Genomic DNA, 56,503 nt, shown 5'->3' on the forward strand with positions numbered 1-56,503 from the left:
CGCGGCCCACCAGCCAGAACTCGTCGCACACGGCGCGCAGCAGGGCCCGGTCGTGGCTGACCAGCATCACCGTGCCCTCGAACTCGTTGAGCGCCATGGACAGCGCCTCGCGCGTGGCCAAGTCCAGGTGGTTGGTCGGCTCGTCCAGCAGCAGCAGGTTGGGGCGCTGCCAGACCATCATGGCCAGCACCAGGCGGGCTTTTTCGCCGCCGCTCATGGTGCCCACGGCCTGTTTGACCATGTCGCCGCTGAAATTGAAGCTGCCCAGGAAGCTGCGCAGGTCCTGCTCGCGCGTGGATTCGCGCGCGTTCGCGCCCATCTCGCGCGCCAGCCGGATCATGTGTTCCAGCGGGTTCTCGCCAGGGCGCAGCACGTCCAGCTCCTGCTGCGCGAAGTAGCCGATGGACAGGCCCTTGCCCTCGGTCACGGTGCCCGCCAGGGGCGCCATCTCGCGCGCGATGGTCTTGACCAGGGTCGACTTGCCCTGGCCGTTGGCGCCCAGGATGCCGATGCGCTGGCCGGCCAGCACCGATTTGCTCACGCCGGTGAGGATGGTCTTGACCTCGTCGTCGGTGGTGTAGCCGAAGGCGGCGTCGCTGATCGCCAGCATCGGGTTGGGCAGGTTGACTGGCTCCTTGAACTCGAAGGTGAACTCGGCCTCGGCCAGCAGCGGGGCAACCTTTTCCATGCGCTCCAGGGCCTTGACCCGGCTCTGTGCCTGCTTGGCCTTGCTGGCCTTGGCCTTGAAGCGGTCGATGAACTTCTGCAGGTGGGCGATCTTGTCCTGCTGCTTGGCAAACGCCGCCTGCTGCAGCTCCATCTGCTGGGCGCGCAGCTCCTCGAACTTGCTGTAGTTGCCGCCATAGCGCGTGAGCTTGGCGCTGTCGATCTGCAGCGTGACGTTGGTGACGGCGTCCAGGAATTCGCGGTCATGGCTGATCACGATCATGGTGCCGGCGTACTTCTTGAGCCAGGCTTCGAGCCAGACGAGGGCGTCCAGGTCCAGGTGGTTGGTGGGTTCGTCGAGCAGCAGCAGGTCCGACGGGCACATCAGCGCGCGCGCCAGCTGCAGGCGCATGCGCCAGCCGCCCGAGAAGCTGTTCACCGGGCGCTCCAGCTCGTGCGTCTGGAAGCCCAGGCCCAGGATCAGCGCCTGTGCGCGCGGCACGGCATCGTGGTCGCCGGCGTCGGCCAGGTCGGTGTAGACCTGGGCGATGGCCATGCCGTGTTCGGCATCATCATGGGCGGTGTCGCTTTGTTCCAGCCGCACCAGTTCGGCGCGCAATTCGGCCAGGCGGGTGTCGCCGGCCAGCACGAAGTCGGTGGCCGTCTCCTCGGTCTCGGGCATGTTCTGCGCGACCTGGGCCATGCGCCATTGGCGCGGAATGGAAAAATCGCCCCCGTCCTCGTGCAGGCTGCCATTGAGCAGCGCGAACAGGGTGGACTTGCCCGCACCGTTGCGGCCGACCAGGCCGACTTTCTCGCCCGGGTTCAGGGTCACGGAAACGCTGTCCAGCAGCACCTTGGTGCCGCGCCGCAGGACGATGTTCTTCAGGTTGATCATGCAGTGTTCAATCACGGAGCCGCTGCCACAGCGTGCAGCAGGTCCCAGGTACAAATCGGGTGGAGGATCGGGGGGATCCTTGGGGACGGCGATCGGGCTGCCGGGCCCGGTCCTCCCAGGGCCCGCAAGGCGGGCAACCTGGGATTGTCGCCGATATGGGTGAAAGCGGGAAAGCCGCTGCTGCGAAAGCTACCTGACAGGCGCGGCGACGACCTCGTACCAGGCCCAGCCCTCGTGCTCGCCCAGAAGGCGAAGGTGCGGGTTCTCGCGGAACTCGAAGACGCCCGCATTCGCCGTGACCACCTGCGCTCCGCTGGTGGCGAAGTCGAAGCGCCGCGGGTCCAGCAGCACGCGCACCGAGTCGGGCGTGGGGTTCACCACCCGGTAGGTCGCAGGAGCGGCCATGGCCTCTTGCACAAAGGTCAGGTGCTGGTAGCGGTTCACCGTGTCCTGTTCGCTCGCGGGCAGCTGCATGCTGCGCCATACGCTGGGCTGGGGGTAGTAGAAGACCCCGTCCACCACCGGCACGCCGGCCGCGGCCAGGGTCATGGCATGCGAGGTGCTGGGCAGCACCACCAGCACGCGGCGCATCTTCGCTATACCGTCTGCTCCGGCAGGGCCGGCCACAAAGCCACGCACAGGCTCGGCCAGGGCCACGCGCGCCGGGGCCAGACCCATGGGATTGAAGTCGAACACCGCCAGGGCATAGACCACCATGGTCAGCGCAATCGAATGCCCGACCTGGCCGCGCACCAGCCAGTAGGCCGCAAGCCCTGCAACCGCGGCCATGCTCCAGAGGAACAGGGCCGTCATGCCGGGGTGGAAATCCTCAGGAATGCCCGCCAGCACCAGGACTGCCAGCGCGGCGCTGAACAGCCCCAGCACCACGGCGGCGGTGCGCGGCGGCGTTGGCAGGGCTGCGGCAGGCGCTGCCGTGCGCGCCTGGCCGAGCAATGCCACGACCAGCAGGCTGGCCAGTGCCAGCGACAGGTCGATGCGCGAAGATGACACGTAGTGCCAGAACATGGCCTTGGACAGCACCAGCGGCACGCCCCAGACCACGAACACCACACCGAACACCGAAAAGGCCGCGCAGGCCGCCAGCACCCAGGGCTGGGCTCCTTTGGTGCGGATCTGCCGCAGGCACAGAAACCAGATGGGCAGCAGCAGCAGGAAGTAGGAGCCGAACTCGCTTTCGTTGAAGATGCTGCCCTGCAGGTTGGACAGGGTGTCGGCATTGCCGAAGCCACGCAGCAGCACCAGAATCGACAGATCGCCCCCCTGGAGCGCAGCGCGCTGGCCGGGGTAGACCGTGCCCCGCATGGCGGCAATGGCGTCGCGCGCATCGTGCCACCAGAAGTACAGCAGGGCCCCCAGCAGCGCCGTGGCCAGGGCAAAGGCCAGCGGGGTCTGCCAGCTCCAGCAGACCTGGCGGCGGTTGCCGATCAGCCAGGCCACGAGGACCATGGCATACAGCGTGGCCACCGTGATCTGCCAGGGCGGGTACAGCACCAGCGCAAACCCTGCAAGGAACCAGCCCAGCGCAAAGGCCAGCCAGCCCATGCGGATGCCCGGGCGCTGCTGCAACATGAGGAGGGTGGCCGCCATGGCCCCCGAGGGGAAGAACACCACGTACAGGGGCCAGTGGGACCAGCTGGCCGCATACGGTGCCAGGCAGAACAGCAGCGACAGGGCCAGGTTGCGCCCTGGGCACCCTGGTGCCAGCACCTCCAGAAACCACCACAGCGCCAGCAGGCAGGCAAAGAACGGAAAGAACCAGTACCACGCGAGCGCCTTGTCCAGCGGCAGCGCGAAAAAGCCCCAGGTAGCGGGGCGCGCGAGGGCGGAGATGTGCAGCACCGGCACGCCCGTCATGCCGATCACCATCATGTTCTCGCCGTCCAGGCCCAGGTTGCGGTTGACGACCGGGAACGGCGGCTGGTGGTTGGCCTGGGCCAGGGCACTGGCGGCCACCACCATCCACTCGTCGGAGCGTACTCCGCGCGGCTGGCCCGCCAGATGGGTGACAGCGCTGTCGGTCGACAGGAAAGTGTGGGGTGCACCCTGGTCGCTGCGGCCCAGCAGCAGCTCCAAGGACGATCCGGTGGCGCCCATGCCGACCAGCACGAGGAACAGCGCGGCAATGCCGCCCGCCACCGCAGGCCGGTGGCCGCCGACCCAGGCCCCCAGGCGCCGCTGCAGGCGCGTGGCGCCCGGCAACAGCAGCACCACGATGGCCGCGGCCACAACGGCCGCGATCAGCCAGTGCCGGCCCGGCGTCTCGGGGCCGGTGAGCTGGCCTGCCGCCGGCGAGGAGGGGTTGACGTTGAAGCGCGCGCCATCTTCGAAGCGAGCGATCACGGTGAGAGGCTGTGGCCCGCCTTCCTGGTAGCGCGGGTAGCGCAGCTCCAGGGCGAACCCGAGGGGAATGGTGTGGCCCTCTTTGAAATAGACCGCCACTGTGTCACGGGTGGACCGCGTCGGGACGGCAATGCGCTTCTCGCTGTCGCCGATGCGCACAAGGAAGTCCTTGGGCAATTGCTGGTTCTGCGAGTCATAGCACCAGCCGGTGATGCGCACCATGCTCCTGGCGCTGTCGTACTCCACGGTATCGACAAAACCGTACACGCCGGGTGCCAGCAGTTGCTGGGCCCGGGCGCTTCCTGGCAGGCAGAGCAGCAGGGCGCACAGCCAGACCCAGGCCAGTGCAGCCCAGCCCCCCCGTGAAAAACCGCGCTGCACCTCGCTCATCGGGAAGCAGCCACCGTCACCACGATGCCGGACATGATGAGTGCCGTGCCCACGAAGTAGCCGGGCGCGAAGCGCTCACCAAAGAAGAAGCGGCTGGCCAAGGGGACCAGGATGAAGGCCAGGGCCATGAAGGGGTAGACCTTGCCCAATTCGGCCTTGCGCAGGATCAGCACCCAGCCGATCGAGGTGATGCCATAGAGCACCATGGTGGCAAAGAACACTGCCAGGGTTTCGATGGCAAAGAAGCTGCCGGTCTTGTTCATGGAATTGGCGCTGACCTTGAACAGGATCTGGCCGATGGCAATGCCCAGCACGCAAAGAATGGTCAGGAGATAGACGTACATGGATCGTGATTCCGGTTGGAGGGGAGGGGCTGGGCCCGCGCGATGTTAAAGGAGGCGCAGCAGCGCATAGCGCTCGGAAAGGGTGGTGGCTATGATATAGAGCGAGCCCAGCGCGAACACCGCCGTAAGTCCGTGGGCCACGACTCGGCCGGCGGGCGAGGTCGCCTGGCCCATGGGCCCCAGCGCGGTGGCGGCCAGAAGTGCTGGCACGATGAAGTAGCGGCCCTGCACGCCGCTGATGATGGGGACGGGATGGTCGTTCCAGCTGATGGCCAGCGCCAGGAACACCAGGGCCGAGCTGGCCAGCCCCACGAAGAGCAACAGTGCGCGGGCGGCGGTATCGCGCCAGAGGTAGCGCGTGGACCCGAGGGTCACGGCCAGCGCCAGTGCCAGACAGCACCAGATGCTCTTCATCTCTTCTTTGGTGACGGCGGCATCGAGCCAGCCCATCATGCCGACGAAAGAGTAGGCGTAGAAATACCCGGTTTCGCTGTCCAGGAGCGTATCGCGAACCAGGCGGGCGAACCCGAGCGGGTCCTGCAGGTAGATAGCCAGGATCTCCAGGGTTCCATGGTTGCGCACCAGACGGCTGTCGGCCGTGCTGGCGAGCCCGTAGAGCGTCCAGCCGGCGCAGGCCACGCACAGCGCAATCCAGGCCAGCAGGTGGCTGACCGAGAAGCGGCGCACCAGCAGCCACAGTGGCAGCAGCAGCAGAGGAGCGAGGTTGGTGCGCGAGGTGACCAGCAGGAAGGTGCAGGCGTACAGCGCATACTCCTGCAGCCGATTCGGCTCACCCCGGGGGGGCCCACAGCGCACCGAGAACAGGGCCGCGAGCAACAGCGCAGCGGCGATGCTCAGCCCGTCGATGGTGGGCGAGATGACCTGGAACATGGCCATGGGCATGAGCAGCAGCGCCCGCACCAGCAGGTTGGGCGTGAAGAGCCGCCAGGCCCAGGCCATCAGCGCCAGCGCCGTGGCCGCCACCGCCAGCCGGGTCAGCTCGTAGCTGGCTCGCATCGACAGGTCGAGTGCCCGTGCCATGCGCAGGCCCAGGGCATGGGGCAGGTAGATGAACGGCGCGTAGTAGCCAGTGCCTGCCGCGTTCACGAACATGTCCTGGTGCGCCCAGCGTTGCTGGGCGGCCTGCTCCATCAGCTCCCGGGCCGAGGCCTTGGGGTCACGCTCGTGGCCGGCAATCTTGCGCATGCTCTGCACAAAGGCCTGGAAGTTGCGGTCCACGTAGCCGCCCTGGTTGCCGACTTCGTCCGGCTCGTCCTTGCGCAGCGTCCACTGGCCATGGGCGATCATGTCGGCGCGCAGCAGGTGCGAGTTCTCGTCGGGCGATTGCAGGGCCGGCACCAGGCGCATCAGCCCCCAGGCAACCAGGAGTGCCAATGTGAACCAGACGACCTGTGCCACCAGGCGGGATCGAGGGGAGCGGAATTCGGTGTGGATCGGCATGGATGGGAGTGAGCGCGCCGCGCCCGGATGCCCTGGCCCGCCGGTTCCCGCAGGGCTGGGCACCCCGGGTTTCAGGAGCGCTTATCGAGGTCGATCTTGCCGTGCAGCACCTTGTGCAACGGCTTGAGCGGCACGGAGGCGATGTCGTGCCCGATGAAGGCCAGCAAGAGCTGCAGGCCGGCAATGATGGGCAGGGCGGCCAGCATGACCGTACCGGCCGACGAATAGGCCTGGTGCACGCTGGAGTTGATCCAGTGCAGCACACCGAAGACCGTGCCGAACAGCAGCATGGCAAGGCCCAGCGGCAACTCGATCGACGCGAGAGACATGTCGCGCAGGTAGTAGTTGTAGAAGATCCGCTTGGCGAAGTTGCGCAGGTGCTTGACCGTGAACTCGGGCAGGATCTTGCTGATCTTGAGGTTGCTTTCCTCGTCGGCGTAGTGCGCGTTCATGGGCACGTCCACCACCACGGCGCGCAGCGTGTTCAGGCGGAACAGCATGTCCGTCTCGAAGAAGTAGCGCCGGCTGATCTTGTCGAACGGCAGGTAGCTGGCCACGCGTGCGTGGATGGCCGTATAGCCGTTGGTCGGGTCGAACACCTGCCAGTAGCCCGACGAGATCTTGGTCAGGAAGGACAGCGCCGCGTTGCCGAAGATGCGCATGGGCGGCATCTGGTGGATCTCTTCGAGGTCGAAGAAGCGGTTGCCCTTGGTGTAGTCGGCCTCGCCGCTCAGGATGGGGGCGATGAAGCCGGGCAGGAGGCGCGGGTCCATCTGGCCATCGCCATCGACCTTGACGATGATGTCGTAGCCCGCCTCGATGGCGCGGCGGTAGCCGTGCATCACGGCGCCGCCCACCCCCAGGTTCTCGGGGTTGAAGACCACCTCGACCCGGGGGTCGGTGCAGTTCTGCTGGATGAAGGCGCCGGAGTTGACCGGGCACTTGTCGTCCACGGCAAAGATGCCATGGACCTCGGGACCGATGCGCTCGATGACGCCCAGCACATGGCCCGTGACCTTGTAGCAGGGAATGACCACGGCAACGCGGGCAGGTGCCATCGGTGGGGGGGACGAAAGGAGTTCGGGGGCTGTTGCGGGGGAGGGGATGCCGTTCATGTCTGGACCAATGCCTCCCGCGTGACGAGCAGCACCTGGTCTTCACCGGCGCTGGTATCGATCCAGTAGACCGGCAGGTGCGGGAAGGCCGCCTCGAAGTGCGCGCGCTCGTTGCCGATCTCCAGCAGCAGCACGGCGTTCTCGCCCATGCGCGCAGGCGCATCCTTGAACAGCTGGCGGATGAAATCCATGCCATCGGCACCCCCGGCCAGGGCCAGCTCGGGCTCGGCCCGGTACTCGGCCGGCAGTTGCGCCATGCTGGTGCTGTTGACGTAGGGTGGGTTGCACAGGATCAGGTCCCAAGGGCCGGGCAGGGCAGCGAGGCCGTCCGACAGCTGCAGCGTGATGCGGTCCTGCAAGCCATGGCGGTCCACGTTGATGCGGGCCACTTCCAGCGCCTCGGGCGAGATGTCGGCGCCGGTCACGGTGATCTCGGGCCAGGCCATGGCGGCGAGCACGGCCAGGCTGCCGTTGCCGGTGCACAGGTCCAGCACCCGGTGTGTCTGTTCGCTCAGGAACTCGTCCACGCTGCCATCGGCCAGCAGTTCGGCGATGAAACTGCGCGGCACGATGGCGCGTTCGTCCACGTAGAAGGAAACGCCCTGCAGCCAGGCCTCGCGGGTCAGATAGGCGGCGGGCTTGCGCGTGGCGATACGCTCCTGCAGCAGGGCCTGTGTCTGGGCCAACTGCTCAGGCGAGACCGCCTGGGTAGCGACGGAGCCAGGCTCGCCCGACAGGTCGCTGTCGAGAGGCAGGCCCAGGCGCCACAGCACCAGCCAGGCGGCTTCGTCCTGCGCATTGGCCGTGCCATGGCCGAACGAGACGCCGGACGCTGCCAGCAGCGCGGCGGCAGATTGCACCACAGCACCCACGGTGCCCCCGGTCAGCACCGCGCTCATGCGGCCACCGCCGCGGCCGCCAGGGCCTGGGCGTGCAGGTTCTCGAGGGTGCGGCGGTAGATCTGGGTCAGCGGCTCGATGTCGGCCACCACGATGTGTTCGTCGATCTTGTGGATGCTTGCATTGGGCGGCCCCAGCTCGATCACCTGGGGGCAGACCTGGGCGATGAAGCGGCCATCGCTGGTGCCGCCCGTGGTGGACAGCTCGGTGGTGATGCCGGTCTCGGCCGCAATGGCCTGCTGCACGGCCGTGACCAGCTCGCCCGGCGTGGTCAGGAAGGGCTGGCCGCCCAGGGTCCAGCGCAGCTCATAGTCCAGTCCATGGGCATCGAGCACGGCATGCACGCGCTGCTTCAGGCCCTCGGCCGTGGATTCGGTCGAGAAGCGGAAGTTGAAGTCCCACACCACCTCGCCGGGGATGATGTTGGTCGCGCCCGTGCCGCCATGCACGTTGCTGATCTGCCAACTGGTGGGTGGAAAGAAGTCGTTGCCCTGGTCCCACACGGTCGCGGCCAGTTCGGCCAGCGCCGGCAGGGCCTGGTGGATGGGGTTGCGCGCCAGCTGCGGGTAGGCGATATGGCCCTGGATGCCGCGCACGGACAGTTTGCCCGAGAGCGTGCCGCGCCGGCCGTTCTTGATCATGTCACCGGTGCGCTCGACCGAGGTCGGCTCCCCCACGATGCAGTAGTCCAGGCGCTCGCCGCGTGCCTTGAGCTGCTCGACCACGACCTTGGTGCCGTCCACCGAAGGGCCTTCCTCGTCGCTGGTGAGCAGCAGGGCCAGGTTGACCGCGGGATCGGGCGTGGCAGCAAGGAAATCCTCCACCGCCACCACGAAGGCAGCGATCGAGGTCTTCATGTCGCTGGCTCCGCGGCCAAAGAGCTTGCCATCGCGGTGTGTGGGCACGAAGGGGTCGCTGGTCCACTGGTCCAGCGGGCCGGTGGGCACCACATCGGTGTGGCCGGCAAACACCAGGGTCTTGGGCGCGGAGCCCGCGCCTGGCCGGCGCGCCCAGAGATTGCTCACGCGGAAACTGTCGGGGCCGCTGTCGATGCGCTCGCACACGAAGCCCAGCGGCACGAGCCGCGCCGCCAGCAGCTCCAGGCAACCCGCGTCCTCGGGGGTGATGGAGGGCAGGGAGATCAGCTGTTCGGCCAGGTGCAGGGTACGGGACATCGCAGGAAAATAAAGGACAGGGACAAAGACAAAAAGTACAGTGGGGAGCGGCGCGCGCTCCTGGTTCAGGTGGTGGGTTTCACGTCAAGCACGATCTCGGTGAAGGAGGGCGTATCGTCGGGTGCGTCGCGCGATTCCTTCTGCGCCTTGGCGGCATTGGCGGCCAGCGCGAAGTCGTTCTGCAGCCGCCACATCAGGTTGGTGGGCGAGTCGGCGAAGGCCAGGCCTTCCTTCTTGTCGATGCGCTTGTCGATGATCATGCGCGCCAGATCTTCCTCGAAGGTCTGCGAGCCCTCGGCCATGGACTTTTCCATGGCCTCCTTCACGCCGCCGAAGTCGCCCTTTTCGATGAGGTCGGACACCAGCTTGGTGTTGAGCATGACCTCCACGGCCGGCAGGCGCCCCCCGTCCATGGTGCGCACCAGGCGCTGCGATATCACGGCCTTGAGCGCCGAAGCCAGGTCGCCCAGCATGGTCGGGCGCACTTCCACGGGGTAGAAGGACAGGATACGGTTGAGCGCGTGGTAGCTGTTGTTGCCGTGCAGCGTGGCCAGGCACAGGTGGCCCGACTGCGCATAGGCAATGGCCGCGGACATGGTCTCGCGGTCACGGATTTCGCCGATCAGGATCACGTCGGGTGCCTGGCGCAGCGCGTTCTTGAGCGCCGTCTGCAGCGACTGGGTGTCGCTGCCGATCTCGCGCTGGTTGACGATGGATTTCTTGTTGCGGAACTGGTACTCGACCGGGTCCTCGATGGTGAGGATGTGGCCGGTGAGCACCTCGTTGCGGCTGTCGATCATCGAGGCCAGCGAGGTGCTCTTGCCCGAACCCGTGGCGCCCACCATCAGGATCAGGCCGCGCTTTTCCATGATCAGTTCCTTCATCACGCCGGGCAGGCCCAGCGAGTCGATTTCCGGAATCTGCTGCGAGATGAAGCGGATCACCACCGCATAGCTGCCGCGCTGGCGCATGGCGCTGATACGAAAACGCCCCACGCCCGAGAGCGGCACGCCCATGTTGAGTTCGCCGGTTTCCTCCAGCTCCTCGATGCGGTCGGGCGGAACGATCTCGGACAGCAGGTTGCGTGGCGCATCCGGCGGCAGGATCTGGTTGTTGATCGGCACGCACTCGCCGTTGATCTTGATCAGCGCCGGGGCATTGGCCGACAGGTAGACGTCCGATGCCTTCTTGTCGCTCATCAGGCGAAGAATCCGCTCCATCGTGCTCATGGTGTTTCCCCTCTCGTTCGTTGGTGGGCCGGCGCCGGCCGCGTGCGTGTGCGTGCTTCTCGGTGGCTGCAGGACTCGGTCAGTCGCGCAGCAGGTCGTTGATGCTGGTCTTGGAGCGCGTCTGCGCGTCCACCTGCTTGACGATGATGGCAGCATACATGCTGTAGGGCGCGCCATTGGCCGCCGTCTTGGGCAGGTTGCCGCTGACCACCACCGAGCCCGTTGGCACGCGGCCGTAGCTGATCTCGCCCGTGGCGCGGTTGAAGATGGGGGTGCTCTGGCCGATGTACACGCCCATGCCCAGCACCGAGTGCTCTTCGATCACCACGCCCTCGACCACTTCGGAGCGCGCGCCGATGAAGCAGTTGTCCTCGATGATGGTCGGGCCGGCCTGCAGCGGCTCCAGCACGCCGCCGATGCCCACGCCACCCGACAGGTGCACGTTGGCGCCGATCTGGGCGCACGAACCCACGGTGGCCCAGGTGTCGACCATGGTGCCTTCGCCCACGTAGGCGCCGATATTCACGTACGAGGGCATCAGGATCGCGCCCTTGGCGATGAAGCTGCCGCGGCGGGCTACGGCAGGAGGCACGACGCGCACGCCGGTGGCCTTCATCTGTTCTTCGTTCAGGTGGGCGAACTTGGTCTGCACCTTGTCATAAAAGCCCAGGTCGCCGGCCTTCACGACCTCGTTGTCCTTCAGGCGGAAGGACAGCAGCACGGCCTTCTTGATCCACTGGTGCACGGTCCACTGGCCCACGCCCTGGCGGGTGGCCACGCGCAGCGTGCCGTTGTTGAGTTCGGCGATCACGTGCTCGACGGCATCGGCCACTTCCTTGGGGGCCGCAGCGGGCGAGATGTTGGCGCGGTTTTCCCACGCGGCGTCGATGATGTTCTGGAGTTGTTGGGTCATGGATGTCAGACAGTACGGGATTGGATGAATTGGACGATGCGCATTGCGGCCTCCACGCATTCTTCGGCCTCGGCCACCAGGGCCATGCGCACGCGCTGGGCGCCGGGGTTCAAGCCCCCGGCCTCGCGGGCCAGGTAGCTGCCCGGCAGCACGGTGACATTGTATTGAGCCAGAAGCTCGCGGGCGAACTCGGCATCGGTCATTCCGAGCGCATCGGGCACCTTGGCCCACAGGTAGAAGCCTGCGTCGGGCAGCGCCACGTCCATCACGCCGGCCAGCAGCGGCGTGACCTGGGCGAACTTCTTGCGATAGAGCGCGCGGTTCTCGGTCACATGCTGCTCGTCGCCCCACGCGGCGATGCTCGCGGCCTGCACGACCGGGCTCATGGCACTGCCATGGTAGGTGCGGTACAGCAGGAAGGCCTTGATCAGCGCCGCATCGCCGGCCACGAAGCCGCTGCGCAGCCCGGGCACATTGCTGCGCTTGGACAGGCTGGTGAAGGAGATCAGGTTCTGGAAGTCCTTGCGCCCGGCCTGGATGGCGGCCTGCAGGCCGCTCAGCGGCGGCTCGTCGCGGAAATAGATCTCGCTGTAGCACTCGTCCGAGGCAATGATGAAGCCGTGGCGGTCGCTCAAGGCGAAGAGCTTTTGCCACTCGTTGAGCGGCATCACGGCGCCCGTGGGGTTGCCCGGCGAGCACACGAAGAGCAACTGGGTGCGCTTCCAGACCTCGGCCGGCACGCTGTCCCAGTCCACCGCGAAGTTGCGCGCCGGATCGCTCGGGGCGTAGTAGGGCGTGGCGCCCGACAGCAGGGCCGCGCCCTCGTAGATCTGGTAGAAGGGGTTGGGGCAGACCACCACGGGGTCGGGCTTCGTCGGGTCGACGATGGTCTGGGCAAAGGCAAACAGCGCCTCGCGCGAGCCGTTGATGGGCAGCACCTGGGTGCCCGCATCCAGCGTCAGCGCGTAGCGCTTGTGCAGCCAGGTGGTGAAGGCCTCGCGCAGGCGCGGCTCGCCCGCCGTGGCGGGGTAGCTCGCCAGGCCACTGAGGTTGTTACTGAGTGCGTCCTTGATGAACTGCGGTGTCGGATGGCGTGGCTCGCCCATGCCCAGGCTGATGGGGGAATACTGGGCCGGGGGCGTGACACCGGCAAAAAGCTTGCGCAGCCGCTCGAAAGGGTAGGGCTGCAGGCGGGAGAGCAGGGGGTTCATGGGCCATCATTATGGGTGATGCCGTGCCTGCCGGACCGCAGGTGGCCGGCTAGGCACGCTGGCGATGTGCTCCCCGGCACAAGCCCTATCGCAAACCCTTGGGTGGTACCGCTTGTCAATCCGGCGTAAGGCAGGTGCCTAGTATGGTTGTGACAGTCCCGGAGCGCGTCCCTGGTCCGGGCCACAACGATATCGGAGACAACATGGCAGGATCTGTTCCCCTGCGGCCCGGCCTGTGGTGGATGCGCCGGCTGCACCTTCCCGGCAAGCTGGCCACGCTGGCCGTGCTCATTGCCTGCACGCTGGCGGCTGCCTTGCTGGGCGCCCCCTGGTGGGTGGATCTGGCGGGCGGCCTGGTGGTGCTGTATGCGCTGCTGGCGCTGTACCTGAGCCTGGTGGACGACCTGGCGGCCCTGTCCGCCGCCATGGCGCGCATCACCGAAGGCGATTTGTGCGTGCAGGCGGCAACGGGTGGCAGCGACGAGGTGGCCCGCATGGCCCGGTCGCTCGATGCCATGGTGCTGCGCCTGTCGTCCATGGTGGCCGACATCCGCAGCAACGCCGCCCTGGTGGCCCATGCCGGCCAGAGCCTGGCCCATGGCAACCGCGAGCTGGCCGACCGCACCGAGCAGCAGGCCGCCAACCTGGAACAGACCGCCGCCAGCGTGGAGCAGCTCTCGTCCACCGTGCAGAACAACGCCCAGACGGCCCAGGGCGCCGACCAGCGCGCCGGCCAGATGCGCCAGGCCGCCGATACCGGGGCCGAAGCCATGGGCCGCGCCGTGCAATCGGTGCAGGCCATCCAGCAGGGCGCGCGCCGCATGACAGAGATCATCGGCACCATCGACGCCATCGCCTTCCAAACCAACATCCTGGCGCTCAATGCGGCGGTGGAGGCGGCCCGCGCGGGCGAGCAGGGCCGCGGCTTTGCCGTGGTGGCGTCGGAGGTGCGCACGCTGGCCCAGCGCTCGGCCAATGCGGCGCGCGAGATCCGCGAGCTGATCAATGACTCGGTCACGCAGGTGGAGTCCAGTGCCGGCCTGATCCGCACCGCGGGCGAAGGCATCACCGAGATGGCCGGCGGCATGCGCAGCGTGGCGGCCAGCATGTCCGAGATATCGAGCTCCAGCGCAGAGCAGAGCACAGGCCTGCGCGAGATCAGCAGCGCCGTGCAGCAACTCGACCAGATCACCCAGCGCAATGCGCAGATGGTGGGCCAGGCCGTGGGGCAGGCCGAGGCCCTGGAGAGCCGCGCCTCCACCCTGTCGCGCGCGGTGTCAGCGTTTCGCCTGCAGCAGGGCACGGCCGAGGAGGCGGTGGCCCTGGTCAAGCGCGCCGCGGCCCTGCACAAGGGCACCTCCCACGATCAGTTCCTGGCGCGCATCACCGACAGGAGCCAGCCTTTCCATGACCGGGACATGTATGTCTTCGTGCTCGACAGCGCGGGCACCTACCGGGCCTTTGGCGGCAACCCCGCCAAGGTGGGCACCCGGGTGCAGGACATTCCCGGCATTGACGGCAACCGGTTGATGGCGGAAATCTCGGCCCAGGCGAACATCGGGCCGGGCTGGGTGGAGTACGACATCACCAACCCCGCCAGTGGTGCGGTGCAGACCAAGATGTCCTTCGTGGAGCGGGCGGGCGACCTGTACCTGGGCTGCGGCGTGTACAAGGCCCTGGCCGCCAAGTGACGCCCGCCGGGCGGCGGCTCTGCGCTCAGCGCTGGGTTCCGGCGCGCTGCGCGCGGGCGCGCGCCATGGCCGCAGCGATGGCTGCCTTGCGGGCCTGTGCGGCGGTATGGCCGGTATCGGCACTGCCGGCGGGGGACGCAGTGGCATCACCTGGCGCCGCGGCGTCCTCGTCGTCCAGCGGCTCCGGTGCCGCCAAGGCCGTGCGGGCCTGGTGGACGGCATAGCGCTGCCGCGCATGGGCCGCCAGGTCCGGGCCCCAGGCGGCCCAGCCCGTGGCCTGCCCGCTCACGGGCTCCAGGGTGATGCAATCCACCGGGCAGACCGGAATGCACAGCTCGCAGCCCGTGCAGTGCGGCTCGATCACGGTGTGCATGCGCTTGTTGGCGCCCACGATGGCATCGGTGGGGCAGGCCTTGATGCACAGCGTGCAGCCTATGCACCAGTTCTCGTCGATCACGGCCAGGGTGCGCGGCGTCTCCAGCCCATGCTCGGCACTCAGCGGGCGCACCGGCTGGCCGGTCAGCGCCGCCAGCCGTACCACCCCTTCGGCCCCACCGGGTGGGCACTGGTTGATGGGCACGCTCTCGAACGCAATGGCCTGCGCATAGGCCGCGCAGTTCGGGTAGCCGCAGCGCGTGCACTGCGTCTGCGGCAGGGCCGCATCGATGCGGGCCGCCAGTGCATGCGCGGCCTGCCCTGCAGGTCGTGAAGGGATGGCGGGCTGGGCGCGCGGCTGCGGGCTCAAGCCTTGCGTGCCGACGTGGTGCGGCGGGTGCGCGCAGCCGCAGCGGCGGTAACCGCAGCCTTGGCCGCGGGAGCCTCCGGCTCAGGGGCTGCTGCAGCCCCCGTGGCGGGCCGGGCCTTGGCAGCCGGCTTGGCGGCGGCCTTGGCAGGGGCCTTCTTCGCAGCCGCCGCGCGTGGCGGCGCGGGTGGGTTGTCGTCGGGCATCTCGGTCACGGCCGCAGGGCGGGGGGCCTTTTTCTGCGGAACCTCGTGCTCCAGAATGAACTTGCGCACCTCGGGGTACACGATCTCGCGCCAGCGCCGGCCGCTGAAGATGCCGTAATGCCCGGCCCCCTTGGCTTCCAGGTGGCGCTGCTCTTTGCGCTCGATGCCCGTGCACAGGTCGTGCGCGGCCTCGGTCTGGCCCGATCCGGAGATGTCGTCGAGCTCTCCTTCCACGGTGAACAGGGCGGTGGTGGTGATGTCCTGCGGACGCACGCGCTCGACCTTGCCTTCGGGCGACCGCACGTCCCAGGTGCCATTCACCAGCTTGTACTCCTGGAACACGGTTTCGATGGTTTCCAGGTAGTAGTCAGCGTCCATGTCGAGCACGGCGTTGTACTCGTCGTAGAACTTGCGGTGGGCCTCGGCGCTGGCGTCGTCGCCCTTGATCAGGTCCATGAAGTAGTCGTGGTGGCTGGACGCATGGCGGTCCGGGTTCATGGCCACGAAGCCGGTGTGCTGCAGGAAGCCCGGGTAGACGCGGCGGCCCGCGCCGGGGAAGTTGTCGGGCACGCGGTAGATCACATTGTTCTCGAACCACTCGTAGCTGCGGTTCGTGGCCAGGTTGTTCACCGCCGTGGGCGACTTGCGCGCATCGATGGGGCCGCCCATCATGGTCATGGTCAGCGGCGTCTTCTCGCCACGGCTGGCCATCAGCGAGACGGCGGCCAGTACCGGCACCGTGGGCTGGCAGACGCTGATCACATGGCAGTTGCCATAGGTGGCCTGCAGGTGGCGGATGAACTCCTGCACGTAGTTCACGTAGTCGTCCAGGTGGAACTCGCCGTCCGCCAGGGGCACCAGGCGCGCGTTCTTCCAGTCGGTGATGTAGACCTTGTGGTCCTTGAGCAGGGTGCGCACCGTGTCGCGCAGCAGCGTGGCATAGTGGCCCGACAGGGGGGCGACCACCAGCACCACGGGCTGGGCCTTGATGCGCACCAGGGTGTCGGTATCGTCCGAAAAGCGCTTGAAGCGGCGCAGTTCGCAGAACGGCTTGTCCAGTTCGATGTTTTCGTGCACCGCCACGCCCACACCGTCCACATCCACGGTGTGGATGTCGAACACCGGCTTTTCATAGTCCTTGCCCAGGCGGTACAGCAGATCGTAGCCGGCCGACATGCGCTGGGCGAACGCCGTCTGGCTCAGGGGAGACATGGGGTTGCTGAAGAGTTTGGCCGCGGCTTGCGCAAAGTCGGTGAGCGGCTCCATCAGGGAGCGCTGGGTTTCGTAGATCTGGTACAGCATGGGGGGCGAAACTCCGTTATGTTGCAGTGCAATATAGCAGCACTTGGTTACCTCTGCATGCGGGAAAACCACCTAGACCCAGTCGCGCAGGTGACAGCGCTATCCATCTCCCGCCAAAAGACCGCAGATGGCTTGCGGTGCAATGCCAGCCTGCTATGGTTTTTTTCAGCAAAACCCTGCCTGCGGCGCGGCACCGGTCAGCCGTTGTCGGCCAGCCAGGATTCGAAGGCCTCGCGCGCCACGTTGCGCAGCGCGGGCCGGAACTGGGTGCGGTTGGAGAGGTACAGGCAGTGCCGGATCACCGTATAAGGGTTGAAGCTGCCCTGGGGGTTCTGTTCCTCGAAGTGCTGCTTGTAGCGCTTGACCGTGCCCACCGTCTCGCGCATCAGGGTGTTGAAGCGCGCGCGCGTGATGCCGGGCGACCAAGCCTGGATATCGTCCACGAAGCCGTCCACCTTGGAGGGGTCGAACTCGAAGTCCTTGAAGAAATGCGTGGCGATCTTGAGGAAGGTGAAGGCATTGAGCTCGCTGCCCAGGCTGGAGGAGGGCTTGGGCGCCGCCAGGCTGCCGTCGTCCATCTCTGCCTCGGCCTCCGCCGTCTCGTCGGGGGCCTGCAGCAGCGCGGTGGCCGTTTCGTCGCGGATCTGGCGAAACTCCCGGTCGGCCAGCTCGAACAGGGCCGACAGCACGTTGATGCGCCGCTTGAGCTGGCCGGGGATGGATTTCTTGTACTTGATCTTGTGGTCCAGCACGCTCCAGGAGTCCTGGATGATGGTGCGCACCTGCAGCTCGAAGGGCTGGTCGGCATGCGCGGCCAGCGCCGGCAGGGCACGCGGGCCAGGGCGCAGGTCCAGGTGCAGGCCCTTGTAGCCGAACGAGGCCTCGGTGCTCTCCACGGCCGAGGCCTTGTCGGTCACGTCGATCACCGCGAAATGCTGGCGCACGATCTGCGCCACCTTCTCGAGCTCATCCTCATAGAGGCAGACCACGCGCACACCGACCAGGTCGGTGATCCAGTGCTGGATCTCATAGGGGGTGTTGCTTTCTTCCAGGCCGGGCCGGTACTTGCGTGCGAACTTGCGGATGCATTCGTCCACATCCTTGACCCGCCCCTCCACCTTGGAGACGTCGACACTGCGGGCGCTGTCCACCACCTCGGCGATGGCGGCCGTGAAGGCCATGCAGGCGTCTTCCAGCGCGGACCGGCGGGCTGCGTAGAACGCACGGAACCGGGACTCTTCCCGTTCAAAATCAAGCGATGCCATGGTGGGGGTGAAAAAAAGCGATGTGTGCCGGACGGCGGCTGCGGCAGGGTGTGGAAAAAAATGGGCGAGCGAACGATACCCGCATTCTGCGCCGCCCCCTGTCAGCCAATGCCGCGCACCGGGTGACCTCGCTTGGCAGGGGCGCCTGAAATCGGATAATGAACGCAGTGTGTGACCCACGCGATGACATCAGAACAAGACACGGTCCCCGCATCCACCGAGCCCGAGAGGCTCCGCGACGCGCCCGCCAGCCAGCGCTGGCTGGTGCTTGTGTTGCCGCCGCTGATGGTCCTGATGATGCTTGGGGTGACCGGCCTGTACTGGTACCGGGCGCACAACGAGTCGCTCGACAAGCGCCTGCGCAACTTCCATGCGGCGGCCGAGCAGATTGCCTACAACCTGCGCGACCGCATGTCCACCTACGAGGTCATGCTCAGGGGCGTGCAGGGCTATGTGGACGGGTCCGAGCGCATTGAGCGGGGCGAGTTCCAGTCTTATGTCGGTGCGCTGCAGATGCAGCAGACACGGCCCGGCCTGCAGGGCATCTCGCTGGTCATGTTCGTGCAGGGCAGCGGCCTGGCGGCCCACCTGGCCGACATCCGTGGCCGCGGCTTCTCCGGCTACACCGTGCACCCGCCGGGCGAGCGCGCGCAGTACGCCCCCATCACCCACATCGAACCCCTGGAAGGCCGCAACCTCGAGGCCCTGGGCCTGGATGCGCTGACGCTGCCGCCCGCGCGCGAGGCGCTGGAGCGGGCCCGCGACTCCGGCCGGCTGGCGCTGTCCGGCCTGCTGGGCCCCTTGCCGCCAGGCACGCCGGCGCAGGGCGAGGTGGGGCTGTTCCTGCCGGTGTACTCCACGCTGCTGGAGGCGGAAACCCTGTCCGGCCGCCGCCGTGCCATCCGGGGCTGGGTGGCCGCCCCGTTCCGGGTGGGCGATGTGGTCAAGGGCTTGTCCCGGGAGTTCGATCCCGATATCGCCCTGGCCATCTACGACGGCGAGGAGCCCTTGCCCGAGGCCTTGCTGTATGGCGAGCCCGGGCTGCAGGCACAGGCCCTGGCGCGGGGGGCCGTGCAGACCAGCCGCCGCCTGGAGGTGGGCGGCCGCGCCTGGACGCTGCGGATGGCGCCGCTGCCGGCCTTCGATCTGCGCCACGAGGACGAAGGCCACCACCTGGTGGCCGTGATGGGGGTCTTCATCAGCCTGCTGCTGGGCTGGTTCGCCTGGGTGCTGGCCACCGGGCGCGAGCGCGCCGCGGCACTGGCGCGCCGCATGACGGCCCAGTTGCGCGGCGCGCGCGATGACCTGGAGAGCACGCTCAGCGCCATCCCGGACCTGCTGTTCGAACTCGATGCCGAAGGCCGCATCCACCACTGCCGCTCTGCGCACATGCCGCAGTCTGCGCTGGATCCCACGCAGTTCGTGGGGCAGCGGCTGCAGGACATGGTGCCCCCCGGCGAGGCCGCCGGCTGCCTGCAGGCCGTGCGCGCCGCGCTGGCCAACGGGTATTCCGCGGGCCACCAATACCACCTGGAGGTCGACGGCCAGACCCACTGGTACGAGCTGTCCATTGCGCGCAAGGACAGCACGCACCCGGGCGAGGGGCCGCGCTTCGTGGCCCTGGCCCGCGACGTCACCGAGCGCCAGCAGGCCCAGGCGCGCACGCACCAGCTGGCCTATTTCGACGCACTGACCGGCCTGCCCAACCGCCGCATGCTGCTCGACCGGCTCGGCCTGGCCTTGGCCGCCGCGCGCCGCAATGGCCAGATCGGCGCACTGCTGTTCGTGGACCTGGACAACTTCAAGCAGATCAACGATGCACGCGGCCATACCCTGGGCGACCAGCTGCTGGCCGAGGTCGCCCGGCGCCTCACGGGCCTGCTGCGCCCCGGCGACACCGTTGCGCGCCTGGGAGGCGACGAGTTCGTGCTGCTGCTGCAGGGCATCGCCACCGACATGGCCACGGCCGGCCGGCAGGCCCTGGCCGTGGCCGAGCGTGTGCGCGAGGCACTGGAGCTGCCCTATGCCATCGACACCCACCTCTACAGCAGCACGGGCAGCCTGGGGATCACGCTGTTCCCCAAGCGCGCGGAGGGGGTGGAAGACCTGCTGCGCGAGGCCGACACCGCCATGTACCGCGCCAAGGACCTGGGGCGCAACCGCATCCGCTTCTACGAGGCGGCCATGCAGGCCGACGTGCAGGAGCGCCTGGCGCTGGAGCAGGACCTCAAGAAGGCCATGGCCGAAGGGCAGCTGGCCGCCTACATCCAGCCCCAGGTCGACGCACAGGGCACCGTGGTCGGGGGAGAGCTGCTCATGCGCTGGAGCCATCCGGTGCGCGGCAGCGTGCCGCCGGCGCGCTTCATCCCGATTGCCGAGGCCTCGGGGCTGATCCTGCCCATGGGGGCCTGGATGATCGAGAAGGCCTGCGACGCCATCGCCCAGTTGCAGCGCCAGGGCATGCCGCTGTCGATCTCGGTGAATGTGAGCCAGCGCCAGTTCCGGCAGGAGGATTTCGTCGAGCGCGTGCGCAATGTGCTGGCCCAGACCGGGGCCACGCCGTCCTGCCTGGTCCTGGAAGTCACCGAGAGCCTGCTCATCGAGAACCTGGACGACACCATCGCCCGCATGACCGAGCTGGTGCACCTCGGCGTGCGCTTTTCCATCGACGACTTCGGCACCGGCTATTCGAGCCTGGCCTACCTCAAGCGCCTGCCGCTGTACGAGCTCAAGATCGACAAGAGCTTCGTGCAGGACACGCCCGACGATCCCAGCGACACGGCCATCGTGCAGTCCATCCTCTCGGTGGCGCGCCACCTGAACCTGCGCGTGGTGGCCGAAGGCGTGGAGACACAGGCCCAGGCCGACTTCCTGGCGGCCAGCCAGTGCGACTGCCTGCAGGGCTACCTGTTCTACCGCCCCGAGCCGCTGGGCGGTTGGCTGGACGGGATGCTCAGACCGGCTCGGGAATCAGCGTCGTAGCCTGCGCCAGGGCGTAGACCTCGCGGGCAGGCCGGTCCTTGAGCAGGTGGTTGCTCCAGACCTGGCGCCACAGGCGTGCGCCGCGCAGGCCGTGGCGCAGGCCCAGCATGTGGCGTGCGATATGGGCCCAGGGCGTGCCGTACTGGGCCGCCTCGCGCTCCATGTATTCCACCATGGCCAGTTCCACCTCCTCACGGGTCAGCCGGCAGGGGGCGCCGCCATAGTAGACCTGATCCCAGCGGGCCAGCCACCAGGGATTGTGGTAGGCCTCCCGGCCGATCATCACGCCGTCCAGGTGGTCCAGTTGCTCCAGCACCACCTCATCGGCCTGGATGCCGCCATTGATGGCGATGGTCAGATGGGGAAAGTCGGCCTTGAGCTGGTGCACCACCTCGTAGCGCAGCGGCGGAATGTCGCGATTTTCCTTGGGCGACAGGCCCTGCAGCCAGGCATTGCGCGCATGCACGATGAACACCGTGCAACCCGCGTCGGCCACGGTGCCCACGAAGTCGCGCACGAAGCCGTAGTCTTCGACCTTGTCGATGCCGATGCGGTGCTTGACCGTCACGGGCACATCCACCACGTCCTTCATGGCCTTCACGCCGTCGGCCACCAGCTGGGGCGCCTTCATCAGGCTGGCGCCGAAGGCACCACGTTGCACCCGGTCGCTCGGGCAGCCGCAGTTCAGGTTGATTTCGCCATAGCCCCACTGGGCGCCCAGGCGCGCGGCCTGCGCCAGCAGCTCGGGCTCGTTGCCGCCCAGCTGCAGGGCCACCGGGTGTTCCTCGGCATTGAAGCGCAGGTGCCGCTCGGTGCCGCCATGGATGATGGCGCCCGCGTTCACCATCTCGGTGTAGAGCAGGGTCTGGCGCGTGAGCAGGCGGTGGAAATAGCGGCAATGGCGGTCCGTCCAGTCCATCATCGGGGCGACGGACATGCGCCAGGGGCTGTGCGCGGCAGGCTGTGCGGAGGCGAGGGCGGGGCTGTTTTCCAAGATCGGGACCGTTGTCAAAAAGGGGGCAGGCATGCGCGGCACGCATGCCAGTCCGGGAAAATAGGGGGAGCGGCGCGCGAACTGTGCGCCCATGCCTACATTTTCTCAGTTCCTGGCGCGGCATACTGGCGCAGGGACTCTTGTTTGAATACGCTGCATGTGGAAGAACCCCGGGGTCGCCGTTGCGATCGCACCGTCCCAGCTGGTTGCCGGTCTGTACGTCTGGCTGGAAATGCGCTGGGACGAGCACCCCTTCATCGCCAACCGTTTCATGGTCCGCACCGCCAAGGATGTGGCGGTGATCCAGTCGCTCGGCCTGGAAGGCCACCTCTACTACTACCCGGACCGCAGCACGGCCGAACCGCTGCCCCTGGCGCCAGCAGGCGCCCCCGACCCCGAACCGGCTCCCCATTAGGTCGATGCGCAGGCGGCCCTGGCCGCCGAGGTGCGCCAACTCGACCAGGCCAAGAAGGAAAAGCGTCAGCGCCAACGGGATGCCGCCGCGCGGGCCGACCGGGCCTGGGAAGATGCCGCGCGCCAGACCCGCGAAGCCCTGCTCACGCTCACGCGCTCCCCCAAGGCGGCGGGCCGCATCCTGGCCGACCTGTCGGGCGAGACGGCGGCGCGCATCGCCCAGAGCCAGGAGGTGTTGCTGCACCTGCTGGGCGACAAGAAGGACCAGGGACCGCAGTTCCACGCGCTCAATGTGCTCACGCTGTGCATGCTGGTGGGCAAGAAGGCCGGCCTGTCCGAACGCGAGCTGGCCGACCTGGCCATGGCGGCCCTGGCGCACGACGTGGGCAAGTCCAAGGTGCCGCCGCAGCTGTTCAAGACCTCCCGGCGCAAGCGCCACGAGGAGGAATTCGTGCGCCAGCACGTGATGTACAGCACCCAGCTGGCAGCCGATTCGGGCGCCTTCAGCAGGGAGGCGCTGGCCTGCATCGCCAGCCACCATGAGGCGGCCGACGGTTCGGGCTGGCCGCGCGGCCAGCGCGAGACCCACCGCCTGGCCCTGATCCTGGCCATGGTCAACCGCTACGACAACCTGTGCTCGCCCGAGGCGCGCGACGTGGAGCCGCTGATGCCGGCCGAGGCCTTGGCGCACATGTTCAGGAACGAATCGGGCCAGCACGACCCGGCGCTGCTCAGCTCGCTCATCAAGCTGCTGGGCGTGTACCCGCCAGGCACGGTGGTGCAGCTCACCGATGGGGCGCTGGCGCTGGTGGTGGCGCCGGGGCCCGAGTCGCTGCGGCCCCAGGTGCTGGTCTACACGCCCGAAATCCCCAAGGAGGAGGCCCCCCTGGTGGAATTGCACACCGAGCCGGACATCCGCGTGGCCGAGGCGATCCGGCCCTCCACGCTGCCGCGCGAGGTGCTCGACTGGCTCAATCCCCAGCAGCGGCTGTCGTACTTCTTCTCGGTGGAAGACTGAAGGCCGGGTTCAGCGCGCCCCCGGCTTTTGCTGGTACAGGCCCTCGATGGCCTGGGCAAAGTGGGCCATGAGCGGTGCGCGCTTGAGCTTGAGCGTGGGCGTCATGAAGCCGTTCTCGATGGTCCAGGGTTCCAGCACCAGGTGCACGGCGCGGGGCACGGCGTAGCGCGCGAAGCTGGCCGTGCTCTTTTCGATGCGTGCCAGGACCGCGCGGTGCACGGACGGGTTGTTCAGGCTGGCAGGATCGCGCGCCGGCAGGCCCAGGTCACCGGCCAGGCGTTCCCACTCGTCGCGGCGCAGCACGGCCACCGCGGCGATGAAGGGGCGGTTCTCGCCCAGCACAAAGGCCTGCTCCAGCAGCGGGTCGGCCAGCAGGGCCAGCTCCAGATCGCCCGGCGGCACCTTCTCACCGGTGGAGGTGACGATGATCTCCTTGATGCGGCCGCGGATGAAGATGCGCCCATCGACGATGTCGGCCTGGTCGCCCGTGCCCAGCCAGCCATCGGGCGCGAGGATGCGCGCCGTGTCCTCGGGGCGCTTCCAGTAGCCCTTCATGACGATGGGCCCGCGCACCTGCAGCTCGCGGTTCTCGCCGACGCGCACCTCTACGCCCGGCAGCGCCCGGCCCACGCAGGCCGGGTCGTTGTCGGTGAGGGAGTTGACCGACACCACGGGCGCGGTTTCGGTCATGCCATAGCCCTGCACCAGCGGCAGGCCCAGGCCGAGGAAGCACTTGGCAATGGTGGGCGACAGTGGCGCACCGCCGCTCACGGCCACGCGCACGCGGCCACCGAACTGTGCCAGCAGCGGCTGGGCCACCAGGGCACGCAGCACGGGCCAGGGCAGGGCGTTCATCCAGCCCCCGGTCGGGTCGGCCTGGGGCACGGGCAGGCCCTGCGCGGCGCAGAAGTGCTGCCAGCCCTTGGACTGCGCGGCCTCGTAGAGCTGCATCTTCCAGGGTGAGGGCGCGAGCTTTTCGAGCAGTTTGGCGTGGATGCGCTCGTAGATGCGCGGCACCGAGACCAGCACCGTGGGGCGGATGGTCTGCATGTCCTCGGCCAGTTGGGCCACCGAGCGCGCGTAGGCCACCGAGCTGCCGGCCGCGATCGGCAGGTAGTAGCCGCCCGTGCGCTCGAAGGTGTGCGACAGCGGCAGGAAAGACAGGAACACGTCGTCCACCATGGGGGCAATGCGTTCGAGCACGGCCTTCACGTCGCTCACCACATTGCGGTGCGTGAGCATCACACCCTTGGGCTTGCCCGTGGTGCCCGAGGTGTAGACGATGGCGGCCAGGTCGTCGGGGCCAGGCTGGGTGGGGGGCGCCAGTTCCACCGCCTGGGCCGCGCCTTCGAGCCATTGCGCGAGCGAGCCCACGGCCGGCGTATGTGCAGAGGGCGGGGTGGCCGTGAACGCGGGCTCCGGGTCGGTCACGATCACCGCCCGCAGCGCCGGAAATTCCGAGCCTGCGGCACGGATCTTCTCCCACTGCTGGGAGCTGCCCACGATGAGCATGGAGGCTTCGCAGTCCGAGAGGATGTAGGCGATGCTGCCCGGGTTGTCGATGGCGTGCAGCGGCACGGGCACGCAATTGCTGGCCAGCGTGGACTGGTCGGCGCACATGGCATCGAGGCCGTTGGGCAGCAGAATGGCCACGCGGGCACCGGCCGGCAGCTGCAAGGCCACCAGGGCGCGTGACCACTGCGCGACGTGGGCAGCGGTCTCGGCCCAGGTCCAGGTCATCCAGGCCTGGCCCTTGGCATCGAAGGCACGGAAGGCGGGCGCGTCGGGCGTCTGGGTGGCGCGCCAGGAAAGAAGCTGGGGCAGCGTCTGGACGCTGCCGATGTCGGAAGAGAAAGAAGTCATCGGGTCGTTCGGGGCCTGGGCGGCATGCACAGAGCCAGGGCGGTACCATCGGGTACCAACCTGGGGAAAACCCGCGCGATCATACCTATGCTGGAGGCACAAGCTGTGCTTCTTTGTTTCTTGCAGCCAAGAGTTTTCGGGGCAGCCGGCCCCGCTCGGCCACAATTCCGGCATTTCCACACCGCTTTTCCTGCCTGCGCTGCACCGCTCCATGGATCCCATCACCATCTTCATCGTCGCGACACTGATGATGCTGGCCAATGGCGGGGTGCTGGGCCTGATGCACAAGGACCTGCCGGTCTCCCTGCAACCCTGCGCCGAAACCTGGCGCATCGCCACCTTGCTGCTGGCCGGCAGTGCCGTGCTCTATGCCGTGCAGTACGAGCTGCCGCTGGGCCTGGTCTCGCCCATGGCCAATGGCATGGTGATGCTGGGCTGCACCGGCTACTGGCGCGCGCTGCGCCAGTTCGACGGGGCACCCGACCGCTGGTGGATGTGGCTGCCGGCGCTGGCGGGCATCGGCGGCGTGGTCTGGTTCGCGGGCGTGCAGCCCGATACGCCCAGCCGCATCCTGCTGCTGTCCGGCGTGGTGGCCTTCGTCCTGATGGCCGGCACCCTGCAACTCGTGCGCGGCGGCACGGGGGAGCGGGCGCGCAGCCGCAAGGCCCTGGCAGGCCTGTTCTTCCTGGTGGGCCTGTTCGTGGCCTTTCGCGCGGGCTACTTCCTGGTGCGCAAGGTGGGGCCATCGTTCGACATCACGGGTGAGGGCGCCTGGATCAACACCGCCAGCCCGCTCATCACCGCCTTGCTGCCCGTGGTGGGCACCACGGCCTTTCTGTTCATGTGCTCGCAGCGCATCGGCCGCCAGTGGGAGCTGGCCGCCGCCACCGACTACCTGACGGGCCTGGCCAACCGCCGCACCCTGCTGGCGGAGGGCGAGAGCCGCTTTGCCACGGCGCGCCGGGGTGGTGCCCACCTGGCGCTGGCGCTGGTCGACGTGGACCACTTCAAGGCCATCAACGATGGCCATGGGCACGAGGTGGGCGACAGGGCCCTGCAGCACGTGGCCCGGCAACTGCAGGCCACGGCGCGCGGCCTGGACTTCGTGGCGCGCCATGGGGGCGAGGAGTTCGTGGTGCTGCTGGACCTGGGGCAGCATGGCGATGCCCAGGCGGCCGGCGAGCGCCTGCGCCTGGCGGTGGCGGGCACGCCGTTCACGGCCGACGGGGCCTCGCTGACCATCACCATCTCGGCCGGCGTCGCCCTGCAGGCCGACGGTGACACCACGCTGGACCAACTGCTGCGCCGCGCGGACGAGGCGCTGTACGCCGCCAAGCGCAGCGGGCGCAACCGGGTGGAACTCGCAGGCGGTTGACGGCGGCCCTCAGGTCGCCGCTTCCAGCCCCTGGGCGAAGTGGGCCTGCATGGCCTGAGCGGTGCCCGCGCCGTCGCGCCGGGCCAGCGCGGCCATCACGGCGCGGTGCTCGGCCAGCGAATCCTCGATGCGGCCCTGCTTGAGCAGGGAGTTGTGGCGGTTGAGCTTCATCACCTTGCGCAGGTCGGCCACCATCTGGCTGCGCCAGCGGTTGTCGGCCATCTCCAGCACGCGCATGTGAAAGCGCTCGTTGATCGCAAAAAAGCGCTCGCGCTCGCCCGCGGCGCTCTCCAGCTCGGTGTGCAAGGCCTCCAGCTCGCGCAGCTGGGCGGGCGTGGCGGTGGTGGCGACCACGGCGGCGGCATCGCTCTCCAGCAGGCTGAGCAAGTGGTAGACGTCGCGCAGGTCCTTTTCGGACATCTCGGTCACATAGGCGCCACGGCGCACCTTCATCGTGACCAGGCCTTCGGCGGCCAGCACCTTGAGCGCCTCGCGCAAGGGCGTGCGGCTGATGCCGAATTCCTCGGCGATCTTGAGCTCGTCAATCCAGCTGCCAGGCTCCAGCTCGCGGCGGAAGATGCGCTGGCGCAATTGCTCAGCGACTTCTTCGTACAGGGCGCGGGGCGTCAAGGTCAGTGCGGACATGGGGCGGATTGTAAACCCTCGAAGAATTTTGAATCAATAATTATGAATGATGTAAACTTGGCGCCACATCGGGATTTGCCCCTGAATACGATACCGCCATCCTCGGAGACCGTTTCGCCATGAGTGCCACGCCCCCCAACAGCCCCCCCGAATTCGCCGCCGCCTCGCTCGAGGCTTGGGCGAAAGCCGCTGCCAAGTCGGCGCCAGGGGGCGATGTCAACGCGCTGAACTGGGTCACGCCCGACGGCATCACCGTCAAGCCGCTGTACACGGCGGCCGACACGGCCGACCTGAAATACGCCGACACGCTGCCCGGCTTCGAGCCCTACCTGCGCGGCCCCCAGGCCACCATGTATGCGGTGCGGCCCTGGACCATCCGCCAGTACGCGGGCTTTTCCACCGCGGAAGAATCCAATGCTTTCTACCGCAAGGCCCTGGCCGCAGGCGGGCAGGGCGTGAGCGTGGCGTTCGATCTGGCCACCCACCGCGGCTACGACAGCGACCACCCGCGCGTGACCGGCGACGTGGGCAAGGCCGGCGTGGCCATCGACTCAGTGGAGGACATGAAGATCCTGTTCGACCAGATCCCGCTGGACAAGGTCTCGGTCTCCATGACCATGAACGGTGCCGTGCTGCCCGTGCTGGCGGGCTACGTGGTGGCGGCGGAAGAGCAGGGCGTGTCGCAGGCGCAGCTGAGCGGAACCATTCAGAACGACATTCTGAAAGAGTTCATGGTGCGCAACACCTACATCTACCCGCCCAAGCCGAGCATGCGCATCATCGGCGACATCATCGGCTACACGGCACGCAACATGCCGAAGTTCAACTCCATCTCCATCTCCGGCTACCACATGCAGGAGGCGGGCGCCAACCAGGCGCTGGAGCTGGCCTTCACCCTGGCCGACGGCAAGGAGTACGTGAAGACGGCCATGGCCTCGGGCCTGGACGTGGACGATTTCGCGGGCCGCCTGTCCTTCTTCTGGGCCATCGGCATGAACTTCTACCTCGAAGTGGCCAAGATGCGCGCCGCGCGCCTGCTGTGGTGCCGCATCATGAAGGAGACCGGCGCCAAGAACCCCAAGAGCCTGATGCTGCGCACCCACTGCCAGACCAGCGGCTGGAGCCTGACCGAGCAGGACCCCTACAACAACATCGTGCGCACCACCATCGAGGCCATGGCGGCCGTGTTCGGCGGCACGCAGAGCCTGCACACCAACGCGCTCGACGAGGCCATCGCGCTGCCCACCGAGTTCTCGGCCCGCATCGCGCGCAACACCCAGCTCATCATCCAGGAAGAGACGCACATCACCAACGTGGTCGACCCCTGGGCCGGCAGCTACATGATGGAAAAGCTTACCCAGGACATGGTGGACGCCGCCTGGGCCATCATCGAGGAGGTCGAGGCCATGGGCGGCATGACCCAGGCCGTGGACAGCGGCTGGGCCAAGCTCAAGATCGAGGCCGCGGCCGCCGAGAAGCAGGCCCGCATCGACAGCGGCAAGGACGTGATCGTGGGCGTCAACAAGTACAAGCTGGCCAAGGAAGACCCGGTCGACATCCTGCAGATCGACAACGTCAAGGTGCGCGACGGCCAGATCGCGCGCCTCAAGGACATCCGCGCCAAGCGCGATGCGGCCCAGGTGCAGGCGGCCCTCGATGCGCTCACCCACGCCGCCGAATCCGGCGAGGGCAACCTGCTGGACCTGGCCATCAAGGCCGTGCGCCTGCGCGCCACGGTGGGCGAGGTGTCGGACGCGCTCGAAAAGGTCTACGGGCGCCACCGCGCCGATACGCAAAAGGTGACTGGCGTGTACGCTGCTGCCTACGACTCTGCCGAAGGCTGGGACAAGCTCAAGACCGAGATCAGCGACTTCGCCGAGGCCGAAGGCCGCCGCCCGCGCGTGATGATCGCCAAGCTCGGCCAGGACGGCCACGACCGTGGCGCCAAGGTCGTCGCCACCGCCTTCGCCGACCTGGGCTTCGACGTCGACATGGGCCCGCTGTTCCAGACGCCCGAGGAATGCGCGCGCCAGGCCATCGAGAACGACGTGCACGCCGTGGGCGTGAGCACGCTGGCCGCCGGCCACAAGACCCTGGTGCCGGCCATCATCCAGTCGCTCAAGGACCAGGGCGCGGACGACATCATCGTCTTCGTGGGCGGCGTGATTCCCGTGCAGGACTATGACTTCCTGTACGAGGCCGGCGTCAAGGGCGTCTACGGCCCGGGCACGCCCATCCCGGCCAGCGCCAAGGACGTGCTCGAACAGATCCGCAAGGCCATCGCGGCATGAACGGCCTGGGAGGTGCTGCCTTGACTGCGCCCCTGTTCACCCTGCAGCCCGTGGCCGAAGAGGATTTCGAGCCCATGCTGGCACTGCGCACCACCGCCATGCGCGAAAGCCTGGAGCGCGTGGGCCGCTACACGCCCGAGCGCTCGCGCGAGCGCCTGCGCGCCGCCTTTGCACCGCAGTACATGCAGCACCTGGTGTCGGCCGATGGCCGGCGCATGGGCTTTGTCACCGTGCAGCCCGAGGGCCCAGGGGTGCTGCGCCTGCAGCACCTGTACCTGCACCCCGACTGGCAGGGCAGCGGCATCGGTGCCGCCGTGCTCGCCTGGGTGCAGCAGCGCGCGCGCCGCGAGGGCGCCGTGCTGCGGCTCACCGCCCTGCAGCAGAGCGACGCCAACCGCTTCTACCAGCGCCACGGCTTCGTGCAGACCGGTGAGGAAGACGTGGACGTGCACTACGAGTGGCGGGCCGGGGAGGGCGCACACGCATGAACGCCCCCCAGCCCCTGACCGAACTGCATGGCCCGGCCCACCAGTGGTTCGACGGCATCCTGCACGGCAGCCAGCCCGTGCAGCGCCGCGCCATGGCCAAGGCCATCACCCTGCTCGAATCCACCCGCACCGACCACCGCGCCCAGGGCGACGCGCTGCTCACGGCACTGCTGCCGCACACCGGCCGGGCTTTCCGCCTGGGCATCAGCGGTGTACCCGGCGTGGGCAAGTCCACCTTCATCGAGGCGCTTGGGCTGTTCCTCATTGCCAAAGGGCACCGCGTGGCAGTGCTCACCGTCGATCCGTCGAGCACGGTCTCGGGCGGCTCCATCCTGGGTGACAAGACGCGCATGGAGCAGCTGTCCATGCGCGAGGAGGCCTATATCCGCCCCAGCCCCTCGGGCGGCACCCTGGGCGGCGTGGCCGAGAAGACGCGCGAGGCCATGCTGGTCTGCGAAGCCGCCGGCTACGACGTCGTGGTGGTCGAGACCGTGGGCGTGGGCCAGAGCGAGATCGCCGTGGCCGGCATGACCGACATGTTCGTGCTGCTGCAGTTGCCCAATGCGGGCGACGACCTGCAGGCCATCAAGAAGGGCGTGATGGAGATCGCCGACCTGGTGGCCATCAACAAGGCCGACATCGACAAGAACGCCGCTACGCGCGCCCAGGCACAGATCACATCGAGCCTGCGCCTCTTGGGCATGCACGGCAACCCCGACCATGCCACGCACGGCGCCCTGTGGCAGCCGCGCGTGGTGCAGATCAGCGCATTGCTGGGCGAGGGCGTGGACGGCTTCTGGGACGCCGTCACCCAGTTCCGCACCCAGCAGACCGACAACGGCCGCCTGGCCCTGCGCCGCGAAAAGCAGTCGCTGGCCTGGATGTGGGAGCGCATCGACGCCGGGCTCAAGCAGGCGTTTCGCCAACATCCGGCCGTGCGCAGCCTGCTGCCCGGCCTGCAGGCCGATGTGGCCGCCGGGCGCATTGCGGCTTCCACCGCCGCGCGCACACTGCTGGCTGCATCGCACACCCCAACACCCTAGACAACGACACCCATTTCACCGAAAGAGCGACACCATGCAAGACATCCTGGAGCAACTGGAGAAGAAGCGCGCCCTGGCGCGCCTGGGCGGCGGGCAAAAGCGCATTGATGCGCAGCACGCCAAGGGCAAACTCACCGCGCGCGAGCGCATCGAGCTGCTGCTGGACGACAACACCTTCGAAGAGTGGGACATGTTCGTCGAGCACCGCTGCACCGACTTCGGCATGGAGGCCAACAAGATCCCCGGCGACGGCGTGGTCACCGGCTACGGCATGATCAACGGCCGCCTGGTCTTCGTCTTCAGCCAGGACTTCACCGTCTTCGGCGGCGCGTTGAGCGAAACCCATGCCGAGAAGATCTGCAAGGTGATGGACCAGGCCATGAAGGTCGGCGCCCCGGTGATCGGCATCAACGACTCGGGCGGCGCGCGCATCCAGGAAGGCGTGGCCTCGCTGGGCGGCTATGCCGACGTGTTCCAGAAGAACGTGATGGCCAGCGGCGTGATTCCGCAGATCAGCATGATCATGGGCCCCTGCGCGGGTGGCGCCGTGTACTCGCCGGCCATGACGGACTTCATCTTCATGGTCAAGGATTCGAGCTACATGTTCGTGACCGGCCCCGAGGTGGTCAAGACGGTGACGCACGAGGAGGTCACGGCCGAGGAACTGGGCGGCGCCAGCACCCACACCACGCGCAGCGGCGTGGCCGACATGGCTTTCGAGAACGACGTGGAGGCGCTGATGATGCTGCGCCGCCTGTACAACTACCTGCCGCTGAACAACCGCGAAAAGGCGCCCGTGCGCCCGAGCAAGGACCCGGCCGAGCGCATGGACTTGAGCCTGGACACGCTGGTGCCCGAGAACCCGAACAAGCCCTACGACATGAAGGAGCTGATCACCAAGGTGGTGGACGACGGCGACTTCTTCGAGCTGCAGCCCGACTATGCCAAGAACATCGTGATCGGCCTGGCGCGCATGGAAGGCCAGACCGTGGGCATCGTCGCCAACCAGCCGCTGGTGCTGGCCGGCTGCCTCGATATCAAGAGCTCCATCAAGGCCGCGCGCTTCGTGCGCTTTTGCGATGCCTTCAACATCCCCGTGGTGACCTTCGTCGACGTGCCCGGCTTCATGCCCGGCACCAGCCAGGAGTACGGCGGCATCATCAAGCACGGCGCCAAGCTGCTCTACGCGTACGCCGAGTGCACGGTGCCCAAGATCACCGTCATCACGCGCAAGGCCTATGGCGGCGCCTACGACGTGATGAGCTCCAAGCACCTGCGCGGCGACGTGAACCTGGCCTGGCCCAACGCCGAGATCGCCGTGATGGGCGCCAAGGGCGCGGTGGAGATCATCTTCCGCGAGGACAAGAACGACCCGGTGAAGCTCGCCGCCCGTGAGGCCGAGTACAAGGAGCGCTTTGCCAACCCCTTCGTGGCCAGTGCCCGCGGCTTCATCGACGACGTGATCCTGCCGCACGAGACGCGCAAGCGCATCTGCCGCAGCCTGGTCATGCTGCGCGACAAGAAGCTCGAGAACCCCTGGCGCAAGCACGGCAACATCCCGCTGTGAGGCAGGACCAGAGCGGCCGACAGGCAAGGAGCACCGACATGTCCATCCAACTCTACTACCACCCGTACTCCCGCGCGGCCGGCACCCTCTGGGCGCTGGAGGAGGCGGGCGTCGCCTACGACCTCGTGGTGACCGACATCCTGAAGGGCGCCCAGAAAGGGCCCGACCTGGTCACCAGGAACCCCATGGGCAAGCTGCCCACGCTGGTGGACGGCGAGCTGGTCGTGTCCGAAGCCGCCGCCATTGCGCTGTACCTGGCGGACCGCTACGCGCCAGGGCGCCTGGCCCCGGCCCTCGACGATCCGCAGCGCGGCACCTACCTGCGCTGGTCGCTGTTCGCGCCCAGCGTGATCGAGCCGGCCGTGATGGCCAAGGGTGCGGGCTGGGAGGTCAAGGAGGTCTCCGCAGGATGGGGCCGCTACGACACCATGATCGCTTCGGCAGAGAGCGCCATTGCCGGCAGGGACTTCCTTCTGGGCAGCACCTTCTCCATGGCGGACGTGGTGTTCGGCGGAACCCTGCGCTTCATGATGGACTTCAAGCAGATCGAGCCCACGCCCACCTTCACCGCCTATGTGGAGCGGCTCAACGCGCGTCCTGCCTACCAGCGTGCCGACGCCCGCAACCAGGCCATGCGCAAGCAGCTGGGCCTGCAATGAGCGATTGACAAGAACAGCACAGCAAAGACAACGGAACCCTTGAAATGTTCACCAAAATCCTGATCGCCAACCGCGGCGAAATCGCCTGCCGGGTCATCGCCACCGCCCGCAAGATGGGCATCGCCACCGTGGCCGTGTATTCGGACGCGGACAAGGAAGCCCGCCACGTGAAGCTGGCCGACGAGGCCGTGCGCATCGGCGCCGCGCCCAGCCGCGAAAGCTACCTGTTGGCCGACAACATCATCGCCGCCGCCAAGCAGACCGGCGCGCAGGCCATCCACCCGGGCTACGGCTTCCTGTCGGAGAACGAAGCCTTCGCCCAGCGCTGCGAGGACGAGGGCATCGCCTTCATCGGCCCCAAGGCGCACTCCATCGCGGCCATGGGCGACAAGATCGCCTCCAAGAAGCTGGCCAACGAAGCCAAGGTCAATACCATCCCCGGCTACAACGACGCCATCAGCGGCCCCGAGCAGGCGGTGGAGATCGCCAAGGGCATCGGCTACCCGGTGATGATCAAGGCCTCGGCCGGCGGCGGCGGCAAGGGCCTGCGCGTGGCCTTCAACGACAAGGAGGCCTTCGAGGGCTTTGCCAGCTGCCAGAACGAGGCACGCAACAGCTTCGGTGACGACCGCATCTTCATCGAGAAGTTCGTGCAGCAGCCGCGCCACATCGAGATCCAGGTGCTGGGCGACAGCCACGGCAACGTGATCTACCTGAACGAGCGCGAATGCTCCATCCAGCGCCGCCACCAGAAGGTGATCGAAGAGGCACCATCGCCCTTCATCAGCGACGCCACGCGCAAGGCCATGGGCGAGCAGGCCGTGGCCCTGGCCAAGGCCGTGAAGTACCAAAGCGCCGGCACGGTGGAGTTCGTGGTCGGCAAGGACCAGGATTTCTACTTTCTGGAGATGAACACCCGCCTGCAGGTGGAACACCCGGTGACCGAATGCATCACCGGCCTGGACCTGGTGGAGCTGATGATCCGCGTGGCGGCCGGCGAGGCCCTGCCGCTGACCCAGGCCGACGTGAAGCGCGACGGCTGGGCCATCGAGTGCCGCATCAACGCCGAAGACCCGTTCCGCAACTTCCTGCCCAGCACCGGGCGCCTGGTGCGCTTTCAGCCGCCGGAAGAGACGATGTTCCAGTCCGACACGGCGAAAAAGCTGGGCGTGCGCGTGGACACCGGCGTGTACGAGGGCGGCGAGATCCCCATGTACTACGACTCGATGATCGCCAAGCTCATCGTGCACGGCAGCGACCGCGACGACGCCATCCACAAGATGCGCGCCGCGCTCAACGGCTTCGTGATCCGCGGCATCAGCAGCAACATTCCCTTCCAGGCGGCGCTGCTGGCGCACCCCAAGTTCGTCTCGGGCGACTTCAACACCGGCTTCATCGCCGAGAACTACAGCCAGGGCTTTGCGGCCGAAGACGTGCCGCACGAGGACCCGCTGTTCCTGGTGGCGCTGGCCGCCTACATGAACCGCCGCTACCGCGCCCGCGCCTCGGGCATCAGCGGCCAGTTGGCCGGGCACGAGGTCAAGGTGGGCGAGCAGTTCGTAGTGGTCACGCTGGGCGCCGGCGGCCAGAACGTGCACAACGCCGTCTCGGTGACGGACTTCGAGGATCTGTCGGGCTCCAGCGCCGTGACGGTGGACAACCGCACCTACCGCATCAGCAGCTCGGCCACGCTGGGCCAGGTGCGCGTGCAGGGCCAGTGCAACGGCCTCGGGTTCACGGCCCAGGTGGAGCGCGGTGCGGGCAAGAACCCGCTGGCGCTGCGCATCGCGCACAACGGCACGCAGATCGAGGCCATCGTGCTCTCGCCCCTGGGCGCGCGCCTGCACCAGCTCATGCCCTTCAAGGCCCCGCCGGACCTGAGCCGCTTCCTGCTCTCGCCCATGCCCGGCCTGCTCGTGGACGTGGCCGTGCAGCCTGGCCAGAAGGTGCAGGCCGGCGAGAAGCTCGCTGTGATCGAGGCCATGAAGATGGAGAACATCCTCTTTGCCGCGCAGGACGGCGTGGTGGGCAAGATCGTTGCCGGCAAGGGCGAATCGCTGGCCGTGGACCAGGTGATCCTGGAATTCCAATGATCGCGGGGCGTACGCAACCGTGTTCGTGACGGTGGACGAATGGCCATCGGCCGCGCCCCGCAGGCGCTGGCCGCTGGCCCGCCTGGCCTGCCTGCTGGTAGGCGCGGTGCTGCTGGCCGATGGCCTGGTGCTGATGTCTATGGGCCTGTTCTCCATGGGCGTGACCGTGCCCGGTGCCCTGGGCCTCGCCTTGTGCCTGCTGGCCTGGCGCTGGCACCCCCTGCAATCCTGGCGCAACCGCTCGCGCACCGGCCGGCGCCTGTGGCGTGCAGGCTGGCTGCTGTTGCTGGCCTGGGTGGCCAGTGTCGGCCTGTTCTGGAATGCGCTGGCGGGGCAGGTGCGCCAGTTCAATGCCGCTGCGGCCACCGTGCCGCTCCAGGCCATCATCGTGCTGGGCAGCGGCACGCCCCACGGCCGGCCATCGCCCGCGCTGCGGGCCCGGCTGGACAAGGCGCGCGAACTGGCCGCCGCCCACTCCGCGGCCTGGGTCGTGGTCTCGGGCGGGGTGGATTTTGGCGAGACCGCGAGCGAGGGCCGCATCATGGGCGACTACCTGCGCGCCCAGGGCATGGCGGCCGAACGCATCCTGCAGGAAGAGCGCAGCACCAGCACCGAGCTGAACCTGCGTTACAGCCTGCCGCTGCTGCAGGCCAAAGGGCTGGGACTGGCCAGCCCCGTGGCCGTGGTCACCAGCGACTTCCACACCGTGCGCGCCCAGCGCATCGCGCGCAAGATCGGCTACACGCATTCCGTGGTGGCAGCCGCCCCCACACCGCTTTACCTGCGCTACAACGCCTGGCTGCGCGAGTATTTCGCCACCGCCAGCAGCTGGGTGCTCGGCGAAGTCTGAAACCATTTCCTTGTTTTATGAAAGATCTGCCATGAACACCGCCGCCACCCGTCCCTTCAAAGTCCTGGGCATCCAGCAGGTCGCCATCGGCGGCACCGACAAGGCGCGCATGAAGACCCTGTGGGTGGACATGCTGGGCCTCACACAGACAGGCACCTTCCAGAGCGAGCGCGAGAACGTGGACGAGGACATCCTGGCCATGGGGCAGGGCGCCCACAAGGTGGAGGTCGACATCATGCAGCCCCTCGACATCGACAAGAAGCCCGCCGTGCACACCACGCCGCTCAACCACATCGGCCTGTGGATCGACGACCTGCCGCGTGCCGTCGAATGGCTCACGGCCAAAGGCGTGCGCTTTGCGCCGGGCGGCATCCGCAAGGGGGCGGCGGGCTACGACATCACCTTCCTGCACCCCAAGAGCAATGACGAGTTCCCGATCGCGGGCGAGGGCGTGCTGATCGAGCTGGTACAGGCACCGGCCGATGTGATCGCGGCCCTGGGCTGACTCGGCCGTGGCAATGGCATTCATGGGACGAACGCGGGCTGCAGCCGCTTTGCTGCTTGCGCTGCTCAGCCCCGCACTCTGGGCCGCAGGCGGCGCCTATCCGCTGGACTGGGGGCGTTCCGGTGAGGTCCTGGAATACCGCTCCTGCGGCTGCGCCGACAGCTGCTGGGTGGCCGAGGTGAAGAACCGCCGCACCCGCCAGACCCTGGCCAGCCTGCGCTGCGACTGCGAGCGTCTTTTCTCGCGGGTAGGCGCGCGCGGCCCGGAAGTGCCGCGTGCCGCGAGTTGCGCCGCCTTCGAGGGCGTGGCGGACAAGCCCGGCGCCATCCGCCAGGCGCTGGAAGAACTGCTCGGGCACTGAACCCGCAGTGCACCGTCCATGACTTGGCGGGTCATGGATCCGTAAGTCCATGGGCGATACAACCGGGGCATTCCTTGTGTCCCTTCCCGGAGTTGTCTTCCATGCGCATCCTCACCACCCTGGCCTTGCTGGTCGTGGGCATCATCCACCTGATTCCCGTGTCGGGCGTGCTCGGGCCCGAGCACCTGGCCCGCCTCTATGGCGCCGCGCCGTCCGACCCCAGTGCGCTCATCCTCATGCGCCACCGCGCCGTGCTGTTCGGCATCGTGGGGGCCGTGTGCGTGCTGGCTGCCTTCAAGCCGGCGTTCCAGTGGCTGGCACTGGTCCTGGGGGGCTTCAGCGTGGTCTCCTTCCTCTGGCTCGCCTGGGCCACCGGCGGCTTCAATGCGCACCTGCAGCGCGTGGTCGTGGCCGATGTGCTGGCCTTGCTGTGCCTGGTGGTCGGCGCGGCGACCCTGGCATGGGCCGAGCACACCACCCCGGTGCCTGGCACCTGACGCAAAGCAAAGGGCTTCGCCGGTCCTGCCTGGGCCTACTTGGTGAGCTCGCGGATCTTGTCCTCATCGATGTACCGGCCCATGCCCTGGAAGCCCTGGGCCACCGCAGGGTTCTCCATCAGCGAGCGCATGGCCACCTGGCCCAGCACCTGAAAACTGGTCTGGATGGCAGGCGGGCCTTCGTACTTCAGGGCGTCGCGGGTCTGTTGGCGGCAGGTGGCGGTGAGCAAGCGCTCGATCAGCTGCCCGGTGCCCTTGTTGGTGCCCTCGCGCTGTGCCGGCGTCACCGCCGCAATGCTGGCCACTTCCGGATGCAGGGCGGCCGTCGAGAAGATCCAGCGCACCAGCAGCGACCGGTCGGTATCGCTGGTCGAGGCCACCAGGCACTTGGCCAGATCGTCGGAATAGATGCCTGCCTGGGCGGGGCTGGCGAGGGCGGCGCCAAGGGCAAGGCCCAGGGACATGGCAGTGAGCGGTTTCATGGCCCCCATGCTACCCAATGCCGGGCGGCGCCTCCCTACCAGGATGGCAACGTACGCCAACTTCGGGGCGGCGCGCGCAGACTCGCCCGCAGATTGCCGGCAGATGCTGACCATAGGTGCCAACTTACCGCACTCGATTTTTCAATGATTTCAATTGCACTGAAAAATAGATAACGTCGGTCTTTTTCTCCAATTTAGAGCATCGAGATGCGCGAAGTTGGCGCATCCATTTTTGTGGCACTTTTTGTGACCCCACTGCTTGATCTTGCGCCTTTTTCTCCTTGAAAATCATCGCCATACCGCAGTGCGCCACAGGCGGCGATTCCGTGCCTCTGGCGTCTTTTGTCACCTGCCGCCTGCGAGCGAAGCGCCAAGGAGAGAACCCATGCCATCCATGACCCCCACCACCGCAGCCCCCCAGTCCATCCAGTTGCACCGCCCCGTGCCCAAGCCGGCAGTGCAGGGCGCATGGTCGTTGGCCGCCATCCAGGCCCTGCTCGACAAACCCCTGATGGACCTGCTGTTCGAGGCCCAAACCGTGCACCGCCAGCACTGGCCGGCAGGTGACATCGAGTTGGCTACGCTGCTCTCGGTGAAAACCGGCGGCTGCCCCGAGAACTGCGGCTACTGCCCGCAGGCCGCCGAGTTCGACACAGGGGTCAAGGCCGACAAGCTCATGGCCGTGGACGAGGTGCTGCGCGCCGCCCAGGCCGCCAAGGACGCAGGTGCCACGCGCTTTTGCATGGGGGCCGCCTGGCGCGCCCCCAAGGACCGCGATATCGAAAAGGTCAGCGAGCTCATCGGCGCCGTCAAGGGCCTGGGCCTGCAGACCTGCGCCACCCTGGGCATGCTCGAAGGGCACCAGGCCCAGGCGCTGAAGGACGCGGGCCTGGACTACTACAACCACAACCTGGACACCGCCCCCGAGTACTACACCGACGTGGTCAGCACCCGCGCCTACCAGGACCGGCTCGATACCCTGCAGCATGTGCGCAGTGCCGGCATCAGCGTGTGCTGCGGCGGCATTGTGGGCATGGGCGAGGCACCCGTGCACCGTGCCGGGCTCATCGCCCAGTTGGCCAATCTCAACCCGTACCCCGAATCCGTGCCCATCAACAGCCTGGTGCGCGTGCCCGGCACCCCGCTGGCCGACAGTGAGCCCATCGACCCGCTCGACTTCGTGCGCATGATCGCCGTGGCCCGCATCACCATGCCCCGCGCCCGCGTGCGCCTGTCGGCCGGCCGCCAGCAACTGGGCGAAGCGGTGCAGGCCCTGTGCTTTCTGGCCGGGGCCAATTCGATCTTCTATGGCGACAAGCTGCTGGTGACGGGCAACCCCGATGTGGAGGCCGATGTGCAATTGCTGGGCAAGCTGGGGTTGGTGGCGACGGGGCAGGCCGCCGCCGCACCCTGCTGCCCGTGATCAGGCTTTCTGCAAGGCGTTGAGCTCCGCCCGCAAGCGCTCCACCTCCGCCTGCAAGCGGCTGTTCTCCTGCAACTGGTCAAAATCCCTTTGCAGCTGCTTGCGGTGCTCCACGTAGTACATGAGGTTGCTGACCCGCAGGCGCAGCAGCTCGGGTTCGATGGGCTTGAAGACATAGTCGATGGCGCCCAGGCTCAGGCCCTGGTGGCGTGAAGCGTCATCCGTCATTGCGGTGACGAAGATGATGGGGGTGCATTCCGAGGCGTGGTGCTCGCGCAGGCGGCGCGCCACCTCGAAACCGTCCATGCCGGGCATCATCACGTCGAGCAGTATCAGGTCCGGCGGCGCGTCGGACTGGCAGATAGCCAGGGCCTTCTCGCCGTTGTGCGCGATCTTGACCTTGAAGCGGTCGCGGAACAGGCCGGCCAGCAGTTGCAGGTTTTCCGGCGTGTCGTCCACCACCAGGATGGTGGCGCGCTCGGGTTCGGGCACGGGTTCCAGGGGCGGGTGCCCCTCCGGGGCACCAGGGCGCAAGGAGACAGGCGCCTCGCGTTGCAGCAGGCGCTGCATGCGTTCGATCAGACGGCGTACCGTGAAGGGCTTGACCAGCAGGTCGCCGATGCCCAGGCGGATGGCCCGGGCGGCCGAGTCGCGGTCCAGCCCGCCCGACATCAGCATGAAGGGCAGGCCGGCCAGTTTGGGGTCGGCGCGCATGGCTTCGAGCAATGCGAGGCCGTCCATGCCCTGCATGTCCATGTCGCAGATCACCACGTGCACGGGTTCCGCGCGCAGCAGCTGCAGGGCACGCGCGCCATCGCGTGCCTGCAGCACCTGGCCGAAGCCAAAACTTTGCAATTGGCTGGCCAGGGCCTGGCGCATGGCGCTGGCACCTTCGGCCAGCAGCACGGTGGTCTTGGAAGGGTGCATGGGGGGTCAGGTCTTGGCGCCGTCGGCGGTCAGTTCGATGTGTTCGGCGGGCAGGTCGGCGGCGATGCGATCCACCTGGGCATTGAGTGCATGGGCGCCGTCGGAAAAGCGCTGGGCGATGCCCCGGAACTCCTCGGACAGTGCGAGAAAGGCGTCCACCATGTCGGGATCGAAATGGCTGCCCCGGCCGTCACGGATGATCTCCACGGCCTGCTCGTGCGAGAACGCGGCCTTGTAGACGCGTTCGGAGATCAGTGCGTCATACACGTCGGCCACGGCCATCAGCCGCGCGGACAGGGGGATGGTGTTGCCCACCAGGCCCTCGGGGTAGCCCGAGCCGTCCCACTTCTCCTGGTGGCTGTAGGCGATCTCCTTGGCGTAGCGGAAGAAGGGGTTGGCCTGCGAGGTCTCGCGCTCGGCGGAAATGATGGCATCGCGCCCCAGCGTGGTGTGGGTCTTCATGACCTCGAACTCCTCGGGCGTGAGCTTGCCGGGCTTGAGCAGGATGCGGTCCGGGATGCCCACCTTGCCGATGTCGTGCAGCGGCGCCGATTTGAAGATCAGCTCGATCGCCGCCTCGCTGAGCTCGTCGGCAAAGCGCGGGTGGTGCTGCAGCTTGCGCGCCAGCACTTCCACGTAGTGCTGGGTGCGGCGGATGTGGTTGCCGGTCTCGTTGTCGCGCGTCTCGGCCAGCGAGGCCATGGCGCGGATGGTGCCGTCCTGTAGCTCCACCACCTCGCGCGTGCGCTTGGCCACCTCTTCCTCGAGGTACTGGTTCTGGCGCGCCAGCAGGTCGCGCGCACGCTTGAGCAACAGGTGGTTGCGCACCCGCGCCAGGGTGATGGCGGGGTTGACGGGCTTGGTGATGTAGTCCACCGCCCCCAGCTCCAGGCCGATCGTCTCATCGTCCTTGGCGCTCATGGCGGTGAGGAAGATCACCGGGATGTCCTCGGTGTCGGGGTTGAACTGCAGGCGGCGCAGCACCTCGTAGCCGTCCATCTCGGGCATCATGATGTCCAGCAGGATCAGGTCGGGCTTGGCATCGCCGGCCACGATCTGCAGGGCCCGCTCACCGCTGTTGGCCAGCTTGACCTTGTAGTCCGCGCGCAGCAGATCGCTCATCAGCGACAGGTTGTCGGGCGTGTCGTCCACCACCAGCACCGTGCACCTGCCGCTGGTTTCCATGGGATTGCTCATGACGTGGGTCCTCCTTCTGGTATCGCTTGGCCGGGCTGGGGTGCTGCACGCAGCAGCGCCAGTGCGTCCGTGAAGATGTAGCTGTCCAGGGCGCGCTTCATCTCGCCGTAGACCGGGCCCAGCAGGGCCTTGAGGGTGGGCGCCGAGTCCTTGAACAGCTCCACGGCGTCCGAGTCGTCGTCGGCCAGCAGGGCATCCAGGCGCGCCAGCAGTTGTTGCGCCTCGGCGTCGCCCACCGCCACCTGGGCACTGCTGGCGGCCTCCTCGGAAGGCAGGGCACCCTGCAGTGCCGCCACCAGGGTCTGGCAGGCCGCGTCCAGCGGCGCCAGCAGGGCCGCCAGCGCGGCAGCGTCCGCCCCGTCGGCAATGGCATTTTCCACCGCTTCGGCCTGCTGGGCCAGGGCGCTGGCGCCAATGGTGCCGGCCGTGCCCTTCAGGGTGTGCATGCTGCGCAGGGCATCGTCGCGCTGGCCCGCGGCCAGGAAGGCCTGGGTGTTGGGCACGGCCAGGGCCTGGCCGGCCGTGAACTTGCGCAGCAGGCTCTCGTAGGCGGCCGGCTTGCCCAGCACACGGCGCAGGCCGGCGGCCGTGTCGAGCCCATCGATGTGCATGAGCGGCTCGTGCAGCACGCCCGCCGCCTGGGCGGGCACTGCCGCACCCGCCTGCCCATCCTGTGCCGCGGCGCGCGCCGGCACCCAGCGCAGCAACTGGGCGAACAGCTCGTCGGGGTCGATGGGTTTGGCCACATGGCCGTTCATGCCGGCTGCCAGGCAGCTGTCGCGGTCGCTGCCCATGGCGTTGGCGGTCATGGCCAGCACGGGCAGTTCGGCCCAGGCCGGGTTGCCGCGGATGTGGCGCGTGGCCGTGAGGCCGTCCATCACCGGCATCTGCATGTCCATGAGCACGATGTCGTAGGCCGCCCGCGCCAGCATGTCGAGCGCCACCTGGCCGTTCTCGGCCACCTCCACCACCAGCCCGGCATCGCCCAGCAGGTCGGCACCCACCTGCTGGTTCAGGTCGTTGTCGTCCACCAGCAGCACCCGGGCACCGCGGATGGGCGCGAGGTCGGGTGCGCTGCCGCCGCGGCGCGGGCCCGTGCGATCCGCGAGGGCGGCGTCCTGCGCCCCGCCCAGCGCCCGGATGGCCGTGTCGAACAGCTGGGAGGGGCTGACCGGCTTGGTCAGCATCAGCGCGATGCCGGCCTGCTCCAGCGCGCGGAACACCTCTTCGCGGCCATGGGCGGTGACGATCACCGGCACCGGAGGGTGGGGCAGCAGGGCCAGCTGGGCGGCCGTCTGAAAGCCGTCCATGCCCGGCATGCGCCAGTCCAGAAATGCAATCTCGCAGGGCAGGCCCGCCGCGTCGGCCTCGCGCGCGGCAGCAATGGCCTGCTCGCCCGAAGCGGCCGTGGTCACGGCAAAGCTCATGCTGGCCAGCAGGCCCGAAAGGATCTGGCGCGCCTGCTCGCTGTCGTCCACCACCAGCACGCGGCGCCCGCGCAGGTCGGGCTCGGGCAGCAGCGGGCGTGCCGAAGGCGTGCCCAGGCCCACGCGGGCGGTGAACCAGAAGGTACTGCCCTGGCCGGGCGTGCTGTCCACGCCCACATCGCCGCCCATCAAGCCCGCGAGCTTCTTGGAGATGGCCAGGCCCAGCCCGGTACCGCCATATTTGCGCGTGGTGGATGTGTCGGCCTGCTCGAAGGAGCGGAACAGCCGCGACTGCTGCTCGGGCGTGAGGCCGATGCCCGTGTCCTGCACCTCGAAGCGCAGCAGCAGGCCCTGTGCGGCATCGCGCTCCACCTCGGTCACGCGCACCACGATCTCGCCGGTGTCTGTGAACTTCACGGCATTGTTGCCATAGTTCACGAGGATCTGCCCCAGGCGCAGCGGGTCGCCGCGCAGATCGTCGGGCAGGGCCGGGTCCACGTCGAACATCAGCTCCAGCCCCTTGGCCGAGCACTTGTCGCCGATCAGGTTGGCCACGTTGTCCAGCACATTGCGCAGCCCGAAGTCGACGGTCTCCACCGTGAGCTTGCCGGCCTCGATCTTGGAAAAATCGAGAATGTCGTTGATCAGGCCCAGAAGGTGCTGGCCCGAGCGCTGGATCTTCTCGACATAGTCGCGCTGGCGCGGCGAGAGGTCGGTGGTCAGGGCCAGGTGGCTCATGCCGATCACCGCGTTCATGGGCGTGCGGATCTCGTGGCTCATGTTGGCCAGGAAGTCCGACTTCATCTGCGAGGCCTCTTCGGCGCGGGCGCGGGCCACCTCCAGCTCGTCCTCGTGTTCGCGCAGGGCGGCATTGGCCTGCTCCAGCTCTTCGGTGCGCTCGACCACCCGGGCCTCGAGCACCTCTTCGCTGCGCTTCAAGGCATCCACCAGCTCCGCCTGCGCGGCCATGGCCAGCGACTTGGCTTTTTCGCGCTTCAGGAACTGCCGGGCCATGGCCACGGCCAGCAAAAAGGTGAGCAGCGCCTGGAAGGCGGTGAGCCCGGTGGTCAGCAGGGTCTGGTGCTGCACCTCGGCATTGCGCTGGTCGCCCAGCAGGGCCGAGATGCGCGAGGCGTGCAGGGCCAGCTCCTGCACCGATTCGCGCAACTCGCCCAGGCGCTCGCGCAGCAAGCGCATGTTGGCATGACCGGTGCGCTCGTCCACGCTTTGCCCGAAGTAGCTGTCGCCCGCCTCCACGAACGACTGCAGTTCGCCCAGCGCCCGCGCATAGATGGGCTCGTGCTGCATCAGCGTGCGCGCGGTGCCGCTCTCCAGGGCACTGAAACGGCTCAGGAACAGGTCGTAGCGCAACTGCAGCTGTTCCAGCGAGGTGCTCTGGGGATCGAACTCGTACTGGTGCAGGGCATGGTCGAGTCGCCCATACTCCACGTTGAGCTGCAGGAAGGACCACAGGGCGTTCACGTCGCCCCGGCGCATCACGGCTTCAACGCTGCGGTACTGGCGGTACTGGACCGTGGCGATGGAGACATAGACCACCACCAGGCTGGCGATGATCAGGGGCAGGAGGTGCTTGCTGCGCAGCATGGACACCCCGCCGGCTCGTCACTTGACCTGCAGGGTGCGAAGCTGCCAGGCCGACCGGTTGTAGTAGAGCTCCGTGCGCAACTCGGCCTTGGTATCGAAGGGGTAGACGATGAAGAGGGGGCCCTTTTCGCGCACGGGCATGGGGCGCTCGTTCATGAGCCGGGCCACGATCACCTCGTGGCGCGTGGCGTCCTCGAAGGGGATCTCGGTCTTGTAGTCGTTGAGCGCCACCGCGGTGATCTTGCTGCCCTTGGCACCTGCCGCCGCCAGCACGTCACGCAGCAGCGGCCCGGTGAAGCTCACGGGCTGCGGGTACCAGGGGGTCTGGGTGGTGAAGCTCTTCTGGGGCAGCTTTTCGAGCATCTTCATGTCGAACTGGGCCCGGTCCCCCTGGTTGGTGCGGCCCACGCCGCCCTGGATGGTCAGCACCACGGGCCCGGCGGGCTTTTCCAGCGCCTGCGTCTGCGCCTGTGCCGGCAAAAAGGCGCATGCAGCAGCCACCACAGCGCCTTTGGCCAGGCGCGACAACGGGCCGTTGGCCCTCTTCGCATCGCTCATGCTGTTCCCCCTCGCCGGCCCTTTGGGGCCGTTGTTTTGGTGTAGGTGCTGTTATAGCAGCCAGAGCGAATTCATGCACTTGCCATTTGACCACCGCAGTCACGGCCCCGTGCCGATCGGTGCATCGCGTCGGTTCACCTGGTAGAACACCTGGCGCAGCCAGCGGTTGGCCGGCGCTTCGTGCTGGCGGCGATGCCAGTACTGCTGCACCTGGATCTGCGGTGGCCGAAAGGGCAGGGCAATGCGCCGGATCTGCACGTGCCGGGCCACCGCGTCGGCGATGTCCTCTGGCACGGTAGCCACCAGGTCCGAACCGGGCAGCAGGGCCAGCAGGCTCATGAAGTGCGACAGCTCCAGCATCACGTGGCGCTGGTGGCCCTTGTCCGACAGAAAGCGGTCGATCTGGTGCTCGCGCCCGTCGGGCCTGACCACCACATGCCTGGCACCCAGGAACTGGCGCAGCGTGGGGCGGTCGCCAATGGCGGCGTTGTGCTTGCAGGTGATGCAGGCGTAGCTGGTCTTGAACAGCAACTGCTGGTAAAAGCCGGCCTTCTGCAGGTCCGGGAAAAATCCGATCGCCAGATCCGCCTCGCCCGACTCCAGCGCCTGGGCCGCCACCGCCCTGGGTTTGGCCATGGCATACAGGCGCACCTGCGGCGCCTCCTGGCGCAGGTGCCTGAGCACCCCCGGCAGGAAGGTGACCTCTCCGATATCGGGCGTGAGCACGGTGAACCCCCGCTGCGCGCGGGACGGGTCGAAGCCGGCCCGCTGCAGGATCTCGCTGCGGATGGTTTCCACCACCTGGCGCACCAGGGGTGCAATCTCCTGGGCCCGCGGCGTGGGCTCCATGCCCGCGCCGGTGCGCACGAACAGCGTGTCGTCAAACATCTGCCGCAGCCGGGCCAGGGCGGCACTGGTGGCCGGCTGGCTCAGCCCCAGCGTCTCGGCGGCGCGGCTCACGCTGCGCGTCTGGGCCATGGTGTCGAAGACCACGAGCAGGTTCAGATCGATGGAACGAATATCCATGGTGTGGATTTTATCTATCCACAGTATCGGCTGTTCAAATTTTTACCGCCTGCCTACGATCAGCCCATACCCACAAGACCAGGAGACAAGCATGCTGCGGCGCGATGTTCTAGGGGCGGTTGCCGCCCTGGCCACCAGTACCCCCACCACAGGCCTGCGCGCGCAGGCATCCGCCTGGCCCCAGCGCCCCGTGCGCTGGATCCTCTCGCAGGCCGCAGGCGCGGGCCCGGACATCCTGGCGCGCTACCTGGGCGAGCAGTTGGGCAAGGCCTGGGGCCGCCAGGTGGTGGTGGACAACCGCCCCGGCGGGCAGAACGTCATCGGCGCGCAGGCGGCGGCGCGCTCGGCACCGGACGGCTACACCTTCTACTACGCCACCACCGCGGCCATGGTGACCAACCCCCTGACCTTCCGGTCACTGCCCTATGACCCGGCTAAGGACTTCGTGCCCGTCCGCCTGATCGGGCGCAGCCCCTTCGTGCTGGCGGCCGGCGCTGCGCTCCCGGGCAAGGGGCTGGCCGAGGTGCTGGCCGACGCCCGGGCCCAGCCCGGGGTGCTGACCATCGCCACCGAGGGCGGCCGCACCTTCTCCGGCATGCTGGCCGACGCGGTGGCCCACCTGGCGGGCGTGAAGTTCAACCACATTCCGTACACCAAATCGTCCGACGCCATGCAGGACGTGCTGGCAGGGCGGGTGCAGCTGGTGTGCCTTCCTGATGCGGCATTGAGCAGCTATGTGAAGGCCGGGCAGGTGAGGCCACTGGCGGTGAGCACGCCCCGGCGCCTGCCGGAACTGCCCCAGGTGCCGGCCCTGGCCGAAAGCTTCCCGGGCTTCGAGTACACCGGCTGGAACGGCCTTTTTGCGCCCACGGGCACGCCGCCCGATCTGGTGGCCCGGGTCAACCGCGACCTGGAGACGGTACTGCGGCTGCCCGAGGTCGCGCAGCGCATGCTGGCGCTCGGCTCGATGGTGGAGCCCAGCATGTCGGTGCCGGAGGCCGACACCTTCATGCGGTCCGAGCGCGAGCGATGGGCCACCCTGGTCAGGAACCTCGGCATCCAGCCGGAGTGAGCGCGTGGCCTGGCTGAACAACTGCTCCTGCGGGGTCGACGTGCATGCCCATGTCGTGCCCGAGCGCTTTCCCGCCTACCTGGGCAAGACGCTGCCCGCGCCGTGGCCCACGACCGCACCCGCCCCCGACGCCCAGGGACTGTGCCACCGCCATGTGCTGGTGCAGGGCCAGCACTACCGCACGGTGAGCGAGAAGTGCTGGTCGGCGCCCCGGCGCCTGGCCGACCTGCCGGACATGGGCATCGCCACGCAGGTGGTGTCGCCCATGCCCGAGCTCCTGAGCTACTGGCTGGAGCTGGGGGATGCGCAGCCCCTGATCCGCTTCCTCAACGAAACCACGGCGGCGCTGTGCGCCGAAAGCGCAGGCCGGCTGCTGGGGCTGGCGGCGGTGCCGTTGCAGGACACCGATGCCGCGATGGCCGAGCTGGAATACGCCGTGCGCTCGCTGGGACTGGTCGGCGTGGAGGTGGGCAGCAATGTCAATGGCGTGGCCATCGGGGACCCGCGCTTCGAGCCCTTCTTTGCGGCGTGCGTGGCGCTCGACGTTCCCGTGTTCGTGCATGCCCTCAAGCCCGCGGGCATGGAGCGGCTGGTGGGCCCGGCTGCGCTGCAGCAGGTGCTGGCCTACCCGACCGACGTCGGCCTGGCCGCCGCGTCGGTGATCACCGGCGGCCTGCTGCAACGGCTGCCCGCGCTGCGCATGGCGTTCAGCCATGGCGGCGGCACCTTGCCGATGCTGCTGCCGCGCCTGCAGCAGGGCTGGCAGGTGTTTCCAGCCCTGGCGCAGGGCATGGCGCAATCGCCCCAGGAGCAGGCCCGGCGGCTGTACTTCGACACGCTGGTGTTCGACGCGCCGGCCCTGCGCTACCTGATCGCCTGCTTTGGCGAGCAGGCGCTGATGCTCGGCACCGACTACCCCTTCAACTTCCATGAGCGCAGGCCGCTTGCGCGGCTGCTGGACGCCGGCCTGCCGGCCGCAACCTGCGATGCACTGGCCTTCGGAAACGCCCGGCGCTTCCTGGGCCGATCACCCAACCCTTGCGAGGAACTCCCATGAAATCCCCCTGGATCCAGTCGCTGCGCAGCGTGTCGCTGACCGTGCCCGATCTCGCGGCGGCCGAGCGCTTCTACACCCAGGTATGGCAGCTGGAGGTCGCGGCGCGCGGCGACGGCGCCCTCTACCTGCGCGGCAGCGGCGCAGACCACCACCTGCTGGTACTGCACGAGCGCCCCGGAACACCGCAGCTGCGCCATGTCACCCTGCGCGCGCGCACCGCCCAGGCACTTGCCGCCATTGCGCAGGCGGCACTTGCTGCCGGCGGACGGGTGGAGCAGGACGTGGGACCCGCCACAGACCCTGCAGGTGGAACCCGCCTCGTGGTGCGGGATGCCGACGGCCGCCGCTTCGAGGTGGTGCATGGCGACATGCAGAGCGCACCCACCGAGCCGGCCCCCCCAGACCAGCCCCAGCGCCTGGCGCATGCGGTCCTGAACAGCCACGACGTGGCCGCCACGCAGGCCTTCCTGGAGCAGGCGCTGGGCTTCGTGCTCGCCGACCGCACCCGGATCATGGCCTTCATGAACTGCGATGCGGACCACCACACCCTGGCGCTGGGCGACTCCGACAACGACGCGCTCAACCACATCGCCTTCGTCATGCCGACGCTGGATGCCGTGATGCGGGGCGCGGGGCGCATGAAGGACGCAGGGCATGGCACCGAATGGGGCCCCGGGCGCCATGGCCCGGGGGACAACGCATTCAACTACTTCATCGATCCCTTCGGCCTGGTCATCGAATACACGGCCGAAGTCGAGCAGATCGATGACAGCTACCGCCCCGGCGCCCCCGCCGACTGGACCTGGCCCCCCGGCCGCGTGGACCAGTGGGGCATCTCGCAACCGCCCAGCGCACGCCTGAAAGAGGCCCAGCGCACCGTTTTCTTTGTTCCCACCCTTTAAGGATTCTCCCCATGCGATTCACCACCTACCTGCACAACGGCCAACCCCGCCTGGCGGTCGTGGACGGCGATACGGCCGTGGACCTGGCCGCCGATCTGCGTGCCGAGCTCGAAGCCGGCCATGACCTGGCGGCCATGGGCCGCGCCGCGCTGCAGTCGGACGCGCCGCGCCTGGCATTGAAGGACCTGGCCTTTGCGCCGCTGCTGCCCGAGCCGGGCAAGACCATCTGCCTGGGGCTGAACTACTTCGACCATGCCAAGGAAGGCGGCCGCGAGAAGCCCGAGTACCCCTGGTTCTTCTACCGAGGCAAGAGCTCGCTGATCGGGCATGCCCAGCCGGGGCTGCTGCCCCGGGTGTCCACCAAGTTTGACTACGAGGCCGAGCTGGCCGTGGTGATCGGCCGCAAGGTGCCGCGGCATGTGCCCCAGGACGAGGCACTGCGGTACGTCTTTGGCTACAGCTGCTTCAACGACATGTCGGTGCGCGACTTCCAGAAGCGCACGCCGCAGTGGACGATCGGCAAGAACTTCGACGGCACCGGCGGCTTCGGGCCGGTCCTGGTGACGGCCGATGATCTGGAGCCGGGGGCCACCGGCCTGCGCATACAGAGCCGGCTCAACGGGCAGGTCATGCAGGACGCCAACACCTCCGACATGATCTGGGGCGTGGCCGAGACCATCCACCTGCTCTCGCAGTGCCTGACCCTGGAGCCCGGCGACGCGATCATCATGGGCACCCCCGCAGGCGTAGGCCAGGCGCGCACGCCGCCGGTCTGGATGCAGGCGGGCGACACCATCGAGATCGAGATCGAGAAGATCGGGCTCCTGCGCAACCCCATCGTCGCGGAGGCCTGAGCCATGTACGACGTAGCCATCGTCGGCTTTGGCCCGGCGGGTGCGGTCGCGGCCGGGCTGCTCGGCCAGGCCGGGCTGAAGGTCCATGTGTGCGACCGCCGCCAGGGCGTCTACGAGATCCCGCGCGCCATCGCGCTGGACCACGAAATCATGCGGGTGTTCCAGCGCCTGGGGGTCGTGGACGAGGTGCAGCGCTTTTGCGAGCCCTTCACGCCCTCGGAGTACTTCGGCGCCGACGGCCAGCTGATCCGCCGCATGACCATGGTGAAGCCCCCGTATCCCCAGGGCTACACCCCTTCCATCGTCTTCACCCAGCCGCCGGTCGAGCGCGCGCTGCGTGCGCTCGTGGACCGCCTGGGCAACGTCACCGTGCAGGAGAACGCCGAGTGCACCGCGCTCTCGCAGGATGCCGACGGCGTGTCGCTCACCATCGGCGGCAAGCCCGTGCGGGCGCGCTGGGCCATCGCTGCCGACGGCGGCGCCAGCGCGTTGCGGGGCATGCTTGGCATCGAACTGGAAGACCTGGACTTCGACGAGCCGTGGCTCGTGGTGGACGTGGTGGTCAACGAACAGGGGTTGGCCAAGCTCCCGCAGACCAGTGTGCAGTACTGCGAGCCGGAACGGCCCTGCACTTATGTCATCGGGCCGGGAAACCACCGCCGCTGGGAGATCAGCCTCCAAAGCGGGGAAGACCCCCGGCAGATGGCCACCCCCGAGGAGACGTGGAAACTGCTGTCGCGCTGGATCACCCCGCAGGACGGGGAGTTGTGGCGCCAGTCGAGCTACCGGTTCCACGCCCTGGTGGCACAGCGCTGGCGCGCGGGCCGCGTGTTCCTGGCCGGCGACGCCGCCCACATGCAGCCACCCTTTCTGGGGCAGGGCATGTGCCAGGGCGTGCGCGATGTCGCCAACCTCACCTGGAAGCTGGCCGCGGTGGCCAAGGGCGAAGTGCAGGGCGCTGCCGCCGAACGCCTGCTCGGCACCTACGGCGCCGAGCGCAAGGCCCATGTGATGGAGCTGACGCGCCGCATCAAGCATGTGGGAGAGGTGATCTGCGAGCGCGACCCCCGCAAGGCCCGCGAACGCGATGCGCGGCTGCTGGCGGAGTGCGGCGGGATCGTGAAGGACACGCCCCGCCAGGACATTCTGCCCGCCCTCACCACGGGCCTGCTCACGCCGACGGCCGGTGCCGGAACCCTTTTCCCGCAGCCGCGCATGCGAAGCGGTGAGCTCATGGACCAGCGCTTTGGCAGCGGCTGGCGCCTGGTCACCGACGGGGCCTGGCCGATCGAGGTGCCGCCCGGCCTGCGCCAGATCGACATGCGCTCGGAACCCGAAGCCCAGGGCGTGGTGTCCTCGTGGATGCTGCGCCACGGGGTGCACGCAGCCATTGTGCGCCCCGACCACTACACCTATGGCGCCGCGTCCAGCGCCGCCGAAATGGCACAGCTGCTCACGCAGTGGCAGCAGCGCTGAGCCGCCCCGCACCTTGTCCCACCCGAAGGAGATCGCCATGAAGTGGATTGCAGCGCCCCGTCTCGCCGGCCTGGCCATGCTGGCGGGTTGCGCCAGCGCGCCCCAGGCGCCGCCACCGGCGGCAACGCAAGCCATCACCGGCCTGGCCCTGGCCTCACCGGGGCGTGCCGACAATGCCATGCTCGAGCGCCCGTTTGCCGGCCGCAACCCGGCCAACCCCAACTGCGTGGGCGAGAACCTCTCGCCCGCACTGGCCTGGACCGGCGTGCCCGAGGGCACCCAAAGCTTTGCCATCGTGGTGGACGACCAGGCGGGCCGGGCCGGCTTGGGGGTGAACCACTGGACGGCCTACGGCATGGCCGCCACCCTGCGCGGCCTGCCCCAGGGCGCAGCCGCGCAGCGCCCGGCCGCGTTCGTCCCGGGCACCAACACGCTCAACGACAAGGCCTACCTGGGCCCGTGCCCGCGCAAGGGCAACGCGCCCCAGCACTACGTCTTCACGCTGATTGCAACCTCGCTGCCCCCCGACGCCCTGCCCGAAGGGCTCACCAAGGCCCAGTTGATGGAAGCACTCCAGGGCAAGGCGCTGGCCGCCGGCAGCCTGGTGCTGCGCTTCGCGCACTGAGCCGGCCAGGCCCCAGACCAGGCAGCGGGCCCCCGCCATTTCTGGCCGGGGCCCGCCGCTTCACGCGCCCGGCAGGTCGCTGTGAAAGCCCGCGGCCAGCACGCCGGCCAGGCAGATCTCTTCGTCCTGGTCCCCTGTGCCGCCGCTGGCGCCCACGGCGCCCACGGTATTGCCGGCAGCGTCCTTGACCAGCACGGCCCCGGTCTGCGGGAGGAAGCGCCCCGCCGAGGTCGAGGACAGGGAGACGAAGAAGTTGGGGTTGTTCTTGGCGCGCTCCCCCAGGGTGCGGCTGGACGCGCCCATACCGACGCTGCCCCAGGCCTTGGCCAGGGCGATGTCGAAGCGGAACATGCTCGCGCCGTCCTGCCGGGCAAACGCGATCAGGTGGCCGCCCTCGTCGATGACCGCGATGCCCATGGGCGGGTAGTGGGCGCTGGAGGCCTTGGCCAGGGCCACCTCCAGCATCTTGCTGGCTTGCGCCAGGGTGATCTTCTGCATCGTTTCAGTCCTCCGGTGTGAATCCTGTGATCTTGACCACCCGGGCCCAGAAGGCGTGGCCTTCCTTGACGCTGGCACCCAGGCGCTGCGGGGTCACGCGCATGACCTCCAGCCCGTTCTTGGCAAAGACTTCCTGCATCTGGCTGGTGGCCAGGGCATCGTTGACGGCCGCATTGAGCTGTCGCAGCTTGTCGGCGGGAAATCCGGCGGCCCCATACCAGGCCAGCCAATCGACAAAGGCGATGTCCTTGAACCCCAGCTCCGTCAAGGTGGGGACCTCGGGCAGGGCAGGCCACCGGGCGGGGGCCGTCACGGCCAGTGCGCGCAGCTTGCCGCTGCGGATGTGCGGCAGCACCTCGCTGACCGCATTGACCGCCACCGGCACCTGGCCGCCCAGCAGATCGGTCAGCAGGGGCGCGCCGCCCTTGTAGGAGATTGCACGCAGGTCGAGCTGGGCCTGCTTGCCGAACAAGGCGCCTGCCAGGTGCAGGGTCGAGCCCATGGCGGGCACACCATAGTTCGCTTCGGTGGGGTGGGCCTTGGCCCAGCGGACGTAGTCGGCGATGCTCTTGACCTCGGCCGGCAGGCCCGGGCCGGCCGTGAAGACGGCGGTGTACGAGCACAGGCCCGCAATGGGAACGAAGTCCGCCAGCGTGTCATACCCCAGTTTCTTGAACACGTGGGGGTGCAGCGTCATGCTGGAGCTCGGGCACTGGAGCACATGGTTCCCGTCCACGCCCACGCGCTTGACGTGCTCCGCCGCAATGCGCCCGCCGGCCCCCGGCTTGCTGTCGTAGACCAGGTTCTGCGGGAACTTTCCGCGCATCTGGTCCAGCAGGGGGCGGGTGACCTGGTCGCCCAGACCGCCGGCCGGAAATCCGGACCAGATACTGAGGAACCCGCCGTTTTGCGCCATGGCGCCCTGCGGCCATGCGCCTGCCAGGCCGCCCAGGGCCAGCCCTGCGTGCAGCAGCTGCCTTCTTTTCATGCTTGTCTCCTTTTTTATGGTGGGATCGGAAATGCGGCGTTGCGCCGCAGTGGACTACGCCCCCGTCCTGGAGAGGGAGTCGAAGTTGTACTTGTTCATGCTAGAAAACTGCGCCACGGCGGGATGGGGGACGAACCGGGTGCGGCAGTCGAGCACGGCAGGCAGGCCGCTGGCCAGGGCGCGCTGTATCGCGCCGGCCACCTGCGGCGCCTCGGTGACGGTCTCGCCATGGCAGCCGAAGCCCCGCGCGATGGCGGCGTAGTCGGTGTCCTCCAGCCCGGTCGCCATCTCGAAATCCAGCCCCATCTTCTGCCCCATGCGGATCACACCCCAGGAGGCGTTGTTGTGGACGATGGTGAGCACCGGCAGGCCATAGCGCCGGGCCGTGTCCAGCTCGTTGAGCGTGAAGCCGAAGGCGCCATCGCCGGTGATGTTGACCACGGGCTGGCCGGGAAACTGGCTCTTGAGCGCGATGGCCGCAGGGAGGCCGAAACCCAGGTGGCTCATGCCGGGCTCGTGCAGGCGCGTGCGCACCCCGTGCGCGGGCGTGAGGTCGTTGCTCCAGAAGGTCGTGTGCCCGCCATCGAACACGGCCAGCGCATCGGCAGGCAGGGCCTCGCCGATCGCCTTGGCCAGGGCCGCGGGGTGCATCACGGGGGTGGTCTCGGCGGCCATCGCGGCCAGCGCCTGCTCGTAGCGCAGGCGCTCCTGGCGCACTTCACCCAGCCATGCCGTGCCCCTTTCGGGTTCGGTCGGGATGGCTGCCAGCAGGTCGCGCAGGGCTTCGAGCGCATCGGCCTGCATGGCCACTTCGTGGACCACCGCATGCCCGAGGGCACTCGGGTCGATGTTGATGTTGATCACGCGGTGGTGCCGCCGGGCCAGCGCGCCCTTGTCATCCCACATCCACGAAGACCAGCGGCAGCCCACGCTCAGCACCACGTCGGCGCGGGCAAATGCGTGCCGCACGGGATCGCCGGCGATGATGCCGCCGTGGCCGATGAAGCCCGGGCTGTCCGTGGGCACCAGGCCCAGGGCCATCTGGGTCGGCAGCAGGGGCGCCTGCAAGCGCCGCGCCAGCTCGCGCAGTTCGGCCACGGCGCCCGATGCCACCACGCCGCCGCCGCCGACGATCAGCGGGCGCTGGGCCTGGCGCAGCAACACGGCGGCCTCGCGCACCGCGTCGGCGTGGGGCCGCGGGTGCCGGGTGGCGCGGTAGCTATCGGGCGTGAGTTCGAACTCATCGCCGGCGAAGGCCTGCGTTTCCCCGAGCACATCCTGCGGAATGTCCAGGTGCACCGGGCCGGGGCAGCCACCCAGGGCCTCGCGGATGGCACGGCGGGCCAGTTCGGGCACCCGGCGCGCATCGTTGACGACCGCATTCCACTTGGTCAGCGGTGCCGTGACGGCCCGCGTATCAAGGTCCATGAAGACGCCAAGGTGGGGGTAGGAGGCCGCCCGGTGCTGGTTGGTGGTGATCGCCAGCAGGGGCAGGTGGTTGTTGAACGCAACGCCCAGGCCGGAGGCCAGGTTGAGGCCGCCCGGGCCCAGTTCGCCCACGGCCACCGCCAGGCGGCCGGTGCCTGCATGCACGGCGGCGGCCATCATGGGGCCGGCCGCTTCATGGCGCACGCCGATGAAGCGGATCCCCGGCTCCCGGCTCAGCGCATGGAACAGGGGCGAGAGCTTGCCGCCCACGATCCCGAAGACCGTGTCCACGCCTTCGGCCTTCAGCACGCGCACCAGGGCCTGGGCGCCAGTCAGCCGCAGCGGCGATGGACTCTGCGCAGTGGCAGCTTGCTCTGGGGGGAGGGGGCGGGTCATGGTCGCGGGCGTCAGTGAAAGGACCTCCATGGTGCCCGCAGGCCGGCCGCAGGGCGATGGACGTTTCGGCCCATTTGCTGTACTTTTCCGGCATCAGAAAGTCTTTGCTGGCCATGAAGAAACTGCCATTGCCCTGGGTGCCCTACCGTGAAGTCCGCCACGACCAGCCGGATGATTGCCTGCACTACGAGCCGATTGCGGTGAGGGCCGTGGAGATGGACTGGACAATTCCGGCCCATCGGCATGAGGGTTTGCACCAGTTCCAGTTCATCGAAAGCGGCGGCGTGCGTGGCTCCATCGACGGGCGGGAGTTCGAGGCCCAGGCGCCGGTCATGCTGATGCTGGCCCCCGGGGCGGTGCACGGCTTCACCTACACACGGGATGCCGTGGGCCACCAGGTCACGCTGCCCGCGTCGACGCTTGCCCAGCTGCTGGGCGAATCGGAGCTGCTGCAGACGCACCTGCAATCGTCTTTCGTCATCTCCCCCGATGACGATGGCGCCGACATTGCCGGGATGTTTGCCCGCATATCCCGGGAGTTCCAGCGCAGTGACGTGGCGCGCGTACCGGCCTTGCTGGCGCTGGTGGCGCTGATTGCCGTGCGCTTCATCCGTGAACGGGGCGAGCAGTTCGAGCGCGAGGCGCCCAAGGGCCTGCGCGACACGCTGGTCCAGCGCTACCTGGCCCTGGTGGAGCAGCACTATGCGGAGCACCGGCCGCTCACCTTCTATTCCCAGGCCCTGCGGGTCTCGGCCGACCACCTCAGTCGGACCTGCCGCAACCTGGTGCAAAAATCCGCGCTGGAGATACTGCAGGATCGCCTGCTGCTGGAAGCGCGCCGCCTGCTCGCCTACACCCCCATGCCCATTGCCCAGGTGGCAGGCCAGCTGGGGTACGAGGATGCCGCGTACTTCAGCAAGTCCTTTGGCCGGGCCATGGGCCACACACCGTCCGAGTACCGGGCCCTGGTGGCCCAGGGCGTGCGCCGCGTGGATGCCGCAGCGCCCTGAAACCCGCGCTCAGGCCGCTCCCGCCACGGCGCCCTGTAC

Annotated in this window: 49 protein-coding genes (2 of these 49 cut by a window edge); 23 read left to right on the plus strand and 26 right to left on the minus strand. The window is 68.1% G+C overall.

The genetic code is table 11. From position 1 onward, the window contains the following. The 10 genes from AC3WOH_RS14650 to dapC form a co-directional block, all read right to left on the minus strand. A protein-coding gene (locus tag AC3WOH_RS14650; RefSeq protein ID WP_492230034.1) for an ABC-F family ATP-binding cassette domain-containing protein crosses the window boundary here: on the minus strand, window positions 1-1,564 show its 5' portion. It extends 482 nt beyond the left edge of the window; the window shows 1,564 of its 2,046 coding nt (coding positions 1-1,564); it begins with the start codon at window positions 1,562-1,564; its stop codon lies off the left edge, out of view. A 189-nt stretch (window positions 1,565-1,753) separates the two neighbouring features. Further along, window positions 1,754-4,315 (minus strand): DUF7657 domain-containing protein, encoded by a 2,562-nt coding sequence (locus AC3WOH_RS14655; RefSeq protein WP_492230035.1) that lies wholly within the window; start codon window positions 4,313-4,315, stop codon window positions 1,754-1,756. Continuing rightward, window positions 4,312-4,659, minus strand: coding sequence for a DMT family transporter (locus AC3WOH_RS14660; RefSeq protein WP_492230036.1), 348 nt, complete (start codon window positions 4,657-4,659; stop codon window positions 4,312-4,314). Before AC3WOH_RS14660 ends, AC3WOH_RS14655 begins: the two co-directional genes overlap by 4 nt. 45 nt (window positions 4,660-4,704) lie before the next feature. Beyond that, entirely contained in the window at window positions 4,705-6,120 is a 1,416-nt protein-coding gene (locus AC3WOH_RS14665; RefSeq protein ID WP_492230037.1) for a DUF2142 domain-containing protein, read from the minus strand. 71 nt (window positions 6,121-6,191) lie between these two features. Further along, window positions 6,192-7,178, minus strand: coding sequence for a glycosyltransferase family 2 protein (locus AC3WOH_RS14670; RefSeq protein WP_492230038.1), 987 nt, complete (start codon window positions 7,176-7,178; stop codon window positions 6,192-6,194). A gap of 53 nt (window positions 7,179-7,231) precedes the next feature. Then, a complete protein-coding gene (prmB, locus tag AC3WOH_RS14675; protein WP_492230039.1) occupies window positions 7,232-8,134 on the minus strand; it encodes a 50S ribosomal protein L3 N(5)-glutamine methyltransferase in 903 nt (300 codons plus the stop codon). Continuing rightward, window positions 8,131-9,309, minus strand: coding sequence for a succinyl-diaminopimelate desuccinylase (gene dapE / locus AC3WOH_RS14680; protein WP_492230040.1), 1,179 nt, complete (start codon window positions 9,307-9,309; stop codon window positions 8,131-8,133). Before dapE ends, prmB begins: the two co-directional genes overlap by 4 nt. A 65-nt stretch (window positions 9,310-9,374) precedes the next feature. After that, complete coding sequence (locus tag AC3WOH_RS14685; protein WP_492230041.1) at window positions 9,375-10,538, minus strand: PilT/PilU family type 4a pilus ATPase; 1,164 nt, start codon at window positions 10,536-10,538, stop codon at window positions 9,375-9,377. A gap of 79 nt (window positions 10,539-10,617) precedes the next feature. Then, window positions 10,618-11,451: a 2,3,4,5-tetrahydropyridine-2,6-dicarboxylate N-succinyltransferase gene (dapD, locus tag AC3WOH_RS14690; RefSeq protein WP_184856074.1), complete on the minus strand. Its 834-nt coding sequence runs from the start codon at window positions 11,449-11,451 to the stop codon at window positions 10,618-10,620. A 5-nt stretch (window positions 11,452-11,456) separates the two neighbouring features. Further along, window positions 11,457-12,662, minus strand: a complete 1,206-nt coding sequence (gene dapC / locus AC3WOH_RS14695; RefSeq protein ID WP_492230042.1) for a succinyldiaminopimelate transaminase — start codon at window positions 12,660-12,662, stop codon at window positions 11,457-11,459. A 203-nt stretch (window positions 12,663-12,865) separates the two neighbouring features. Between dapC and AC3WOH_RS14700 the strand changes: the two genes are divergently transcribed. Next, on the plus strand, window positions 12,866-14,353 hold the full coding sequence (locus tag AC3WOH_RS14700) for a methyl-accepting chemotaxis protein (protein WP_492230043.1): 1,488 nt from the start codon (window positions 12,866-12,868) through the stop codon (window positions 14,351-14,353). 25 nt (window positions 14,354-14,378) lie between these two features. Here the strand turns inward: AC3WOH_RS14700 and AC3WOH_RS14705 are convergent, their stop codons facing one another. The 3 genes from AC3WOH_RS14705 to AC3WOH_RS14715 form a co-directional block, all read right to left on the minus strand. Further along, window positions 14,379-15,068 carry an RnfABCDGE type electron transport complex subunit B gene (locus AC3WOH_RS14705; protein WP_492230095.1) on the minus strand — a complete coding sequence of 230 codons (690 nt, stop codon included), beginning with the start codon at window positions 15,066-15,068 and terminating at the stop codon, window positions 14,379-14,381. Window positions 15,069-15,094: 26 nt separating this feature from the next. Next, entirely contained in the window at window positions 15,095-16,603 is a 1,509-nt protein-coding gene (locus AC3WOH_RS14710; protein WP_492230044.1) for a polyhydroxyalkanoate depolymerase, read from the minus strand. 197 nt (window positions 16,604-16,800) lie between these two features. Beyond that, window positions 16,801-17,868, minus strand: a complete 1,068-nt coding sequence (locus tag AC3WOH_RS14715; protein WP_492230045.1) for a GTP pyrophosphokinase — start codon at window positions 17,866-17,868, stop codon at window positions 16,801-16,803. Between the two features lie 183 nt (window positions 17,869-18,051). Between AC3WOH_RS14715 and AC3WOH_RS14720 the strand changes: the two genes are divergently transcribed. Further along, the gene (locus AC3WOH_RS14720) at window positions 18,052-20,850 is read left to right on the plus strand and encodes a bifunctional diguanylate cyclase/phosphodiesterase (protein ID WP_492230046.1); all 2,799 of its coding nucleotides are present in this window, start codon (window positions 18,052-18,054) and stop codon (window positions 20,848-20,850) included. Here AC3WOH_RS14720 and dusA read toward each other — a convergent pair. Then, window positions 20,822-21,877: a tRNA dihydrouridine(20/20a) synthase DusA gene (dusA, locus tag AC3WOH_RS14725; RefSeq protein ID WP_492230047.1), complete on the minus strand. Its 1,056-nt coding sequence runs from the start codon at window positions 21,875-21,877 to the stop codon at window positions 20,822-20,824. The genes AC3WOH_RS14720 and dusA overlap by 29 nt on opposite strands. Window positions 21,878-22,001: 124 nt before the next feature. On the opposite strand from dusA, the gene AC3WOH_RS14730 reads away from it, so the two are divergent. Then, window positions 22,002-22,259: a DUF3391 domain-containing protein gene (locus tag AC3WOH_RS14730; RefSeq protein ID WP_492230048.1), complete on the plus strand. Its 258-nt coding sequence runs from the start codon at window positions 22,002-22,004 to the stop codon at window positions 22,257-22,259. A gap of 30 nt (window positions 22,260-22,289) precedes the next feature. Further along, window positions 22,290-23,276, plus strand: coding sequence for an HD-GYP domain-containing protein (locus AC3WOH_RS14735; RefSeq protein ID WP_492230049.1), 987 nt, complete (start codon window positions 22,290-22,292; stop codon window positions 23,274-23,276). 9 nt (window positions 23,277-23,285) lie between these two features. Here the strand turns inward: AC3WOH_RS14735 and AC3WOH_RS14740 are convergent, their stop codons facing one another. Beyond that, on the minus strand, window positions 23,286-25,139 hold the full coding sequence (locus AC3WOH_RS14740; RefSeq protein WP_492230050.1) for an AMP-dependent synthetase/ligase: 1,854 nt from the start codon (window positions 25,137-25,139) through the stop codon (window positions 23,286-23,288). 211 nt (window positions 25,140-25,350) lie between these two features. Between AC3WOH_RS14740 and AC3WOH_RS14745 the strand changes: the two genes are divergently transcribed. Continuing rightward, the gene (locus AC3WOH_RS14745; RefSeq protein WP_492230051.1) at window positions 25,351-26,514 is read left to right on the plus strand and encodes a GGDEF domain-containing protein; all 1,164 of its coding nucleotides are present in this window, start codon (window positions 25,351-25,353) and stop codon (window positions 26,512-26,514) included. 9 nt (window positions 26,515-26,523) lie between these two features. Here the strand turns inward: AC3WOH_RS14745 and AC3WOH_RS14750 are convergent, their stop codons facing one another. Further along, a complete protein-coding gene (locus tag AC3WOH_RS14750) occupies window positions 26,524-27,159 on the minus strand; it encodes a GntR family transcriptional regulator (RefSeq protein WP_492230052.1) in 636 nt (211 codons plus the stop codon). Between the two features lie 119 nt (window positions 27,160-27,278). On the opposite strand from AC3WOH_RS14750, the gene scpA reads away from it, so the two are divergent. The 10 genes from scpA (at window position 27,279) to AC3WOH_RS14800 (ending at window position 37,513) form a co-directional block, all read left to right on the plus strand. Then, window positions 27,279-29,450 carry a methylmalonyl-CoA mutase gene (scpA, locus tag AC3WOH_RS14755; protein WP_492230053.1) on the plus strand — a complete coding sequence of 724 codons (2,172 nt, stop codon included), beginning with the start codon at window positions 27,279-27,281 and terminating at the stop codon, window positions 29,448-29,450. A gap of 20 nt (window positions 29,451-29,470) precedes the next feature. Next, entirely contained in the window at window positions 29,471-29,938 is a 468-nt protein-coding gene (locus AC3WOH_RS14760; protein ID WP_492230054.1) for a GNAT family N-acetyltransferase, read from the plus strand. Next, window positions 29,935-30,981 (plus strand): methylmalonyl Co-A mutase-associated GTPase MeaB, encoded by a 1,047-nt coding sequence (gene meaB / locus AC3WOH_RS14765; RefSeq protein WP_492230055.1) that lies wholly within the window; start codon window positions 29,935-29,937, stop codon window positions 30,979-30,981. Before AC3WOH_RS14760 ends, meaB begins: the two co-directional genes overlap by 4 nt. A 34-nt stretch (window positions 30,982-31,015) precedes the next feature. Next, entirely contained in the window at window positions 31,016-32,548 is a 1,533-nt protein-coding gene (locus AC3WOH_RS14770; RefSeq protein WP_492230056.1) for an acyl-CoA carboxylase subunit beta, read from the plus strand. Between the two features lie 38 nt (window positions 32,549-32,586). Beyond that, window positions 32,587-33,207 (plus strand): glutathione S-transferase family protein, encoded by a 621-nt coding sequence (locus AC3WOH_RS14775; RefSeq protein ID WP_492230057.1) that lies wholly within the window; start codon window positions 32,587-32,589, stop codon window positions 33,205-33,207. 44 nt (window positions 33,208-33,251) lie between these two features. Then, on the plus strand, window positions 33,252-35,300 hold the full coding sequence (locus tag AC3WOH_RS14780; protein ID WP_492230058.1) for an acetyl-CoA carboxylase biotin carboxylase subunit: 2,049 nt from the start codon (window positions 33,252-33,254) through the stop codon (window positions 35,298-35,300). 25 nt (window positions 35,301-35,325) lie between these two features. Further along, window positions 35,326-36,150, plus strand: a complete 825-nt coding sequence (locus AC3WOH_RS14785; RefSeq protein ID WP_492230059.1) for a YdcF family protein — start codon at window positions 35,326-35,328, stop codon at window positions 36,148-36,150. 31 nt (window positions 36,151-36,181) lie between these two features. Then, window positions 36,182-36,655 (plus strand): VOC family protein, encoded by a 474-nt coding sequence (locus AC3WOH_RS14790; RefSeq protein WP_492230060.1) that lies wholly within the window; start codon window positions 36,182-36,184, stop codon window positions 36,653-36,655. Between the two features lie 22 nt (window positions 36,656-36,677). Beyond that, entirely contained in the window at window positions 36,678-37,016 is a 339-nt protein-coding gene (locus AC3WOH_RS14795) for a hypothetical protein (RefSeq protein ID WP_492230061.1), read from the plus strand. Window positions 37,017-37,117: 101 nt separating this feature from the next. Next, entirely contained in the window at window positions 37,118-37,513 is a 396-nt protein-coding gene (locus AC3WOH_RS14800; RefSeq protein WP_184856051.1) for a phosphopantetheine adenylyltransferase, read from the plus strand. Window positions 37,514-37,548: 35 nt separating this feature from the next. Here the strand turns inward: AC3WOH_RS14800 and AC3WOH_RS14805 are convergent, their stop codons facing one another. Next, window positions 37,549-37,995, minus strand: a complete 447-nt coding sequence (locus tag AC3WOH_RS14805) for a hypothetical protein (RefSeq protein WP_492230062.1) — start codon at window positions 37,993-37,995, stop codon at window positions 37,549-37,551. Window positions 37,996-38,380: 385 nt separating this feature from the next. Here AC3WOH_RS14805 and bioB point away from each other — a divergent pair, with 385 nt between their 5' ends. Continuing rightward, entirely contained in the window at window positions 38,381-39,418 is a 1,038-nt protein-coding gene (gene bioB, locus AC3WOH_RS14810; protein WP_492230063.1) for a biotin synthase BioB, read from the plus strand. Here bioB and AC3WOH_RS14815 read toward each other — a convergent pair whose 3' ends face one another. From AC3WOH_RS14815 to AC3WOH_RS14835, 5 genes are all read right to left on the minus strand, one after another. Continuing rightward, entirely contained in the window at window positions 39,419-40,345 is a 927-nt protein-coding gene (locus AC3WOH_RS14815; RefSeq protein ID WP_492230064.1) for a response regulator, read from the minus strand. A gap of 6 nt (window positions 40,346-40,351) precedes the next feature. Continuing rightward, complete coding sequence (locus AC3WOH_RS14820; protein ID WP_492230065.1) at window positions 40,352-41,542, minus strand: response regulator; 1,191 nt, start codon at window positions 41,540-41,542, stop codon at window positions 40,352-40,354. Then, window positions 41,539-44,574, minus strand: a complete 3,036-nt coding sequence (locus tag AC3WOH_RS14825) for a hybrid sensor histidine kinase/response regulator (protein ID WP_492230066.1) — start codon at window positions 44,572-44,574, stop codon at window positions 41,539-41,541. Before AC3WOH_RS14825 ends, AC3WOH_RS14820 begins: the two co-directional genes overlap by 4 nt. A gap of 18 nt (window positions 44,575-44,592) precedes the next feature. Then, window positions 44,593-45,132, minus strand: coding sequence for a putative pterin-binding protein (locus AC3WOH_RS14830; RefSeq protein WP_492230067.1), 540 nt, complete (start codon window positions 45,130-45,132; stop codon window positions 44,593-44,595). A gap of 99 nt (window positions 45,133-45,231) precedes the next feature. Continuing rightward, complete coding sequence (locus AC3WOH_RS14835) at window positions 45,232-46,158, minus strand: LysR family transcriptional regulator (RefSeq protein ID WP_492230068.1); 927 nt, start codon at window positions 46,156-46,158, stop codon at window positions 45,232-45,234. A gap of 91 nt (window positions 46,159-46,249) precedes the next feature. Here AC3WOH_RS14835 and AC3WOH_RS14840 point away from each other — a divergent pair, with 91 nt between their 5' ends. From AC3WOH_RS14840 to AC3WOH_RS14865, 6 genes are read left to right on the plus strand one after another with little or no spacing between them, the layout of a single operon-like run. Next, window positions 46,250-47,230: a Bug family tripartite tricarboxylate transporter substrate binding protein gene (locus AC3WOH_RS14840; protein ID WP_492230069.1), complete on the plus strand. Its 981-nt coding sequence runs from the start codon at window positions 46,250-46,252 to the stop codon at window positions 47,228-47,230. Between the two features lie 4 nt (window positions 47,231-47,234). Next, on the plus strand, window positions 47,235-48,287 hold the full coding sequence (locus AC3WOH_RS14845; RefSeq protein WP_492230070.1) for an amidohydrolase family protein: 1,053 nt from the start codon (window positions 47,235-47,237) through the stop codon (window positions 48,285-48,287). Next, on the plus strand, window positions 48,284-49,189 hold the full coding sequence (locus tag AC3WOH_RS14850; RefSeq protein WP_492230071.1) for a VOC family protein: 906 nt from the start codon (window positions 48,284-48,286) through the stop codon (window positions 49,187-49,189). Before AC3WOH_RS14845 ends, AC3WOH_RS14850 begins: the two co-directional genes overlap by 4 nt. Before the next feature lie 11 nt (window positions 49,190-49,200). Then, on the plus strand, window positions 49,201-50,043 hold the full coding sequence (locus AC3WOH_RS14855; protein ID WP_492230072.1) for a fumarylacetoacetate hydrolase family protein: 843 nt from the start codon (window positions 49,201-49,203) through the stop codon (window positions 50,041-50,043). Window positions 50,044-50,046: 3 nt separating this feature from the next. Next, on the plus strand, window positions 50,047-51,519 hold the full coding sequence (locus AC3WOH_RS14860) for a bifunctional 3-(3-hydroxy-phenyl)propionate/3-hydroxycinnamic acid hydroxylase (protein ID WP_492230073.1): 1,473 nt from the start codon (window positions 50,047-50,049) through the stop codon (window positions 51,517-51,519). Window positions 51,520-51,556: 37 nt separating this feature from the next. Beyond that, window positions 51,557-52,144: a YbhB/YbcL family Raf kinase inhibitor-like protein gene (locus AC3WOH_RS14865; RefSeq protein ID WP_492230074.1), complete on the plus strand. Its 588-nt coding sequence runs from the start codon at window positions 51,557-51,559 to the stop codon at window positions 52,142-52,144. Between the two features lie 60 nt (window positions 52,145-52,204). Here the strand turns inward: AC3WOH_RS14865 and AC3WOH_RS14870 are convergent, their stop codons facing one another. Genes AC3WOH_RS14870 through AC3WOH_RS14880 form a run of 3 tightly spaced genes read right to left on the minus strand, consistent with a single transcriptional unit; the run spans window position 52,205 to window position 55,454 of the window. Next, window positions 52,205-52,642 carry a GlcG/HbpS family heme-binding protein gene (locus AC3WOH_RS14870; RefSeq protein WP_492230075.1) on the minus strand — a complete coding sequence of 146 codons (438 nt, stop codon included), beginning with the start codon at window positions 52,640-52,642 and terminating at the stop codon, window positions 52,205-52,207. A gap of 4 nt (window positions 52,643-52,646) precedes the next feature. After that, the gene (locus tag AC3WOH_RS14875) at window positions 52,647-53,630 is read right to left on the minus strand and encodes a tripartite tricarboxylate transporter substrate-binding protein (RefSeq protein ID WP_492230076.1); all 984 of its coding nucleotides are present in this window, start codon (window positions 53,628-53,630) and stop codon (window positions 52,647-52,649) included. A gap of 54 nt (window positions 53,631-53,684) precedes the next feature. Continuing rightward, window positions 53,685-55,454, minus strand: a complete 1,770-nt coding sequence (locus AC3WOH_RS14880; RefSeq protein ID WP_492230077.1) for a thiamine pyrophosphate-binding protein — start codon at window positions 55,452-55,454, stop codon at window positions 53,685-53,687. 113 nt (window positions 55,455-55,567) lie between these two features. Between AC3WOH_RS14880 and AC3WOH_RS14885 the strand changes: the two genes are divergently transcribed. Further along, on the plus strand, window positions 55,568-56,464 hold the full coding sequence (locus tag AC3WOH_RS14885) for a helix-turn-helix domain-containing protein (protein ID WP_492230078.1): 897 nt from the start codon (window positions 55,568-55,570) through the stop codon (window positions 56,462-56,464). A gap of 9 nt (window positions 56,465-56,473) precedes the next feature. On the opposite strand, the gene AC3WOH_RS14890 is transcribed toward AC3WOH_RS14885, so the two are convergent. Next, on the minus strand, window positions 56,474-56,503 hold the 3' end of the coding sequence (locus AC3WOH_RS14890; protein ID WP_492230079.1) for a CaiB/BaiF CoA transferase family protein. It continues 1,176 nt past the right edge of the window; the window shows 30 of its 1,206 coding nt (coding positions 1,177-1,206); the start codon falls outside the window, past its right edge — the gene reads right to left on this strand; its stop codon occupies window positions 56,474-56,476.

The sequence above is a fragment of the Acidovorax sp. FW305-C-20-28 genome (assembly GCF_058783375.1).

Coding starts and splice junctions, on each gene's coding strand:
- prmB (WP_492230039.1), bottom strand. CDS start 8,134: ATGAGCGCGGTGCTGACCGGGGGCACCGTGGGTGCTGTGGTGCAATCT.
- AC3WOH_RS14835 (WP_492230068.1), bottom strand. CDS start 46,158: ATGGATATTCGTTCCATCGATCTGAACCTGCTCGTGGTCTTCGACACC.
- AC3WOH_RS14775 (WP_492230057.1), top strand. CDS start 32,587: ATGTCCATCCAACTCTACTACCACCCGTACTCCCGCGCGGCCGGCACC.
- AC3WOH_RS14670 (WP_492230038.1), bottom strand. CDS start 7,178: ATGGCACCTGCCCGCGTTGCCGTGGTCATTCCCTGCTACAAGGTCACG.
- AC3WOH_RS14665 (WP_492230037.1), bottom strand. CDS start 6,120: ATGCCGATCCACACCGAATTCCGCTCCCCTCGATCCCGCCTGGTGGCA.
- AC3WOH_RS14710 (WP_492230044.1), bottom strand. CDS start 16,603: ATGCTGTACCAGATCTACGAAACCCAGCGCTCCCTGATGGAGCCGCTC.
- AC3WOH_RS14820 (WP_492230065.1), bottom strand. CDS start 41,542: ATGAGCAATCCCATGGAAACCAGCGGCAGGTGCACGGTGCTGGTGGTG.
- AC3WOH_RS14885 (WP_492230078.1), top strand. CDS start 55,568: ATGAAGAAACTGCCATTGCCCTGGGTGCCCTACCGTGAAGTCCGCCAC.
- AC3WOH_RS14880 (WP_492230077.1), bottom strand. CDS start 55,454: ATGACCCGCCCCCTCCCCCCAGAGCAAGCTGCCACTGCGCAGAGTCCA.
- AC3WOH_RS14660 (WP_492230036.1), bottom strand. CDS start 4,659: ATGTACGTCTATCTCCTGACCATTCTTTGCGTGCTGGGCATTGCCATC.
- AC3WOH_RS14770 (WP_492230056.1), top strand. CDS start 31,016: ATGCAAGACATCCTGGAGCAACTGGAGAAGAAGCGCGCCCTGGCGCGC.
- dapC (WP_492230042.1), bottom strand. CDS start 12,662: ATGAACCCCCTGCTCTCCCGCCTGCAGCCCTACCCTTTCGAGCGGCTG.
- scpA (WP_492230053.1), top strand. CDS start 27,279: ATGAGTGCCACGCCCCCCAACAGCCCCCCCGAATTCGCCGCCGCCTCG.
- AC3WOH_RS14655 (WP_492230035.1), bottom strand. CDS start 4,315: ATGAGCGAGGTGCAGCGCGGTTTTTCACGGGGGGGCTGGGCTGCACTG.
- AC3WOH_RS14855 (WP_492230072.1), top strand. CDS start 49,201: ATGCGATTCACCACCTACCTGCACAACGGCCAACCCCGCCTGGCGGTC.
- dapD (WP_184856074.1), bottom strand. CDS start 11,451: ATGACCCAACAACTCCAGAACATCATCGACGCCGCGTGGGAAAACCGC.
- meaB (WP_492230055.1), top strand. CDS start 29,935: ATGAACGCCCCCCAGCCCCTGACCGAACTGCATGGCCCGGCCCACCAG.
- AC3WOH_RS14870 (WP_492230075.1), bottom strand. CDS start 52,642: ATGCAGAAGATCACCCTGGCGCAAGCCAGCAAGATGCTGGAGGTGGCC.
- AC3WOH_RS14800 (WP_184856051.1), top strand. CDS start 37,118: ATGCGCATCCTCACCACCCTGGCCTTGCTGGTCGTGGGCATCATCCAC.
- dapE (WP_492230040.1), bottom strand. CDS start 9,309: ATGTCCCGTACCCTGCACCTGGCCGAACAGCTGATCTCCCTGCCCTCC.
- AC3WOH_RS14815 (WP_492230064.1), bottom strand. CDS start 40,345: ATGCACCCTTCCAAGACCACCGTGCTGCTGGCCGAAGGTGCCAGCGCC.
- AC3WOH_RS14860 (WP_492230073.1), top strand. CDS start 50,047: ATGTACGACGTAGCCATCGTCGGCTTTGGCCCGGCGGGTGCGGTCGCG.
- AC3WOH_RS14700 (WP_492230043.1), top strand. CDS start 12,866: ATGGCAGGATCTGTTCCCCTGCGGCCCGGCCTGTGGTGGATGCGCCGG.
- AC3WOH_RS14745 (WP_492230051.1), top strand. CDS start 25,351: ATGGATCCCATCACCATCTTCATCGTCGCGACACTGATGATGCTGGCC.
- AC3WOH_RS14685 (WP_492230041.1), bottom strand. CDS start 10,538: ATGAGCACGATGGAGCGGATTCTTCGCCTGATGAGCGACAAGAAGGCA.
- AC3WOH_RS14830 (WP_492230067.1), bottom strand. CDS start 45,132: ATGAGCGATGCGAAGAGGGCCAACGGCCCGTTGTCGCGCCTGGCCAAA.
- dusA (WP_492230047.1), bottom strand. CDS start 21,877: ATGCCTGCCCCCTTTTTGACAACGGTCCCGATCTTGGAAAACAGCCCC.
- AC3WOH_RS14720 (WP_492230046.1), top strand. CDS start 18,052: ATGACATCAGAACAAGACACGGTCCCCGCATCCACCGAGCCCGAGAGG.
- AC3WOH_RS14840 (WP_492230069.1), top strand. CDS start 46,250: ATGCTGCGGCGCGATGTTCTAGGGGCGGTTGCCGCCCTGGCCACCAGT.
- AC3WOH_RS14825 (WP_492230066.1), bottom strand. CDS start 44,574: ATGCTGCGCAGCAAGCACCTCCTGCCCCTGATCATCGCCAGCCTGGTG.
- bioB (WP_492230063.1), top strand. CDS start 38,381: ATGCCATCCATGACCCCCACCACCGCAGCCCCCCAGTCCATCCAGTTG.
- AC3WOH_RS14740 (WP_492230050.1), bottom strand. CDS start 25,139: ATGACTTCTTTCTCTTCCGACATCGGCAGCGTCCAGACGCTGCCCCAG.
- AC3WOH_RS14850 (WP_492230071.1), top strand. CDS start 48,284: ATGAAATCCCCCTGGATCCAGTCGCTGCGCAGCGTGTCGCTGACCGTG.
- AC3WOH_RS14790 (WP_492230060.1), top strand. CDS start 36,182: ATGAACACCGCCGCCACCCGTCCCTTCAAAGTCCTGGGCATCCAGCAG.
- AC3WOH_RS14750 (WP_492230052.1), bottom strand. CDS start 27,159: ATGTCCGCACTGACCTTGACGCCCCGCGCCCTGTACGAAGAAGTCGCT.
- AC3WOH_RS14805 (WP_492230062.1), bottom strand. CDS start 37,995: ATGAAACCGCTCACTGCCATGTCCCTGGGCCTTGCCCTTGGCGCCGCC.
- AC3WOH_RS14865 (WP_492230074.1), top strand. CDS start 51,557: ATGAAGTGGATTGCAGCGCCCCGTCTCGCCGGCCTGGCCATGCTGGCG.
- AC3WOH_RS14730 (WP_492230048.1), top strand. CDS start 22,002: ATGTGGAAGAACCCCGGGGTCGCCGTTGCGATCGCACCGTCCCAGCTG.
- AC3WOH_RS14780 (WP_492230058.1), top strand. CDS start 33,252: ATGTTCACCAAAATCCTGATCGCCAACCGCGGCGAAATCGCCTGCCGG.
- AC3WOH_RS14795 (WP_492230061.1), top strand. CDS start 36,678: ATGGGACGAACGCGGGCTGCAGCCGCTTTGCTGCTTGCGCTGCTCAGC.
- AC3WOH_RS14715 (WP_492230045.1), bottom strand. CDS start 17,868: ATGGCATCGCTTGATTTTGAACGGGAAGAGTCCCGGTTCCGTGCGTTC.
- AC3WOH_RS14875 (WP_492230076.1), bottom strand. CDS start 53,630: ATGAAAAGAAGGCAGCTGCTGCACGCAGGGCTGGCCCTGGGCGGCCTG.